Genomic DNA, 53,256 nt, shown 5'->3' on the forward strand with positions numbered 1-53,256 from the left:
TGCTCGACGATGCGCAACCCGATGTCATGGGCGGCCGTCACCGCGCGGTCGTTTGGCGCGCCGGTGATGGCGATCTTGAACTTGCGCGGCATGAACTGGAACTCCGGGTGGTCCGTGGACCATTGGCGCAGCAGCTCTGCCACCGGGCGGGGGTCGGCCACTTCGTCGGCGGCGGCGCCGGCGAAATGGTCGGCGGTCACGTTGCGGATGGTGTTGCCGCTGGTCTGGATGGCGTGCAGGCCGACCTCGGCCAATGCATCCAGCATATCCGGCACGTCGCGCAGGCGCGGCCAGTTGTACTGGATGTTCTGGCGGGTGGTGAAATGGCCATAGCCCTTGTCCCACTTTTCCGCCAGCAGCGCGAGTTGGCGCATCTGGGCGCTGTTGAGCGTGCCATAGGGAATCGCGACCCGCAGCATGTAGGCATGCAATTGCAGGTAAAGCCCGTTCATCAGGCGCAGCGGTTTGAACTCATCCTCGGTCAGCGACCCGTCAATGCGGCGTTCCACCTGCGCGCGGAACTGAAGGTTGCGCTCGGCCAGGAAATCGCGGTCGAATTCGTTGTAGCGATACATGTTACAGCTCCACCTGCTTGCCATGGGCGTAGTTGGAGGGGCCACGGGTGCGGAACACCTCGCGGAAATGGGTGGGTTCGGGGCCGGTTTCCCCCGCGACCGCATCGGCCAGATAGACGCCCACCACGGTATCGACCTGCTGCTCGGCATCGAGCAGGCGGATCTGCGCGTGGGCCTCGTCGGTGATCAGCTCGGCCTCTTCGTGGCGGCGGGTCCAGCGGTCATCGGCTGTCAGGTAAACCACGTCCCCTTCCAGCAGATGGTTGGCGGTGATGACTTTCGGGGTGAACCTACGGGGCATGTGCAAGCTCCTGCAATTCGGGAAGACGGGCCTCTGCCGCGCGCGGCGCGATACCGTAGAGAAGGATGGCGGGGCCGCCCAGATCGGCGGCATCTAGATCGGAGGCGAGTGTTGCCAGACAACTGGACAGGGTGCGGGCCTGCGGGCGAGAGGCGTTTTCCACAATGGTCACCGGGGTGTCGGCGGCGGCCCCGTGCATCAGCAGGCGACCTTGCAGGAAGCGCGCGCCTTTCTTGGCCATGTAGATCGCAGCCACCGTATCGGGGCGCGCCAGCGCGGCCCAATCCTGCTCGGCAAAGCCTTCGGTGTCATGGCCGGTCAGGATTCGCAGGGCAGAGTTCCGGCCCCGGCGTGTCAGGCTTTGGCCGATTCCGGCGGCGGCGGCAGAGGCCGAGGTGATGCCGGGCACGATGGACCACGCCACGCCCGCTGCGTCGAGCGCGTCGATTTCCTCGTCGAGGCGGCCATAGATCGCGGGGTCGCCGGATTTCAGGCGCACGACGTGCAGGCCCCTTTGGGCGTGCCGGACCATCAGGCGACCGATCTCGTCTTGCGGGGTGTGGCGGCCAAAGCCTTGCTTGCCGACATCCAGCAGCGTCGCCTCGCGGCGGGCGAGTTCCAGGATGTCCGGCGCGACCAGACGGTCGTGGATGATCACATCGGCCTCGTCCAGAGCCCGGCGGGCCTTTAGAGTCAATAGCTCGGGGTCGCCGGGGCCAGCGCCGACCAGCGCGACATGGCCGGACCCCGACTTGTCCGACAGGTGATGGGCCAGCAGCGCGCGCAGCCCATCCTGCACAGCGGCTTCGCCGCCGTTGGCCAAGGTCTTGGGGCCCTTGTCGAAATAGTACTCGGCCCAGAAATCGCGGCGTTTGCGCCCAAAGGGCAGGGCCTCGACCGCGCCGCGAAAGGTCTTCCCGATCCGCGCGAGCGTGCCCAGTGTCACTGGCAGCCGCTCTTCCAGATCGCGCTTGATGGCGCGCGCCAGGACCGGGGCTGCCCCCTCGGTGCCGATGGCAACGGTCACCGGGTCGCGGTCGACGATGGCGGGGGTGATGAAAGCGCTGTCGGCGAGGTTGTCGACGATATTGACCAGCACCCCGGCCGTCTCGGCGAGGGATTTGATGCGCGCGTCGGCGGCTTCGTCTTCGTCGGCGGCATAGACGAGGCGCGCCCCGGCGACATCGGTCGCGCTCAGGGGGCGGCGGATCAGGGACAAGTGGCCTTCGGCGGCCCAGGCCTCGATCTCGGGGGCGGGCGATGTGCAATAGACCTCGATCCGTGCCTCGGTCTTCATCAGCAGCCGCAGCTTGGCCATGGCCGCATCGCCGCCGCCCGACAGGATCAGGCGTTGGTTCTCGACAGATACAAAGATCGGAAAGTGCTTCATCGCGCTGTCCTCATCACAGGGTTTCTGCAACGATATATAGGATATTTTCCTGTTTTTGGGCCATACGCGGCGGTGAATAAGGACGTTTGTCTTGCGCAGGCCAAGCGAATGCGGCATCCGTTCCAAGAACACGGAGGTGCCCAAATGTCTGTTCAGATCGACGCGCTGGATCGGAAGATCCTCGCCGCATTGCAGGAAGACGCCAGCCAGTCGCTGGACGAAATCGCCAAGGTCGTGGGGTCGTCAAAAACCCCGGTCTGGACCCGTATCCGCAAGATGCGAGAGGCCGGGATCATTGGCCGCCAGACCGTCTTGCTGGACGCGGAAGCCTTGGGACTGGAGGCATGTTTCTTTGTCCTGATCCGCACCAGCGAGCATGAGGCCGACTGGCAGCAGAAATTCCTGCACGCGCTGCAAACCCGCCCGGAAGTGCTGGAGGCGCATCGGCTGGCCGGGGATATCGACTATATCCTGAAGGTGCGGGTGCCGAATGCGCGGGCCTATGACCGGTTCTATCAGGCGTTGATTTCAGAGGTGCGGATTCACAACGTGACCGCGCTGCTGAGCATGGAGGAAATCAAGTCCACAACGCTCTTGCCGATCGAGGATGGAGCCCAGGAAAATGGAAATGCCCCCTGACGCTAGGCCTTGGCGGCAAGGGCCAGCCCGTCGACAACGGCGGTAAACGCCTCGGATCGCAGAACGGTTCCGTTCGGGCACAGTGCCTGCATCTCGTCCGAGACGATCCGCATCAGGCTCGACCCGCCAACTAGGATGATCCGCCCGACATCGCCCGGCGCGATCCCGGCAAGCGTCAGGGTTTCCCGCGCCGCATCGGTCAGCCGGGTCCGGTGTCCGCTCAGCACGGCCTCCAGATCGTCCGGGGTGACTGGCGCGCTCAGGCCCCTTTCGATGGAGCCCATGGCAATGCGACCCTCGTTCCGACCGCCATTGGCACCGATCTTCGCCCGCTCGACCGCGAAGGCCAGATCGTGGCCCAGTTCATTGTCCAGCACCGTCACCAAACGGGCCATCTTTTCGGGCTCCACCGCCAGCCGCGCCATTTCTGCTGCCATGCGGCGGGTTTCCGGCGTGTAGAGGAAGGGGATCTTGGCCCATGTGGCCAGGTCCACATAGGGCGCGCGAGGCACCGGCAGCAGGCCCGCCCCCATGTCGCGCCGCAGCTCTGACCCGAGGCCCAGAACCGGCATGGCATGGGCCAGCGACAGGGCCTGATCAAAGTCGGTGCCGCCAAGACGGATGCCGTGATTTGCAAGAATACGGGGCCGCGCGCCGTCATTGCGGAACACCGAGAAATCCGAGGTGCCGCCGCCGATGTCGACGATCAGGCCGATCTCGTCGCCCGCGCCCATACCCTGACAGGCGATGGCGGCGGCTTCTGGTTCGGCAAGGAAGCTGACCGCGTCGAATCCGGCCGCCAGGTAGCAGGCGCGCAGATCGGCCTCGGCCTGTGCGTCCTTGTCCAGGTCTGCGGTGTGAAAATGCACGGGCCGTCCAGACAGGGCCGTGCGAAAGGTCAGGCCGGTGGCGGTCTCGGCCCGCTGGCGCAGTTCGGTCAGAAAGGCGGTGATGATCCCCGACAGGCTGCGGCGCTTGCCGCCGACAAGCCGTTCCTCCTGCAAGAGCGGCAGGCCAAGCACGCTTTTCAACGCCCGCATATAGCGCCCGTCGTCCCCGGCCACCAAGGCCTCGGCCGCCGCCACGCCGATGCGCATTGTGCCGCCCTCTGCCGGGAAAAACACCGCGGTCGGCAGGGTTTCGGCGCCGCGTTCGACGGGAATGCGGTAAATGCCGTGATCGAATGGCACGGCCGCGGCGGTGTTCGAGGTTCCGAAGTCAATCGCGAGGGTCTGGGTCTGCATGGCACCACCTGCTTGTCCGGCGGGGCCAGCTAACGGGGATCGCTGGAAAGGGCAACCGGCGATGGGTCCAGCCCCTGAAAACCGCCTCTGGCAGGGCGCGGTCCTTCAGTGCGAACAGGGGGCTTTGGTCAGGTGCGGACCATCACGTTGCGGTTGCGGCAATAGTCGGGCGCGGCGTCCAGCGTGGCGGTCTCGTCCAGCAGGTGGCGACACTCTTCGTGCCGGTCGCAATTTGCGCAGCGCATGACTGCCGAGCGGAATTGCGCGACCGAGGTCTGGGCATCCAGACCGCTCAGATGGGCCAAATCCACGTCCAGGTGCGCGGCCATGTCCTGCACCAGCCCGGCGCTTTCGTTGATTTTCTTGAACAGGCCCATGCCGCCCTCCTGACTATGCGTGTGTGGCCAGGAAACGCCCATTCCGTTGCAAATGCATTGATCTGGATCAAGCGGCGGGGTCGATCAGCTCGGTTTCCACCGTCGCGCCATGGGCCAGCGTGGCGTGAACCGGGCAGCGATCAGCGATTTCGCGCAAGCGGCCGCGCTGCTCTGTATCCAGATCGCCGCTCAGGGTGATGCGCCGCAGGAACCGGTCGACCCGCGAGTCCTGCCCGCTGGCGTCCTGCGCGTGCACCTTGTCATGCAGTACGTCGACCGACACTTGATCCAGCGGCCATCCCTTGCGACGGGCATACATGCGGATGGTCATAGAGGTGCAGGCCCCCAGACCGGCTGCGAGGAACTGGTAGGGGGTAAAACCGGCATTGGTGCCGCCGTAGGATTCGGGTTCATCGGCCACCGCGTGGTGAAACGGACCGGCCTGAACATCCTGCCGGAACCCGTCCGGGTCGGCCTCGGAAACCCGCGTGACCCCCTCCGGGGCGCCGATTGGCGGCGCGGGCGGGCGCAGATCGAGGTATTTTCCCGCCCATGCCGCGATCACCTCGGCGGCGTATTCCGCGTCGGCCGGCCGCGAGACAAGGTGATCGGCATCGTCGAGGGTGACGAAACTCTTGGGGTGTTTCGCCGCCAGAAATATCTCGGTCGCGTTGGTGATCCCCACCGTGGTATCGCGCGGGGCATGCAGCACCAGCAGCGCCTTGTGCAACGCGCCGATGGCGGGGCCAAGCGCCTCGGCCCGGACGCTGTCGACGAACTGTTGCCCGATCTGCACCGGGCGTCCGCCAAGCTGCACCGTGCCGCTTCCCTCTTTGGCAATACGCTCCAGCGCGTCGGAAAAATTATGGGTGACATGGCCGGGGTCGAACGGCGCGCCGATGGTGACGACTGCCTTGGCACTGTCGATCCGCTCGGCGGCCCGCAGCACCGCCGCCCCGCCAAGCGAGTGTCCGATCAGCAGGTCCGGGGCCATGTCCCGCGCGGCCAGGGCGTCCGCGGCGGCCACCAGATCATCGACATTCGACGTGAACGAGGTGTTTTGGAACTCGCCCTCGGAATGACCCAGCCCGGTGAAGTCAAAGCGCAAAACGGCGATGCCCATCCCGGCCAGCCGTTCGGCAATGCGCCGGGCGGCGGCGATGTCCTTGCCGCAAGTAAAGCAATGGGCCAGCAGCGCCGTGGCCAGATGTGGGCCATCGGGCCGGTCGAGCCGGGCAGCAAGGGCATGGCCATCATGGCCGGGAAAGGTGAAACGGTCGGTGGGCATCGGCATCTCCTGCGGGTCAGCGCCCTTAACCTGTGGCTTTCCCCGTGGCGCCGCAACTCCTGGCCGGACAGTTTCACGCCGGTGTGTTGGCCCGTGTGGCCGCGTGACAGCCAAATCGCTGTCCGTCCCGTGCGGTCAGCGGTGCGATCGACCGGCCTCAGCAGTCCCGAAACCCCAGCAACCGCTCATCGAACGGATATTGCGTCAGGTTCTCATAGCCGTCTTCGGTGATCAGAACCTGATCTTCCAGCTTGATCGAAAAATCGCCGCCCTCGGGGCTGGCCAGCACCTCGACGCAGAGCGTCATGCCGGGTTCCAGAACGTAGTCGAACGCCCCTTTGACAGCGGTGTCGGGATAGGCGATCAGCGGCCACTCATCGCACAGGCCCACGCCATGCATCATGCAGCCGTATTTCTGCTTTTGCATGTTGGGCGGCAGCCCGTGGCAATGCGCCGTCAAGTCATCGAACCGCACGCCGGGTTTCAGAATGTCCATATTGGTCATGATGTGATCATAGGCGATGCGCATCGTGTCGACCATGTCGGGACGCGGGTCGTCGTCGCCCACCCACCATGTGCGCGATATGTCGGAACAGATGCCGTAGCAGCCCACCAGATCGGTGTCGAAGGCGAGGATTTCGTTGTTTTGCAACACGCGCGGCCCGCATTCCTGAAACCACGGGTTGGTGCGTGGTCCTGTCGTCAGAAGCCGGGTCTCGATCCACTCGCCGCCGCGCCGGATGTTGGCTTTGTGAAGCTCGGCCCAGATGTCGTCTTCGGTCATGCCGGGTTCGGTCGCGGCCTCCATGTCGGCCACGCTTGCCTCGCAGGCCAGCATGGCGCAGCGCATGGCAAGGATTTCGTCCGGCCCCTTGATGACGCGGGCCTTTTCGGTGACTTCCTCGCCCTCCATGATCTCGAAACCACGCGCCTCCAGCGCCCGCATCCCGTGCAGCATGATCTTGTCAACGGCCAGCCGCATGGTGCCGCCGCCATGGGCGCGGATCAGGTCTTGCACCTCGCCCGTCACGGCATGGGCCTGTTCGGCCAGCTTGTCGCCCCGGTCGAAATAAAACAGGTCAAAGCCCGAGCGCACCTCGCGCACCAGCGGGTTGTGATCGGCCAGAAACGGCGCGTTCTTGTAGTCCCACAGCACCATGTAGCCATCGGCACAGACAAGGCAGGCCCGGAACGGGTTGTGCGTGTTCCAAAGCTGCATGTTGGTCGAGTCGGTTGCGTAGCGGATATTGAGCGGGTCGAACATCAGCAGGCCGCCGTAGTCACGCTCGACGATCTTGTCGACGAGACGCCGCAACCGATAAGCGCGCATCGCGTGCAGGTCAGGCAGGACCAGCCCCGCCGCCTCGAACTCTGCATAGGCCAGCTTGGTCGGCCCGATCTCGATCCTGTCATTGTCGTTCAGGGTGCCATCCGGCAGGGTGAGGCCCTTTGACGGGTCGATCTTGCGTACAGGCAGGCGATAGGCTTCATTCATCGGCGTGAACTCCCAACCAATGGGAAAAGCTTGGGGCGGAACCGTGCGCCCCGCGCGCCACTTTGCGGCATGGAAAGGGTCGGAATTGAAGAAAATCTGTCAGGATAGTTTGCCCTTTGCGCCATGGCTGCACCAAGCGGCCCGGCGCTTGCCCGGCATCCAGCCGCTCGCGCTGGAGGATTGGCTGGTGCACGACGAGGTCTTTGCCGAGCAAATGGCGCTGCGCGACCGGCTGCTATCCGACCGGCGGTCGGATGTTTTCGCGGTCGAGGATCGGGCTCTGCCCGCCGCCGAAGAGCTTTTGGCCCTGATCCTGTCGCGCATTGGCGGCGGTTACACCCGGCATGGGCAGGCCGTCACCCGCCCCGATGGCGTCACCATTGACCTGAAGGCCGACCACCCGCTGGTGACGGCGGCGCGGCTGGTGCAGGAAGATTTGTGCCTGTTGCAGCAGCCCGAGGGCGCACAGGAACACGTGCTGACGGGGGCGGTTCTCTGCTTTCCGGCAAGTTGGACCCTGGCCGAGAAGATTGGCCGCCCGCTGACCGCGATCCACACGCCGGTGCAGCCCTATACCCAGCAGATGGCCGCCCGCGTGCAACGCCTCTTCGATGCGATCCGGCCCGACCGCCCACTGTGGCGGGCCAATGCGCTGTTCTACCACGACCCGACGCTCTACCAACCCCGGCGCGAGAAAGACCCGCGTCCCTGGCCCACGGGCGAGGCCGCCTATATGCGCTCGGAACGCCAAAGCCTGCTGCGCCTGCCCGGAACGCAGGCGGTGGTGTTTTCCATCCACACATGGGTGGTCCCATGGGAGCGGCTGACGCAAGAGCAGCGCGACGGGCTTGACACCCACCGGGTCGAGACCGCAGGGCAGGGCGCATGAGCACCGTTCAAGACCAGTACGACGCCTATCCATACCCCGAGCGGAACCCGGCCGAGGAAAAATCGCGTCTTGTCACCGGATCGCCCTCGCATCCGGTCGAGATCGACCATTTCCTGTTCGGCGGCCAGCGGGATTGGTCGCGGCCCTTCCGCGCCCTCGTGGCGGGGGGCGGCACCGGTGACGCTCTGATCCAGATGGCGCAGATCCTGACGAGTGCTGGCAAACCCTACGAGATCACCTATCTCGATCTGTCCGCATCTGCCCGCAAGGTCGCCGAGGAGCGCGCCAAGGTGCGGGGATTGATGAATATCCGCTTCGAAACCGGCTCGCTCCTGAATGCCGCCGATTATGGCCGCTTCGACTACATCGACTGTTGCGGCGTGCTGCACCATCTTCCGCATCCGCAAGAGGGCTTCAATGCTTTGGCCAAGGCGCTGACCCCCGAGGGCGGGATCGGCTTGATGGTCTACGCCCCCTATGGGCGCAGCGGGGTCTATCCCTTGCAAGAGGCGTTCGGCACGGTGTTGCAGGGCAGCCCCAAGGAACGCCTCAAATCCGCACGCCAGATTTTCGACCGCTTGCCCGACGCCCATCCGTTCAAGCGCAACAGCGTGGTCGTGGACCACGAGCAGGGCGATGCCGGGTTCTACGATCTGCTCTTGCACAGCCAGGACCGGCCCTACGCGATCCGTGACCTGCTGCACACGCTGGACGAGGCCGGTCTGGCCATGACCGGCAGTCCGCAGGCCTATGCCTACGATCCCGCGCCCTTCCTGCCCGACCGCCGCATGTTGGCGGGGCTCGATGCCATCACCCGGATGGAGCTGGCCGAAAAGCTGCGCGGAACGATCAAGGTGCATGTCCTCTACGCTGTGCCGACAGGCCGGGCCGAAGGCAGGGTCGCCGCGCCGACACCGGGGCAAGTTCCGCATTTCAAGGGCGGCAACGCGGCCCGCATCGCCCAGACCGTGGCCCGCAAGGGGGTGCTGCCCGTCACCATGAGCGGCGAGCGGATCGAGATCCCGGTTTCGGGCGCGGTCGTCTCGATCCTGCGCCATGTGGACGGTCGCAAGACACTGGCCGAGATCGCCGCGCTGGAACGGCTGGACCCGGTGGGATTCGCGGCACTCTGGAACGGGTTTTCCGCCGATCTGGCGCGCTACGGGCTGCTCTACTACTCCCGCCTGCTGCGCTGAGACGGTGCTGCCCTTCTTCTTGGTCTAAATACTCCGGGGGTGCGGGGGCAGCGCCCCCGCCGGTCGGCGCGCGCAGCGCGGCGAAACCGGGTCCGCTCAGGCGCGGAAATGCTTGGACAGCTTCAACCCTTGGCCTTGATAGTTCGACGCCAGATCAGCGCCGTACAGCACGCGCGGCTCGGATGACATCCGCTCATAGACCAACCGGCCCACCACCTGCCCGTGTTCCAGCACGAAAGGCGCTTCGTGGCAGCGCACCTCAAGCACCCCGCGCGCGCCGTCGCCGCCCGCCGGACCATAGCCGAAACCGGGGTCGAAGAAGCCCGCGTAATGCACGCGGAACTCTCCCACCATGGCAAGGTAGGGGGCCATCTCGGCGGCGCAATCGGGCGGGATCGTCACGGCCTCCCGGCTCACCAGGATATAGAATGCGCCGGGGTCCAGGATCAGGCGGCCCTCATCGGTTTCCAGCCGTTCCCAGAAATCCACCGCGTCATAGGCGCCGATCCGGTCAAGGTCGATGACCCCGGAATGCGGCTTGGCGCGGTAGCCCACCAGGCCCCCCGCTCCGGGCCGCAGGTCGACCGAGAACCCCAGCCCGTCGTCGATCAGCGCCTTGCCCGACACAAGCGGGCTTTCGGCATGACGCGTGCGCAAGTCGTCGTCCGACAGCACCGCTTGCCCGGCGCGAAAGCGGATCTGGTTCAGCCGCATTCCCGGCCGCACCAGCACCGAAAAACTGCGCGGGCAGATCTCGGCATAAAGCGGGCCGGCATAGCCTTCGGCGATGCGGTCGAACTCGACCCCGCAATCGGCAATCGCGCGGGTCAGCAGGTCAAGCCGACCGGTCGAGCTTTTGGCGTTGGCCATCGCACTGATGCCCGTCGGCAGGGCCAGCGATTCCATCAGGGGCACCACGTAGACGCAGCCCTTTTCCAGCACAGCGCCATCGCTCAGGTCGACCTTGTGCATGGTGAACTCGTCCAGTCGCTCGGCCACGGTTCGGCCGGCCCCCGCAAGGAACGAGGCGCGCACGCGATAGGCCACCGTGCCAAGGCGCAGGTCGAGGCTGGCGGGCTGCACCTGTGTGTCGGCGAAGGGCAGCTCGGTCACGATCTCGCCGCGCGCGGCCATGGCGGAAATGGCGTGGTCTGGCAGGACGCCGGGGCGGGGCTGATCGGTCATCTATGCGGCCTCCTGATACGCGAAACCGCCCCGCCCGTCAGGGCCAGAGCGGTTTCAGTAATGGTCGGGCTAGCAGGACTCGAACCTGCGACCTTCCGTCCCCCAGACGGACGCGCTACCAGGCTGCGCCATAGCCCGACGTGGGGGTGTTCTAGCGATTTTGATGCGGGGCGCAAGGGCGAAGCGACAGGAAAATGACACATCCGCGAATTAGATCATTCCGCCGCGTGACGGGCACGCAGACGGGCGGCATGGGCCTCGATCCGGGGCAGGATCGCGGTCAGGGCATCGCGTTGTCGCGGGCTGAGGGGACCAGCGGCCAGAAGAAGCGCGCGCAGCTCGGTCAACGGGGCGGCGGTCTCGGTCGCTGTGGTCGACTCTGTCGTGGCCACGGCAGGTTCGGGGATCGGCGCGGTGGCTTCGGGTGCGGGGTCTTCCTCGGCTGCGACGGGGGCTTCGGGTGCGTTTTGTCGGGCAGACCCGGCCTCGGGCGGCTCTGCGCCGGGCACCGGGGCGGGCGGGTCTGACGGTGCCTCTGCGGCGGTGATCTCGGGCAGGTCTTCTGCCGGGCCGTTTTCGGCCATCTGGGCCTCCTCCGTGGCCTCTGTCAGCCCGGCGGTGTCGTGCGGCAGCGGCGCATCGGCGGCCACCGTTTCCTCGATGGTTTCGTCCGGCGGCGTGTCTTCGTCCAGCGACGGCGACAGCGCGGCGACATGGCCGATACCATCTTCGCGCAGGATCTTCTGCACGCCACGGATGGTCATGCCCTCGTCGTGCAGCAGCACCTTGATGCCACCCACCAGTTGCATGTCGCCGGGGCGGTAGTAGCGGCGTCCGCCCGCGCGTTTCACCGGTTTGATCTGGTTGAATTTGCTCTCCCAAAAGCGGAGAACATGCGCCTCGACCCCCAACCAGTCTGCGACCTCGCGAATGGTGCGGAAGGCCTGCGGAGACTTGTCGGCCATCTGGACTTACCCCTTGTTGCCAGCGGCGACCCGGTCTTTCATCAAATGCGACGGACGGAAGGTCAGAACCCGGCGGGGCGGGATCGGGGCCTCTTCGCCGGTTTTGGGATTGCGTCCCACCCGCGCGGTCTTGGACCGGACCGAGAAGGTGCCGAAGGACGAGATCTTCACCTGCTCCCCGTCCACGAGGCCGTCGGACATCAGGTCAAGCACCCGTTCCACAAGCTGTGCGCTCTCGTTTCGGGACAATCCGACTTCGCGGAAAACCGCTTCGGTCAGATCCATGCGTGTCAGAGTTTTTCCGGACATGGTCGTCAACCTCCCCTGATGGTCAGGTCATCCTGCGCGGTCTGGGATAGCAAGTCAATATCAAGGGCTTGGGCGAAGCGGCGTAAGCGGAAACCCGTTTGCCTACCAGCGCAGCACCGCCGCGCCCCAAGCCAGCCCGCCGCCAATCGCCTCGGCCACCAGCAGATCGCCGCGTTTGATCTGGCCGCGCGCTACCCCGACCGACAGAGCCAGCGGGATCGACGCGGCCGAGGTATTGCCGTGATCCTGCACGGTCACGACGACCCGATCCATTCCGACGCCCATCTTTTGTGCGGTGCGGCTGATGATCCGCAGGTTGGCCTGATGCGGAACGATCCAGTTCACATCATCGGCCCCAAGACCCGCACGGTCGAGCGCCGTATGAGCGGTTTTTGCCAATTTTTCAACGGCATGGCGGAAGACTTCCTTGCCTTCCATCTTGAGCACGCCGGTCGATTGCGTGCGCGACACACCGCCATCGACATAAAGCAGATCGCGGAACTGGCCGTCGGAATGCAGGTCCACGGCAAGGATACCGCGATCCGCACCAGTGCCGTCGCCCTCTTGCGCTTCCAGCACCAGGGCACCGGCCCCGTCGCCAAAAAGCACACAGGTGGTGCGGTCGTCCCAATCCAGAATGCGGCTGAAGGTTTCGGCCCCGATCACCAGAACGCGTTTGGCCTGTCCCGAAAGGATAAAGGCATTCGCGGTCGACAGGGCATAGATAAATCCCGCGCAGACCGCCTGCACGTCGAAGGCAAAGCCATGGGACATGCCAAGGCCGCTTTGAATCATCGTGGCGACCGAGGGAAAGGTCAGGTCCGGCGTCGAGGTGGCGACGATCACCGCGTCGATATCGGCGGCGGTCAGGCCAGCATCGTCCAGCGCCGCGCGGGCGGCGGCGATGCCCAGATCCGAGGTCGTTTCGCTCTCGGCGGCGAAATGACGGCGTTCGATCCCGGTTCGGGCGCGAATCCACTCATCGCTGGTGTCGATCCGCTCTTCGAATTCGGCATTGGGCACCACCCGCTTGGGCAGGTAGTGGCCAATGCCCACGGCCACGGCGCGTCGGGTAGGGGTGCCGGTCGCTCCGGTCATTCTGCCGTTCCTTCATTGTCGTGGGCGATCGCCCGTTCCGACTCGGCGATGCGCGCCGCGATGCGTTTGGTAAAGCCGGTCGCTGAAAGTTGCGCGGCAAGTTTGATCGCCGCCGAAACGCCGGTCGCGTCCGACGCGCCGTGGGATTTCACCACGGTGCCGTTGAGGCCAAGGAACACGCCGCCATTGACCCGGCGCGGGTCGATGCGTTTCGACAGGCGCCGCATCGACGTAAGGGCAAGCACCGCCGCGATGCGCGACAGGATCGAATAGCGAAACGCCTCTCCCAGAAAATCGCGGATCAGCCCGGCGGTGCCTTCACCGGTCTTGAGCGCCACGTTGCCGGTAAATCCATCGGTCACGATCACATCAACCCGGTCCGAGGGGATGTCGCCCCCCTCGACGAAGCCGACATAGTCGAAATCGGCCACGTCGGCGGCGTTGGCGATGGCCTGAGAGGCCAGCTTGAGTTCGGGGCGGCCCTTGAATTCTTCGACCCCGACATTCAGCAGCCCCACGCGCGGGCGCTTCAACCCAAGGCCGTTGCGGGCATAGCTTGCCCCCATCAGCGCGTAGTGCAGCAATTCGGTTTCGTCGGCGCGTATATCGGCGCCCACATCCAGCATCACGTTGAAGCCATGCGGGTTGCGCGAGGGCCAGAGGCAGGCGATGGCGGGGCGGTTCACGCCCTCGATCTTGCGCAGGCGCACCATGCTCATCGCCATGAGCGCGCCGGTGTTGCCGCAACTGATGGCCACGGTCGCTTCGCCGTCGCGCACCGATTCGATGGCCGACCACATCGACGTGCCCTTGCCCGAGCGCATTACCTGGCTGGGTTTGTCATCCATTTGAACGACGCCCTCGGCATTACGAACGTCGCAACGCCCGTCAAGCACACGCTTGCGGGCGATCAGGCGTTCAAGCTCGGGCTTGTCGCCGTGCACAATGAACCGGATATCTGCGTTCTTGGCCGCGGATATCGCAATCCCGTCGATGATGACCGACGGGCCGCGATCTCCGCCCATGGCGTCAATCGACAGCACAACCGGGGACGCAGCGGCGCCGCTTGCTTGTGCTGTCTCTGCCATATTGGACCTGCCTTGGACGACCTTGCCGCGTTATGCCGCGTCTTCGTCCAGGTCGATCTCGTCGGCCTGCGCGATCACTTCGCGGTCGGCATAGACGCCGCAGGACGGGCACACGTGGTGCGGGCGCTTGAGTTCGCCGCAGGACGGGCACTCGTTGGGATTGTCAGCGCTCAGGGCGTCGTGGGAGCGGCGCATGTTGCGGCGCGAGCGAGTGACTCGATTCTGGGGGACAGCCATGTCTCAACCTCGGGTTATTGCTCGGGGCTGGCCATTGGCAGCTTTGCCCCGAATATGCGTCTTCATCAGTGTTCTTGTCTCACTCGCCACCAGGGGTCCTTCCGACCGGTCCGGACGGGCCGGGCGCGCACGAAACGGCGCGTCGGAACACGCAGCGAATGAGGCCGGGAACATACTCGGATTTCGCCACCATGCAAGCCCTAATCAACGGTGGGCAGGCAGAGGTCAGGCCGACCCGTCGTCGGGGCCGCTGCCGCCCAGTTTATCACGCAATTCCGCCAGTCCGGCAAAGGGCTTGGCGTCCTCGTCGCGCATCGGCGCGACTCCCGGCTCCGAGAACACGGCGGTTTCGAGTTCGGCCCCCGCCGCGCGGGGGTAGAGCGGCAGGTTCAACGCCAATGCCTCTTGCATGACGAGGGCCACGTCTATCTCCCGGCCAAGCGGGTCGATGGATTCATCCTCGGGCATCTCGATCTCGCCCTCGTCGTCCTCTGACAGATCGGGCATGTCGCGCAGGAACCGCCGGATAACGGGCGTGTCGATCCGGGTCGCCACGGGCGCCAGCGTCACGACGCAGGGCTGTTCGACGGTTGCCCCCAGTTTACCCTCCAGCCGCCAGTCGCGGCTGCCTTCGGGGCGGATCTCGCCGTCGAACCGCAGCTTGCGGATGGCGGTGATTCCCAGGGCCTCGGCCAGCGCCGCGCGGTCAGCGGCAGATGGCTGCACGGAAAACGAGGTGGGGCGCTTCACGGGCAGATCGGCAACCACGAAACGGGTGGGGGAAGGGGTGCTTTGGGGCATCGCGGGCTCCTTTCGGGCTTGGCGTGGAGGGCAGGATACGCGGACCTTGCCCTGTGCGCCATGGTCGGTTAAGCCGATAGAAAGCTTTGACCGCCCCTGCAAGGGGTTGGCATGATTGCGTCGTGGCGCGCCGCGTGAGGGGAACCGGGCAGATGAGCAAACTGCGTTCAGGCAAACGGCTGGGGCTTGTGGGCGTGCTTGTGGTGATGCTGTCCGCCTGTTCGGCACAGTTCACAAATCACGGCTATGTGCCGCCGCCGGAAGATCTGGAAATGATCGTGCCGGGAATCGATACCCAGACCAGCGTCGAAGACAGCATTGGTCGACCCTCGGCCTCGGGCGTGGTGGGCGACAATACGTGGTTCTACGTCGCCTCGCGGCAGCGGTTCTTCACCTATCATGCACCGGAAGTGGTGGAACGCCAGATCGTGGCGATCAGCTTTGACGACCGGGGCACCGTCGAGAATATCCGGGAACTGAGCCTTGAAGACGGAGACGTCGTGCGGTTTTCGCGGCGGGTGACCGAGACAAACATTCAGGAAGTCACGTTCCTGCGGCAACTGATCGGCAACTTTGGCCGCGTGAACATCGCCGACGCCTTGGGTGGCAACAATTAGGGCATATCGCGCAAGACTGGGAACCGGTTTTTTCCCCCTCGGACATGCGACATCAATAGGCCAGAGCGGGGCGTGATCGCGGTTGACCGCGACACGCACTAACCCGCCGGATCGAACCGCAGCGCCACGCCGTTGAGGCAATAGCGCAGCCCCGTCGGTGCCGGGCCGTCGGCAAAGACGTGCCCCAGATGCGCGTCGCAGCGGCGGCAATGCACCTCGGTCCGGCGCTGAAACCAGCCGCGATCCTCACGCTCGCCGACCGGGGCGTTGGGCAAGGGGGCGGTAAAGCTGGGCCAGCCCGTGCCACTGTCGAACTTGGCCGTTTGATCGAACAGGGCCGCGCCGCAACAGACGCAAAGATACCGGCCCGGCCCCTTGGGAAAATCGTCATGGGAAAAGGCGCGTTCCGTCGCCTGCTGGCGGGTGACGCGAAAGGCGAGGTCTGACAGCTCACGGCGCCATGCCGCCTCGGGCTTCACAACCTTGTCCACGTCGATTTCCCCTTGTCGTCGCTTTGTCATCTCCGCACAGTATGGCGGTGAAGCCGGATGTAGCCCGTGCCCGCCGTCACGCCAAGGGGGTGTCGGACCGGGGCCGGGTCAAGCGCGAGGGCGTGGGCCGATGTCGATGCTATCCAGGGGCTGTTATGCGGCCAGTTTTGCCGAAACGGATGCGGATCTGAGGGCGGCACAGCGGTTGCGGTATCTGGCCTTTCGTGGCGAAGAGGGCGATGGCCTCGATGCGGATGATTTCGACGGGGCCTGCGCGCATGTTTTGGTGGAAGAGACGCGGACCGGAACGTTGGTCTGTTGCTTTCGCCTGCTGCACCTGTCGCGCGGCGACGAGATCGCGCGCAGCTACTCGGCGCAATTCTATGAATTGTCGGGGCTGGAGCGGTTCGATGGCCCGATGGTGGAAATGGGCCGTTTCTGCATCCATCCCGCGTGGCGAGATCCCGATATCCTGCGTGTTGCGTGGGGCGCCATGACCGCTTACGTGGATCGAGAAGGAGTCGAGATGCTCTTCGGATGCTCGTCCTTTCAGGGCACCGATGCCACGCTCTACGCCGATGCCTTCGCCCTCTTGCGCGACCGGTACCTTGCCCCGAAACGCTGGCTGCCGCGTGTGAAGGCCCCCAGTGTCTTCGAATTCGCCAAGCGTCTGCGGCGCCGACCCGACCTGAAAGCGGCACAGGCCAAGATGCCGCCGCTTCTGCGGACCTACCTGTTGATGGGGGGATGGGTAAGCGACCATGCCGTGGTGGATGCGGACCTGAACACGCTGCATGTCTTTACCGGGCTGGAAATCCGCACCGTTCCGGCGGCGCGAAAGCGGCTGTTGCGGGCCGTGGCGGGGTAAAGGCCCGATCGCGTCAGCGTGTTGCCTCGGCCCACCGGGCCTCCAGCCGGTCGATGGCGGCGATGCGGTCCGGCGTTTTGGGGTGGCTCAGCAGCCATGCAGGCGTGCCGCTGCCGCCCGAGCCGGTCAGCGCCTCAAGCTTTGACAACAGCGCTTTTTGCGGCCCTGTCCCGAAACCCGCCTTGACCATCAGCGCGGCGGCATAGGCGTCGGCCTCGTATTCATCGGCGCGGCTGATCCGGGCGGCCATCATCGAGGTCAGGACACCGGCCAGCATCGGGCCGATCCCCGGCAGGAACCGCCCCAGCAGGGCCGCCAGCGCCGTGCGCACGGCATTCTGGCCGGAAAAGTCGATCATCCTGCGCCGGGTATGGCCATGGGCGACGTGGCCCAGTTCATGGGCGATGACGCTCATCAACTCTTCGCCCGAAACCTCGCCTGCGCGGTAGCGGTCGTAAAACCCCCGCGTCAGGAAGATGCGCCCATCCGGGGCGGCCAGCCCGTTGACCGGCGCGACCTCGAAGATATTCACCCGGATGCGCGGCAGTTCCAGCGCGGCAGCCAGACGGTCGGTCAGCTTTTTCAGCACCGGGTCGGCCAGTTCGGTCGATTTCTGGTCCAACTCCTTGCGGGTGCGCCACGCCGAGAAGTGATACACCACAAGGCCATAGACAAGAGCGAGCAGGATGGGGGCAAGGCGCAGGATCATGATCGGGATATGGGGCAGGGGGCGCGGTCAGGCAAGGTCCGTTGCGCGTGCCTCTGCCTTCTTTCGCTGTGCTTTGAGTGCACCGCGAATCCACACCGCCATGGCCGCCGCCACCGCGAGCGCGGCCAAGAGACCGACGGCATTGCCCAGGATGTCGGCCACCGCCTCGATCTGGCTGGCAAAGACGTAGCCGAGCCCGACATAGACCGCGACCCAGATGGTTTCTCCCATGATGTCCCAGACCGAGAACCGGGCCCAGGACAGGCCGGTCGCCCCGGCAATGAAATTGACCCACGGCCCGAGCGGCGCCACCAGCCATGTCGAGAAAAAGACGCCAAGCCCGCCCCGGCGGTCGACCAGCTTGCGCGCTCGGTCCAGCACCGCGCGGCGGGCCGGCGTTCGGGCAATGCGCTCAACCAGCGGCGCGCCGCCGAAACGCCCGATGAGGAAGCCGGATTGATCGCCCAGAACCGCCCCCGCATAGGCCGCTCCGACCACCTGCCAGACGGTCAGGTCGCCCGAGGCCACGAAAGCGCCGCCCGACAGCATCATCAGCGAGGTCGGAATCGGGATGGCGAGGCAGGACAGATAGGCCGAGGCGAAGATGACCAGCGCGCCGTAGCCGGTGACAAGGGCGAAGATCGTGTCGCTCATGGTCGCGCGCCCCCCGGTCCCGCCGGATGCTCGGCGCGGAAGGTCTCGATGATCGTCAGGATCTCTGCCTCAAGCTCGGCCAGCGTCACCCCGCGTTGGGCTGCGATCTCGGACAGGCTCTGCGGGTGGCCGGGACGCGGGGTCAGGTCCAGACCTTGCAGCATCGCCTCGCGTGGCACGCCCCAGGATTGGGCCACATAGGCCGGGGTCATCCAGGCTTCGATGGCCTGATTGCGGTGCGCGGGGTCGGCCCAGTAGATCGTGAACGCCACCAGCCGCGCCGCGAAGAACAGCCCCACGGCCAAGGCCGCCCCCAGAATCACCGTGGCGATCGGGGCGGCATTCCAGATACGGCGCAGGAAGGCGAACATGGGGGCGCTCCTCGGGTCGCGGGCGGTCAGGCGTTACACGGGGGCGTCCCCGGTTTCCGTCGCGGGTGCGCCCCCATCTGGTCAGCTTTCCAGCGCAGCGTCCATGGTGATTTCAGCCGCAGCCATCAGTTTGGACACCGGACACCCCGCCTTGGCAGCATTGGCGGCCTCAAGGAAGGCCTGCTTGTCCGCGCCCGGAATGCGGGCCGTCACGGTCAGGTGGATCTTGGTGATGCCAAAGCCGCCCTCGACGGGTTCCAACGACACCGTTGACCGGGCGTCAATGCTGTCGGCGGTCAAACCGCCCCGGCCCAGTTCGCCCGAAAGCGCCATGGCGAAACAGGCGGCATGGGCCGCGCCGATCAGCTCTTCGGGGTTCGACCCGGTTTCGCCTTCGAACCGCTTGGCAAAGCTGTAGGGTTGGTCCGACAGGGCCCGCGTCTCGGTCGAGACCTGGCCGGTTCCGGTTTTCAGATCGCCGCTCCAATGGGCGGTTCCGTATTTCTTGATCATATCTCTGGTCCTTTCTTGAACGCGCAAAAGCAAGCGTAACAGACCGGACCCTTGGTGAAAAACGGATTGCAGAGGCGCGGCGAGCGTGGCGGCGGGCGCGGTTACCGTCCCAGCTGTCGCATGCCGCGGTCGACGCCTTCCAGCGTCATCGGCACCATGCGACCCTCGAAAATCTCGTGGATCATCTGGATCGACTGGGTATAGCGCCAATGCGTCTCGGGCGTGGGGTTGATCCACAGGTGGTCGGGCCACTGGGTGCGGGCGCGCTCCAGCCAGACTTGCCCGGCCTCCTGGTTCCAATGCTCGTTTGCACCGCCGGGAAAGGCGATCTCGTAGGGCGACATCGACGCATCGCCTACGAAAATGCATTTGTAGTCCGGCCCATAGGTGTTCAGCACCTCGTGCGTCGGGATCTGTTCGGTCCAGCGGCGGGCATTGTCCTTCCACAGGCCTTCATACAGGCAGTTGTGGAAATAGTAGTGTTCCAGGTGCTTGAACTCGGCCCGCGCGGCGCTGAACAGTTCCTCCACCACGCGGATATGCGGGTCCATGCTGCCGCCCACGTCGAGAAACAGGATCACCTTGACCGCGTTGTGCCGCTCGGGGCGGGTTTTGACGTCGAGATAGCCGTGTTCGGCGGTGGCGCGGATGGTGCCGTCGAGGTCCAGCTCCTCGTTTGCACCGGTGCGCGCCCATTGGCGCAGCCGCTTGAGCGCGACCTTGATATTGCGGGTGCCAAGTTCGACCTGGTCGTCGAGGTTGCGAAATTCGCGCTTGTCCCAGACCTTGACCGCGCGTTGGTGGCGGGATTTGTCCTGCCCGATGCGCACGCCCTCTGGGTTGTAGCCATAGGCCCCGAAGGGCGAGGTGCCGGCGGTGCCGATCCACTTGTTGCCGCCCTGATGGCGGCCTTCCTGTTCCTTCAGCCGCTCGCGCAGCGTCTCCATCAGCTTGTCAAAGCCGCCAAGCGCTTCGATCTCGGCCCGTTCCTCGGGGCTGAGATGTTTTTCCGCCAGCTTTTCCAGCCATTCGGCGGGGATTTCCGTGGCCTCCAGCACGTCCTGCGCGGTGATTTGCTCCAGCCCGCCGAACGCATGGGCAAAGGCGCGGTCGAAGCGGTCGATATGACGCTCGTCCTTCACCAGCGCCGCGCGGGCGAGGTAGTAGAACCCGTCCACGTCATAGGTCACCAGCCCCGACCCGACCCCTTCGAGGAAGGTCAGAAACTCGCGCAATGACACCGGTAGGCGGGCGGCGCGCAAGGTTTGGAAGAAGGGCAGGAACATCGCCGGACGTCCTTATGCCCCGCGCAGGATGAAGACGCCGACGAACGTGCCGACCACCAGCCCGATCAGCCCCAGAACGCCCGCGTAGTGCAGAATGTCCAGACGGTTGCCGCCACGCCGCATGGCGATCAGCGCCCCAAGCGCCGCCCCGATGAGCGTCCCCAGAATGTTAGCCAAATCGCGTTCCCCTCAGCTCCGGTTTTGCGGGGACAGGGCCGCAACTTCGGTCAACCGGTCGCGCACATCCTGATCCCGGCCGAAGCCATATCGTGCCCAACCGAGCGAGTCGAGGCGCACAGATGCCGCTTCTGACATGCGGCCCTGCAACTCCAGCGCTTCCGCCTTGATCATCAGCAACGTGGCCAGAAGCGTGGCATTCTGCCCCTGCATCGCGGCGGGCAGGGCCGTGTTGACCAGAGACAGCGCTTGATCGGCTTCGCCGGCCGACAGGGCAAAGGCCGCAAGCTGCATGTTCACATGCGCAGACTGAATGCCGTTCGGGGCGATCCGGTCGAACTGACGCCCCGCTTCGGCAAAGGCCCTGAGCGATGTCTGCGCATCGCGCGACAGGGTCAGGCGGCCAAGCGCGAAGTAGGAAAAGCCGAGGCGCACGTCGGTCCAGCGGCGATTGGTGGCGATGGAAAGCGCCCGCTCTGCTGCCGCGATCCGCACTTGTGTCGGGGCGTTTCCGCCCAGTGCCTGCTCGATCGCGTCGATCCATTGCCGGTCGGGGGCCGGGGGGCGCGTGCCGCCGCTGTGCTCGCCGCGCGGGTTGAGACGGTCGAGGATGGCGGGCAGACGCGCCGCGACCTCGGACCGGCTGAGGCCGGACTGCAGGGCGTCGTCGTAATAGGCGCGCAGCACCAGCATGTCGAAGCCGGTCAGAACCGCGTTGTAATTGTCATCGTTGAAGATCGAATCCGACAGCCGGTAAAGGTCATTCAATGGCCCGAGCGCTTGTCCGATTTCCTCGTGCAGGCAATCGCGCACCTCTTGCGGGCTGACATCGGACGGGATGAACACCGCCGCATGTTCCCGCTCGGTCAGGGTGGTCCAGTCCAGCGTGCCACCGGGGCCGCGCGCGCGCCGGAACTGGGCCCAGGAGGAGACGCGGGGCACAACGAAACAGGCGGCATCGGGCACCGCGCGTTGCATCCGCGCGCGGGGCAGGGTCTCGATGGTGATCGAGGCAGGCGCACCGCCAAAGGGCACGCGGCGAATGTCGATTTGCGCCTCGCTTCGCAACCGCGCAATCAGCCGGTCCAGATCGCCCGACAGGGTGGCCTGCGCGCCGGGGGCAACGGTTACCGTCACCGGGCCTTCGAACCGGCTCATCACCGGGATCGGACGGCCACTTTCCATTTCGAAGGAAAGGTCGAGGAAATCGGCGGCGATCCCGGCATTGCCGCGCCGGGGGGGCGTGGCCGAGGCGGTGGCAAAGACGTTCATCGGTGGCAATCCGCCGGGAATGACCGTTTCACGCCGTTCCGCCATGTCGGGTACCGGTGCGGCGCTACAGGCCGACAACAGGGCCGCGACAACGGTGAGGGTCAGGGCTTTTTTCATCCGCGTCACCCCGTGTTGCGCCGGTAAACCATGAAATCGGTCGGCAGTGCGATCTTGTCATAAAGCGCGCGGGCGGTCTCGTTTCCGGTCTGTGTCAGCCAGTAGACCGCGGGTCGTCCGGCCGCATCTGCATCGGCATAGACCGTCTCGATCAACGCGGTCGCAACGCCTTGCCCCCGCGCCTCGGGCGCGGTGAAGAGATCCTGCAAGTAGGTCACCGGCTCGGGCCGCCAGCCATGCGGATGGGCAATGGCATGAACAAGGCCAAGCGCCGTGTCGCCCTGCCACGCGATCCAGCCGCGCATATCAAAAGTGTCCGGGTCCGAATACCGCGCGAATGTCGCGTCAAAGGTGCTGTCGGGCAGCTCGGTCTTGTAAAAGGCCAAATAGGCCCTCCAGAGCGGCTCCCACGCAGGGCGATCCTCGGGCTTGATCAAACGAATCCGATAACTCATTGGTTTGAAACGCGCCTCACGCTTGGTTTTGCTGTCGTCCCGTCAGACGCTAGGGCCTGATTGTGGCACAAATCTGGAAGGGTGCAAGCGAAGTCGCGGCCATTCGCGGGCTTGCATCGCGGGGTTGTTACCCTGCGTGTGGGCGAAGCGATTTGCGTCGGGCGGTATCCTGCCGTCATGATGGCCAGACGCAAGCGGGCAGGGAAGGGCAGACCGGAATGATCGGAATGGGGCGACACGACAGGCGATGCGGCGCGAGGGCGACGTGATCGACGCCGCGCTCATCCCTGTGCAGCGCCGCCTGCTGACGCCGCCTGCCGAGTGGCTCGCCATGCGCGGCGTGTCGGCGGATGCGCTGACACTGACGGGCTTCGCGATCGGCCTTTTCGCGGTGCCGGCCCTGGCCCTCGGGGCGCCCGGCGTTGCGTTGGTCCTGATCCTGGTGAACCGGCTGTTCGACGGGCTTGACGGGGCCGTAGCCCGGATCAACGGCGCGACCGACCGGGGCGCGTTCCTCGATATCGCGCTCGATTTCGTCTTTTACGCTCTGGTGCCGCTTGGCTTTGCCCTGGCCGATCCCGCCGCCAACGCGCTGCCCGCTGCCGTGCTGATCGCGGCCTTTGTCGGCACCGGCTCGTCTTTTCTGGCCTTCGCCTCGGTCGCGGCCAAGCGCGGGCTGTCGGCTGCGGCCTATCCTACCAAGGGCATCTACTATCTCGGCGGTCTGACCGAAGGGGCCGAGACCATCGCGCTATTCGTGGCGTTTTGCCTGTTTCCGTCGGCCTTCCCCATGCTGGCCTTTGTGTTTGCGGCGGCCTGCGCCGTAACGACCGTTCTAAGATGGCGGCAGGGCTGGATCGCCCTTGGCCGCGACGCCTGACCCCCTGACATTTCGGAGTTTTCATGCGCCTTCCCCTTTTGCTGCCGGTTCTGGCCGCGCTTTCCGCCACCCCCGCCTTGGCCGATTGGCAAGACACGCTCGACGCCGCGCGCGGGCAGACCGTCTATTTCAACGCATGGGGCGGCGATGCGCGCACCAATGCGTTTATCGAGTGGGTCGGCGACCGCACGGAAGAGCTTTACGGCGTATCTGTCCAACAGGTGCCTCTGACCGACACCGCCGAGGCGGTAACCCGCGTGATTTCGGAGCGCGCGGCAGGCCGGGATCAGGGCGGATCGGTCGATCTGATCTGGATCAACGGGCCGAATTTCCTGGCGATGCAGGCGCAAGACCTGCTTTTTGGCCCCTTTGTGCAAGACCTGCCCGATGCGCGGTATGTGGACCTGAGCGAGGGCGCGCCCGCCGCGCTCGACTTTACCACGCCCGTCAACGGGATGGAGGCGCCGTGGCGGCTGGCCAAGTTCGTGTTTACCTATGACAGCGCCCGCGTGGATCAGCCGCCAGCGACGATGGAAGAGTTCGTGCCATGGGCCGCTGCGCATCCGGGTCGCCTGACGCATCCCGATCCGACCAATTTCATGGGCGCGACCTTTCTGAAACAGGCGTTGGTGGAGCTGGCCCCCAATCCGCAGGCGCTGCAACAACCGGTGACAGAGGCCGCCTTTGCCGAAGCCACCGCGCCGCTTTGGGCGTGGTATGATGCGCTGCGCCCGAACATGTGGCGCGCGGGCCGGGCTTTTCCGGAAAATGAATCGGTCCAGCAGCAGATGCTGAACGATGGCGAAGTGGATATCGCCATGTCCTTCGATCCGGCCTCGACCGCCGCCGCCATCGACCAGGGCCTGCTGCCCGACACTGCCCGCGTCTTCGTGCCCGAGGGCGGCACCATCGGCAATGTCAGCTTCGTCGCCATCCCCTACAACGCGGCCCACGCCGAGGGCGCGCAGGTGGTGGCCAACTTCCTGCTCGACCCGGCGACGCAGGCGCATATGCAGAATATCGAGGTTCTGGGCAGTTTCTCGGTGCTCGACCCCGCGCGACTGGATGCCGGGGCGCAGGCCGCCTTTGACGCGCTGCCGACCGCGCCCGCGCTGCCGACGCTGGCCGATCTTGGCCCGACCTTGCCGGAACCCCACGCAAGCTGGATGACCCGCCTGACCGAGGAATGGGCACGGCGCTATACAGAATGACCCGGAGCGGGGCCGAGGGCCGAACGCTCCGCGCTGTCGTTCTGACAGTTTTGATCGTGGCCGTTCTTGGCCCCATCGCGGCGGGGCTGTGGCAAAGCCTGCGGGCCGGTCTTGGGGTGTTGCCCGCCATCGGGGCCGAGACCCTGTCGCTTGACCCATGGCGCGCACTGGTCGATTTGCCCGGCTTTGGCACCAGCCTGCGCCTGACGCTGTGGACCGGGTTTGCAGCGACAGGATTGGCCCTGTTGCTGGCTGTCGGGGTCTGCGCTGCCGTTCATGACCGGATGGACCGCCGCGCCTCTGGCCGTCTGCTGGCACCGTTCCTTGCTGCGCCGCACGCGGCCATGGCCATCGGGCTGGCCTTCCTGCTGGCCCCCTCGGGCTGGATCGCGCGGGCACTGGCGCCGGTCATGGGCTGGGACCGGCCACCGATGCTGGAGACGGTCAATGACCCATGGGGTCTGGCGCTGATCGTCGGGCTGGTGGCCAAGGAATTGCCGTTCCTGCTCTTGGTCATCCTCTCGGCACTCAGCCAGATCCCGGTGCGCGCGCAGATGGCGGCGGGGCGGGCGCTTGGCTATGGGCGCGGGATCGTGTGGATCAAGGTGATCATGCCGCAGGTCTGGCCGCTCATTCGCTTGCCGGTGATGGTGGTGCTGGCCTTTTCACTGTCGGTCGTGGACGTGGCGCTGATCCTCGGGCCGTCCAATCCGCCGACGCTGGCGGTGCGGCTGCTGCGGCTCTTCTCCGATCCCGACATCTTTCAGCTTCTGCCCGCCTCGGCGGGGGCGATTCTGCAAGCGCTGCTGGCGTTGGCGGGCTTTGCGGTGCTGTGGCTCTGCGACCGGGCAGGCCGCGTCATCGGCCTGTGGTGGGTCCGGCGCGGCGGACGCGGCCTGTCGGCGGAACCGGGGCTGTGGCTGGCCACGGGTCTGGCGACGGCGCTGATGATCCTCGGCGCGCTGGCCATGGTGTCGCTGCTGGTCTGGTCCGTCGCGTGGCGCTGGCCGTGGCCGGGGCTGCTGCCAGACAGTTGGTCGCTGCGTCCATGGACCGGGGCCGGGCAGGGGGTAACGCGGGCGCTGATGAATACCGTGACCCTTGCGCTCAGCACAACGGCCCTGTCGCTGACCCTTGCCATCGCGTGGCTGGAGGGCGAGGACCGGGGCCATTTTCCCCGCGCCAAATGGGCCGAGCGCTTGATTTACCTGCCGCTTCTGGTGCCGCAGATCGCCTTTCTCTACGGGTTGAACGTGCTGGTGTTGCGCCTTGGGGCGGCACCCGGACTTGTCCCTGTGGTCTGGGCGCAGGCGCTTTTCGTCTTTCCTTACGTGATGATCGCGCTCTCTGACCCGTGGCGCGCGCTCGACCCCGGTTTGCCGCGCGCGGCGGCGGCGCTTGGGGCGGGGCCATGGCGCAGGCTGTGGCGGGTCAAGCTGCCGGTGCTGTTGACGCCGATCCTGACGGCGTCGGCCATCGGCGTGGCGGTTTCGGTCGCGCAATACCTGCCCACCCTGTTTCTTGGCGGTGGCCGCGTGGCGACGCTGACGACCGAGGCGGTGACGCTCTCCTCCGGCTCTGATCGGCGGATCACCGGGGTCTATGCCAGCCTTCAGGCCGGTTTGCCGTTCGCGGCCTATCTTGCGGCCTTCCTGATCCCGGCGCTGCGCTTTCGAAACCGCCGCGCCTTGTCCGGGGCAGCCGCATGAGCCTGAACCTGCACGATCTGTCGGTGCGGTTCGGGGCCGGGCCGCTCTTTCCGCCGGTCACGCTGAACGCCGCCCCCGGCACGATCACCACGGTGATGGGGCCGTCAGGCGTGGGCAAGTCCACGCTGCTCGATGCCATCGGAGGCCATTTGGCGCGCGGTGCGACGGTGGTCGGGCGGGTCGAGCTGAACGGGCGCGATGTGACCCGTCTGCCGGCAGAGGCGCGTTGCATCGGCCTGATGTTTCAGGACGCGGGCCTGTTTCCGCACCTGTCGGTTGGCGACAACCTCGCCTTCGGTCTGCCCCATGCGCTGAAGGGCCGGGCCGCGCGGCGGCAGGCGGTCGCGGACGCGCTGGCGCAGGCGGGCCTGTCCGGCATGGACGGGCGCGATCCGGCGACGCTGTCGGGCGGGCAGCGGGCGCGGGCGGCGCTGATGCGCACGCTTTTGGCCGAACCGCAGGCGCTGTTGCTGGATGAGCCGTTTTCCAAGCTCGACACCGGGCTGCGCGGCGAAATCCGCGCCTTTACCTTCGCGCATATCGCCAAGCGGGGCATTCCCGCGCTGATGGTCTCTCACGATCCGGCGGATGCCGAGGCGGCGGGTGGCCCCCTTCTTACCCTGTCACAGGAGCAGACATGACCCGATCCAAAGAGGCCCTCGTGGCCTGTCTCGCAACGCTGGTCATCGCGGGTCTGGCCTTGGCCGGGTTGCCCGAGGCGCTTGGCGCGCATCCGTGGTGGGCGGTCAAGACCGGGGTCGGTGGCGCGGTTGGCGGTGCGCTTGCCTATGGTGTGCTGAGGGGTTTGGGCCTTGGGCGGCGGCCGGTCGCGTTGCTGGCGGGGCTGGCCTTGCCGGGGGCGTTGGCGGCGGCTTATTTCGGCAAGGTGGGGTTCGTCAATTCCTTTGCCGAAAACCACCTGGCCGGTCGTTTCTGGTTCCTGGGCTGGATCGCCACGGCAGCTGCGGCGACGGCACTGGTTGCGGCGCTGTTGAGTGTCGTGTGGCGCAAGCTGTCGCGGTAACTGTCGGGGGCAGCCCGAAACAGCGATGCCGGGGCCTTTCCTGACCGATTCCGGTCGAATCCCCGCGATATGGGGCAGGGGGCCGGGCTTTGGGCTTGCAAGCCCGCTCAGGCATGCCTAGAAGGCCACAGATTTTCTACCCCCCGTCGCGCCATGCGGGCGCCACGGGCCCGGAGAGCGAGGAATAAGATGCAGGTCAATGAGACCCTGAACGACGGGCTGAAGCGCGGCTACGAGATCACGATCACCGGGGCGGAACTGGACGCCAAGGTGAACGAAAAGCTGGCCGAGGCGCAGCCGGAAATCGAAATGAAGGGCTTTCGCAAAGGCAAGGTGCCGATGCCGCTTCTGAAGAAGCAGTTTGGTCCGCGTCTTGTCGGCGAAGCCATGCAGGAAACCGTCGATGGCGCGATGCAGTCGCATCTTGACGAGTCCGGCGACCGCCCGGCGATGCAGCCGGAAGTGAAGATGGTCAACGAGGACTGGAAAGAGGGCGACGATGTCGTCGTCGCCATGTCCTATGAAAAGCTGCCCGAGATCCCCGAGATCGACTACAAGGCGCTGAGCCTTGAGAAGATGGTCGTGGCCCCGGCCGAGGACGACGTGCAGGACGCGCTCAAGAACCTCGCCGAGTCGGCCCAGAACTTCGAGGCCAAGGACGGCGCCGCCGAAGATGGCGATCAGGTCGTGATCGACTTCGTGGGCAAGGTCGATGACGAAGCCTTCGAAGGGGGCTCTGCCGAAGACTACCCGCTGGTTCTGGGGTCCAACAGCTTCATCCCCGGTTTCGAAGAGCAGTTGGTCGGTGTGAAAGCCGGTGACGAGAAGGCCGTCGAGGTTTCCTTCCCCGAGGAATACGGTGCCGAGCATCTGGCTGGCAAAGCCGCTGTCTTCGACTGCACCGTCAAAGAGGTCAAAGCCCCGGTCGCCGCCGAGATCGACGACGAGCTGGCCCAGAAATACGGTGCAGAAGACCTCGCCGCGCTGAAAGGCCAGATCGAAGAGCGTCTGAAATCCGAATATGCCGGTGCTGCCCGCGCGATCATGAAGCGCAAGCTTCTCGATCAACTCGACGACGCCGTGCAATTCGATCTGCCGCCGTCGCTGGTCGATGCAGAGGCCAAGCAGATCGCGCACCAGCTGTGGCACGAAGAGAACCCCGAGGTTCACGATCACAACCACGGTGAGATCGAGACGACCGAAGAGCACACCAAGCTGGCCGAGCGCCGCGTGCGCCTTGGCCTGTTGCTGGCCGAGCTGGGTCAGAAGAACGAGGTTCAGGTCACCGACGCCGAGATGACGCAGGCCATCATGAACCAGGCGCGCCAGTATCCGGGTCAGGAACGTCAGTTCTTCGAGTTCATCCAGCAAAATCAGCAGGCACAGCAGCAACTGCGCGCGCCGCTGTTCGAAGACAAGGTTGTTGATTTCGTCTTTGAAATGGCCGACATCACCGAAAAGGAAGTCTCGAAAGACGAGCTTCAGAAAGCTGTCGAAGAGCTGGAAGACGAGTAATCTTCCCCGCCTTCGGGCGACCGGGACAGAGGGGCTGCGGGCAACCGCGGCCCTTTTTTTATGGGGGGCTTTGCGGGCTGCGGCCCCCGAAAGCGCTGTCGTGGCCAAGGTCATTTCACGCGCCCTGTCGCGTTGGAAAAAGACCGTTTCTGCCGACCTTGCACATTTTTCTTTAGGAATCTTACCCGGTGCGGGTCTATCCTTGCGCGTGACATGCTGCCAATACTGACTGAATCCAGAATTATTTGAACCATTTACGCTCTTCGGAGCACCTACCAGCAGACGGACCACGCGTTCGTCGTTGTGTTCAACACGGGGCGCTGGCCTGCCATAGGGCCACGCTGCGGATACCGGACCCCAGCCCTGCTTGGGGCATCCGGTTGGTAGGCTGAAAGGGGAGGGAGGAAGATGACCCGTTTCGACGCCATCGTCCTGAAATGTCAGGAGGGCGCCCAAGCCCTGCCTGCCGCCCTTGACCCCGGTCATCATGCCGCCGGAGTCGGTCTGTCAGAATACACCAATGCCGGAGTCAGCCCGCTCGGGTCTGGTCTGGTTCATGGCCCCGGAATCCGGGACGGGGCCAAGCCGATTGACGAAGATCATGGGCGATCGGCGAACTGGGACGCATACTACCATGGTCAACACCCACGCCTCTTGGAGGAATACCAGTGAGATACCTAGCCACGGCCATTCTCGGCCTCTTCGCCATGACAGCGGCAGCCGCCGCCTGTCCGACATATAGCCAGACCGGTGCAAGCTACACCTACACCGGTCAGCAACTCTACAGCCCGCAGAGCTTCGGCGTCGTTGCCGGTGGGCCGAACAACATCAACAACTGTAACGTTCCCGGTGTCAGCCGCACGGGCTATGTCACCTCGGCCCCGGATTTCAGCTTCTACCTGTCCGGCATGGACCAGTATTACCTGGTGGCCGATGTCGTGTCCCAGTGCGACGCGGTGCTGCTGGTGAATACCGCCAACGCCACCTGGATGTTCGACGACGATTCGAACGGCAATCTCGACCCGCGCCTCGAAATCCGCGGGGCCAACAACCTCAACGGTCGAGTGGACGTTTGGGTCGGCACCTATAACGGCACCTATTGCGACGCGACCCTGAACATGGAGACGTGGTACGCACAGGCCCCGACGCCGACGCCCACGCCGACCCCCACGCCGACGCCGCAGCCCGCTGGCGGTTGCCCGACCTACTCGCTGACGGGTCAGCCGATCTACGTCTCGGGCCAGCAACTCTATGCGCCGCAGACCTACTCGGTACAGGCCGGTGGCTCGACCAACATTTCCAGCTGTGGTGTCGGTGGTCGTGGCTATGCCTATGCCGCGCCGAACTACTCCTTCTACCTCTCGGGAATGGAGAATTACGGGCGGCTCGAAATTCAGGTGCAGGCAAGCTGTGACACCACGCTGCTGGTGAACGCCCCCGATACCACCTGGTATTTCGACGACGATTCGAACGGCAACCTGCAACCGATGCTGAACATCCCGTCTTCGGGCGCATTGAATGGCCGTCTCGATGTTTGGATCGGCACCTATGGCGGCGGAAGCTGCCCGGCGTCGGTCGAGATGGAGACCTGGTATGATGGTGGCTTCACGCCGCAACCCCAGCCTCAGCCGCAACCCCAGCCGCAACCCCAGCCGCAACCGCAACCCCAGCCGCAACCCACCGGATCCTGCCCGACCTGGTCGGTGCCCGGCACCACGGTGTACGCAACCGGTCAGCAGCTCTACAGCCCGACGAACTACAACGTTCAGGCTGGCGGAAACTACGACATCTCGGGCTGCGGTGTGGGCGGCTTCGGCTATGCCTATTCGCAACCGCACCTGTCGTTCAACCTGTCAGGGATGGAAAACTATGGCCGTCTCGAAATTCAGGTGACGTCGAGCTGCGATACCACGCTGCTGGTCAACACGCCGACCACCCAGTGGTTCTTCGACGACGATTCGAACGGCAGCCTGCAACCGATGCTGAACATCCCGTCCTCGAACGCGCTCAACGGCCGTCTGGATGTGTGGGTGGGGTCGTATAACGGCTCGACCTGCCCGGCGACGGTGGAAATGGAGACTTGGTACAACTGAGACCCGGTCTATTGATCCCGGCGGGGGCCGTCCATGTGGCGGCCCCCTCCACCAAGCGGGGCAAAATTGCATCCCATACCACCCTTGCCCTCCCCGCATGATGATTTTTGCCAACCATGGGCGAGGCCAGCCCGCATCGGGACGCGTCATTCAAGGACCGTTGCTGGCGATCAACACCCAAGACATCGCTTGGGGGTATAGTCGGTTCAGAGGTTCCGGGGATGCCCCCTGCTTCGACAACGCTGAAGGCCCTTGGCCCTTGGAAAGGGTGAAAAAGTCAAACGACCCACAATAAAAGTGTAGACACGACACTTAAGCCGGGTTACAAAGTGTGTGCATGACAACATTAGGAGATACCCCAATGCGTACTATTCTCTCTGCTTTCCTCGTTCTCATTTCGCTTACGGCCGTCGCCTCGGCCTGTCCGACCATCAGCCAAGGGCGTCAGACCTTTTCGGTGACTGGTCAATACCTTTACACCCCGCGCTCCTACGGTGTGGTCGCCGGTGGCGGTCAGAACCTGCGCAACTGTGGCTTCAACCACACCGGTTACGTGATCTCGCAGCCCGACTTCTCGTTCTACACCTCGGGCATGGCGCCCTATGGCCGTCTGGAAATCCAGGTGACGCAAGCCGCTTGCGACACCCTTCTTCTGGTGAATTCGGCCAACGCCGGCTGGTTCTTCGACGATGACAGCGGCGGCAACCTGCTTCCCACCGTCAACCTCTACGGCACTTCGAACACCCAAGGTCGGGTTGACGTCTGGGTCGGCACCTACGGCCCCTCGACCTGCTCGGCCACGCTGGAAATGGAAACCTGGTACAACTGATCCCAGGCCCCTGATTGCCGATACACCCTTGTTCAAGGCCGGATTATTCCGGCCTTGACCCTTCCGGGGCGGAGAGTCACCATTCCCCCGGATCATTTCCAAAAGTGCCTAAGACTTTGCCCAAAGCCCCAATGGGAGACCCCGCCATGAAAACCCTTCTTCTGTCCTCTGCGATCCTGATGGCCGGAGGCGCTGCTGCCTTCGCGTGCCCCAGCTACATGCAGCCCGGTGCGACCTATTCTTTCTCTGGTGATCAACTCGTTACGCCACAATCGGCCCCGGTGGTCGCTGGCGGCCCGTTCTCTGTCCAATCCTGTGGTTTGCCCGGTCTTGGCTATGTTGCGCAGGTTCCGGATTTCTCGCTGATGCTCAGCAACATGGACATGTATTCCCTTGATATGTCCGTGGTATCGGAATGCGACGCGACCCTGCTGGTCAATACCGTCAACACCACCTGGATGTTCGACGATGACTCCAACGGCAACCTCGATCCGGCGATGACCATCTCGGGGCCTGAAAACCTGAATGGTCGCGTCGATGTCTGGGTCGGCACCTATGGCGGTCAGACCTGCAACGCGCAGTTGACCATCCAGACCGTGCCCGCGGCCACCACCATGCCGGCCCCGTCGCCGGGATTCTCGCCCGCAGATGGCAGCCAGCCTGCTCCTGCACCTGCGCCTGCACCTGCACCTGCGCCCGCCCCGGCTCCGGCGCCCGCACCTGCGCCCGCCCCGGCTCCGGCGCCCGCACCTGCGCCCGCCCCGGCTCCGGCGCCCGCACCCGCTCCGGCGCCCGCACCCGCCCCGGCTCCGGCACCCACACCCGCACCCGCCCCTGCGCCGAGCGACGGCAAGTAAGCCAGACCGGTCCCAAGATCACAAAGAGGTCCGCCCCGACGGGGGCGGGCCTTTTTCATTGGCTGGCGCTGCGCACAAAAAAACCGCGCCCGGAAAGGCGCGGTTCTCACTGTCCCTCGAAAGGGAGTGTCGGATCAGGCTTCTTCGTCCGAGCCGTCTTCCGATGCGCCGGCGGGCTCTTCGCCCCGCTCGTCGTCGTCGTCATTCGCGGCAGAGCCGATTTCGTCGAACAGTTCGGCGATCTCGAAGTCCGCGGCGGCCTCGGCCTCGGCGGCCAGATCCTGGATCGACTTGCCCGATGCCTGAAGCTCGGCCTCTTCGGGCGAGCGGGCGACGTTGAGCTCGATATCGACCTCAACTTCGGGGTGCAGGCGGACATGCACGATGTGCAGGCCCAGATCCTTGATCGGACGCGACAGGGCAACCTGCTTGCGGTCCAGCGAGAAGCCAGCCTCGGTGGCCGAGTCGGCGGCGTCACGGGTGGTAACCGAGCCGTAGAGCGCGCCCGAGTCGGATGCCGACCGGATCACGATGAACTGCTGACCGTTGAGACGGGCGGCAAGATCTTCTGCTTCTTTCTTGGTCTCCAGATTGCGCGCTTCCAGTTGCGCTTTCTGGGCCTCGAACGACTTGATGTTGTTGTCATTGGCGCGAAGCGCCTTGCGCTGCGGCAGCAGGTAGTTGCGCGCGTAGCCTTCCTTGACGGAAACCACATCGCCCATCTGACCAAGCTTGGCCACGCGTTCCAGAAGGATAACGTCCATGGGTCAGTCTCCTTACTTCACGGCGTAGGGCAGCAGGGCCAGGAACCGGGCGCGCTTGATGGCGCGGGCCAATTGACGCTGGTTCTTTGCCCCTACGGCGGTGATACGGGACGGCACGATCTTGCCACGCTCAGAGATGTAGCGTTGCAGCAGACGCGTGTCCTTGTAGTCGATTTTCGGCGCATTGTCGCCCGCGAACGGGTCGGTCTTGCGGCGGCGGAAAAACGGTTTTGCGGCCATTTTGAAAGTCCTTCCCTATGGATTAGCGGCGCTCGCGGCGACCTTCACGGTCGTCCCGCTTCTGCATCTGGGCCGAGGGGCCTTCGGCGTGCTCGTCGACCTTGATGGTCAGAACGCGCATCACGTCATCATGCAGGCGCATCAGGCGTTCCATTTCCTGCACGGCGGACGACGGCGCGTCGGTGCGCAGGAAGGCATAGTGGCCCTTGCGGTTCTTGTTGATCTTGTAGGCCATCGTCTTGACGCCCCAGTACTCGGAATCGACGACCGTGCCGCCGTTATCCGAGAGAACCGCGCCAAAATGTTCGATAAGGCCTTCGGCTTGCGCATTGGACAGATCCTGGCGCGCAATCATCACATGCTCGTAGAGAGGCATGTCGTCTCCATTTTGTTCAGGGCGTGTTTCAAAGGCCCGGGGCATGTCCTCCGCCCCCCGAGCCACGAGAGACCACGCCGGTGCAATCGCATCGGCGGAGGAAGCCCGCCTTATACCGGGGATCGCGCGGGGATCAAGCCGGAAATCGACCGCGGCAGCGTCGTTGCCCTGACATTGCCCGACTGGTTAACGCGTTTTCCACGATTTAAGGAGGTTTTTGACAAAATCTTACCGCTTTTCGATCCTAGACCAGACCTGTGTTTTTCCAAGCCAGGCGTGTGGATATGAAACAGGGTTCCCTGACTGCGGCATTTCTGAAGAGCGAAGACGGCGCTGTCACGGTGGATTACGTCGTGTGGATGGCGGCGGCCTCGTTCTCGGCTGTTGCGGCGCTCGATGCCAATTACGACGCGGTTCAGATGCAGAGCCTGCATATTGCCGAGCAGTTGGACGGCAACAACATCATTTCCACAAGCTTTGAGGATTTCGCCACCATCGGCACCGACCGCAGCGCCTCCGGCGGCGCGGGCGGGCAGGGCGGCGGCGGGGCTCCGGGCGATCCCGAGGATGCGCAGGACGCATCCGATCACGGTGGGTCTGACTCCGGTGACGCTTCGGGCGATGTGGCGGATAACGGCAATGGCGACGGGCAGGACCACGGCAACAGTGGCGATGGCGAAGACCACGGCGATAGCGGCGACGGTGAAGACCACGGCGATAGCGGCGACGGTGAAGACCACGGCGACAATGGCGATGGCGAAGACCACGGCAACAGTGGCGATGGCGAGGGCCATGGCGACAGCGGCGATGGTGAGGACCACGGCGATAGCGGCGATGGTGAAGACCACGGCGACAGTGGCGATGGTGAGGACCACGGCGATAGCGGCGATGGTGAAGACCATGGCGACAGTGGCGACGGTGAAGACCACGGCGATAGCGGCGATGGTGAGGACCACGGCGATAGCGGCGATGGTGAGGACCATGGCGACAGTGGCGACGGTGAAGACCACGGCGACAGTGGCGATGGTGAGGACCATGGCGACAGTGGCGATGGCGAAGACCGTGGCGACAATGGCGATGGTGAGGACCACGGCAACAGTGGAAACGGCAATAACGGCCATGGCAATGATTCCGACGGGTGCGACTCGTCGAACCCCGGCAACGCGCCGCAATGCGCCGGCGATGACACCGACGATGATGGAACGCCCGGAAATGGCGGTGGCAATGGCAACGGTCGCAACGATTGACCGTGTTGGGTGACCAGCGATAGCGGCCACCGCTGACGACCGTGCCCTGTGCGTGCCCCTCAGGCCGTTCCCAACCGGCGCGCCCTTGCCCTGAGCCGCCCGTTTTCCTGTCGATCCGGGTGCGACGGCGCCCTTGACCCTCACCCGGCCATTTACAAATTCAACAATTTACCTAAGGTAACCCCAAGGGTTGTTTTCCCCGCGGGCTTTGAGATGGCGTGAGTTGGATTACCTTTTTGCCTGCGTTTCGAGCATGGTGACATGGACCACAACGGTGCAATGAACTGGACGCAGATCAAACGCCTCGCGCGGGGGTTGAACCTGCCATCCATCCACGAGGACACCCGCGCTGACGGGTTCCCCTGTTTGCGCGCGCATGGTCGTCTCTGGACATGGTGGGATGAAACGCTCGGCGCGCCCGGCTTTCGCCTGCCATCCGGCGAGCGGGATTTCCTGATTGCCTCCGACCCCGAAGCCTTTTTCGTAACTGACGCCGAGGCGGCCTTTAACCATGTGCTGGCGCGCCCGGAATTGCTTGACCCGCTTTGGGTGCGCGGCAATCTGAGCCTCAGTTGGCGCGCCTTGGCGCCCGCCCTGTTCACCCGGCTCTTCCCCGGCGAAGGGCCGCCGGTGCCGGAATTCATGGAACATTGAGCGCAGGGCACGGATCGCGGTGTCGCAAGGGAATTGCGCCGAGGCCGCGCTTGGGGTAGCCCCGTTGCGATCGAGATTTACGAACGGAGCGGTATCGCGCATGACCAGAGCCTTCCTCTTTCCGGGCCAAGGCGCCCAGACCATCGGCATGGGCAAGGCCCTCGCAGACGAGTACCCCGCCGCGCGGGCCGTGTTCGACGCGGTGGACGAGGCCTTGGGCGAAAAGCTGTCGACCCTGATCTGGGAAGGCGAGCAGGATCAACTGACCCTGACGCAGAACGCGCAACCGGCGCTGATGGCAACCTCGCTGGCGGCAATGGCCGCGCTGGAGGCCGAAGGCGTGACGGTCGCGGCCGCCGGGTTTGTCGCGGGCCATTCGCTTGGCGAATATTCCGCGCTATGCGCCGCCGGGGCGCTGTCGCTGGGCGATACCGCGCGGCTGTTGCGCATTCGCGGCAAGGCCATGCAAGAGGCGGTGCCGGTGGGCGTCGGCGCGATGGCCGCGCTGTTGGGGCTGGATTTCACGGGCGCCACCAAGGTCGCCGCCGAAGCCGCGCAAGGGCAGGTCTGCCAAGCGGCCAATGACAACGACCCCGGTCAGGTGGTGGTCTCGGGCCACCGCGAGGCGGTGGAACGCGCGGTGGAGCTGGCCAAGGCCGCCGGGGCGAAACGCGCGGTGATGCTGCCGGTGTCGGCGCCGTTCCACTGCACGCTGATGGAGCCTGCCGCCGACGCGATGGCCGAAGCGCTGAGCCATGTCGATATCCATGAACCCAAGGTGCCGCTGGTCGGCAACGTGGTGGCCTCGGCCGAACGGTCGGCCACGCTGATCCGCAACCATCTGGTCGATCAGGTCACCGGGTCCGTCCGCTGGCGCGAAAGCATCGCGTGGATGGCGGCCAATGGCGTGACCGAAACCTGGGAAATCGGCGCGGGCAAGGCGCTGACCGGCATGGTGCGCCGCATCGACCGGTCGCTGGCGACGCGGCAGGTCGGCACGCCCGACGAGGTGCGCGCTGCCGCGGCGGCGTTCAACGCGGCGTGACTGCAAGACTTGAAGGCGAGGGAACACTGAAAAATGTTTGATTTGACTGGGAAAAATGCGCTGATCACGGGCGCTTCGGGGGGCATTGGCGCCGATATCGCCCGTGCGCTGCACGCCGCTGGCGCCACGGTGGGCCTGTCGGGCACGCGGCTGGCCCCGCTGGAGGCGCTTGCCGCCGACCTGGGCGGGCGCGCCCATGTGCTGCCCTGCAACCTGTCCGATCCCGAGGCAGTCGCCGCACTGCCGAAGCAGGCGGCGGACGCCATGGGTTCGGTCGATATCCTTGTGAACAACGCGGGCATCACCCGCGACAACCTGTTCATGCGGATGTCGGATGACGAGTGGCAGTCGGTGCTGGACGTGAACCTGACCGCGACCATGAAGTTGTGCAAGGGCGTGCTGCGCGGCATGATGAAATCCCGCTGGGGCCGCATCGTCAATATTTCGTCCGTGGTGGGCACGACCGGCAATCCGGGGCAAGCCAACTATGCCGCGTCAAAGGCGGGGATGATCGGCATGTCCAAGTCGCTGGCCTATGAAGTGGCTAGCCGGGGCATCACCGTGAACGCGGTTGCGCCCGGCTTCATCGAAACCGCGATGACCGACAAGCTGACCGACGACCAGAAATCCAAGATCCTGACGCAGATCCCGGCGGGCCGGATGGGCAAGCCGACGGAAATCGCCAGCGCGGTCCTGTTCCTCGCCTCTGACGAAGCGGGCTATCTGACCGGCACCACCATGCATGTGAATGGCGGCATGGCGATGATCTGACGGCGCTGCCCTTTGCAACGTCACGGCCCGGGGGAGAAACCGTTCTTGCCCGGGCCTTTTCTTGTCTGGGCCCCAGACCGAAAGGGGCGTGCCATCGTGCGCAGCAACCGTCGGGGGGCAATCCGGCGCAGCGCCGGGTGATGGCGCGCCAGCCACCGCACAACGCGGCCCGCGGCCAGACCGGCGCCAAGGGCCACCAGCCCCAGCAAAAGGGCCACGACCCCCGGCAGATAGGGCAAAGCGTGCAGACCGATGCGCAGAGACGCGAAGAGAGACGACATCATCCTTTATCCCGCGGGTTGAGGCAGCTAGGGTAGCATTTACGCGCCGCGCCTTTCGAATCCGTAAACGGCGGCACCGGAACAGGCCTGCTATCGGGAAATGTAATTTCCAAGCAAACCCCGTTGCCTTCGATTGGAGATGTGCTATAGGCGGCGCAGATTTTGCCGGAGGGCGTTCGCGCCAGTCGGTAGTTGGGCCTTGGGCCTGTTGACCCGCCGACTTCGGCGAATTGAAGATCGAAGGCGCCTGAAACGGCTTTCGACGAAACTGGATGAGGATCGAAAAGATGAGCGACATCGCAGATCGCGTGAAGAAAATCGTTGTCGAGCACCTGAGCGTTGAAGAAGACAAGGTGACCGAAAACGCCTCCTTCATTGATGACCTGGGCGCTGACTCCCTCGACACTGTCGAGCTGGTGATGGCCTTCGAAGAAGAGTTTGGCATCGAGATTCCGGACGACGCGGCAGAAACCATCCAGACCTTTGGCGACGCAGTGAAATTCATCACCGAAGCCTCCTGATCCGGTTGCGATCAGTCACGGATTTTGCAGACGGCACCCCAAGGGGTGCCGTTTTGCGTTCGTCGCGGGCGTTTTTCCCTCCGGCAAGGGCCGGGCTGGGGATTGCCCAAGGGGGGCGCTTGACGGTATCACACCGCGACTAGCCTAAAGAGAGGGGCAGAATATGCGTCGAGTTGTTGTCACTGGTCTGGGGATGGTTTCGCCACTTGCGTGCGGAACCGAAGAAACCTGGAGCCGCCTGTTGGCCGGGGAATCGGGGGCGGGCACCATCCAGCGTTTCGACGCCTCGCACCTGGCCACCAGCTATGCCTGCGAAGTGCCCTTGGGCGACGGCAGCAATGGCACCTTCAACCCCGATGACTGGATGTCCCCGAAGGAACGGCGCAAGGTCGATGACTTCATCCTGTTTGGCATGGCCGCAGCGGATCAGGCGGTGCGTGATGCGGGTTGGACGCCCGAGGACGAGGAAGATCGCCTGCGAACCGGGGTTTTGATCGGTTCGGGCATCGGCGGCTTGTCGTCGATCGCGGACACGGCTGTTCTTCTGAAAGAAAAGGGGCCGCGCCGGGTCTCGCCCTTCTTTATTCCGGGCTCTCTGATCAACCTGATCTCGGGGCAGGTTTCGATCCGTTACGGCTTCAAGGGGCCGAACCACGCGGTTGTGACCGCCTGTTCCACCGGCGCCCATGCCATCGGCGATGCAGCACGGCTGATTCAATGGGGCGATGCGGACGTGATGGTCGCGGGTGGCGCGGAAGCGGCGATTTGCGAGATCGGGATCGCGGGCTTCAACGCCTGCAAGGCGCTGTCGACCAAGCGCGGGGACGACCCCGAACACGCCAGCCGCCCCTATGACGCGGACCGCGACGGATTTGTCATGGGCGAGGGCGCGGGCGTGGTGGTGCTGGAAGATTACGAGCACGCCAAGGCGCGCGGCGCCAAGATCTATGCCGAAATCCTGGGCTATGGCCTGTCGGGCGATGCCTATCACATCACCGCCCCGGCCGAGGATGGCGATGGCGGCTATCGCGCGATGGTCGCGGCGCTGAAGCGGGCCGGGATCGCACCCGACGCGGTGGATTACATCAACGCGCATGGCACCTCGACCATGGCCGACACGATCGAATTGGGCGCAGTGGAGCGGCTGCTGGGCGACAAGGCCGGAATGGCCACCATGTCCTCGACCAAATCCTCCATCGGGCACCTTCTGGGGGCTGCGGGTGCTGTCGAGGCGATCTTCTCGATCCTTGCCATCCGCGATCAGGTGGCGCCTCCGACGATCAATCTCGACACTCCGGCAGTGACGCCCAAGCTGAACCTCGCGGCGAATGCCAAGCATGAGCGTGAGGTCAACGTGGTGCTCTCGAACAGTTTTGGCTTTGGCGGCACCAATGCAAGCCTCGTCATGGGGAAGGTTTCTGACTGATGTGGAAACATGTCGCTGCCAACGGGATGAGCCTGCTCATCGTGGCGTTCATCGCCTTCGCGGGCCTGATCGCCTGGGGGCAGCGGCAGTATGTCGGCGATGGGCCGCTGCCTGACCCCACCTATTTCGAGGTGGAGCGCGGCGCGACCCTGACGGCCGTGTCCGAAGATCTGGCTGCGGCCGGGATCATTTCCAGTTCGACGATTTTCCGCCTTGGCGCCCGCTATACCGAGCGGTCGGACGCGCTGAGGTTCGGCAATTACGAGATCCCGGCGCATGTTTCGATGGACGAGGTGATGACGATCCTGAGTTCCGGTGCGCCCTCGACCTATCGCTATGTCGCCAGCTATGTGATCCGTGGGCAGGGCAATGGCGAGTTGCGCCTGCGCGAGCGGGTGCCGGGAACGGGCGAGATGCTGGAACTGGCCGATTTCAACTCGGAAGACGAGATTGCGCCCGCCTATCAGGCGTTGGTCGATCAGGGCGCGTCCATCGTCTATCGCGTGGTTGTTCCCGAAGGGTTGACCGTGTGGCAGATCGTGGAAGGGATGCGCGGCGCGGATTTCCTGGTCAACGATGTCGAGGATCTGACCGCAGAGGGAACGCTGGCGCCTGACACCTACGAGGTGGAGAGGGGCACCGAGATCAGCAGCATCCTGACCGATATGGCCGATGCACAAACCGGCATCCTGCTGGCGGCGTGGGGCGGTCGGGCGGAGGATCTGCCCTATGGGTCGGTGGAGGAGGCGCTGATCATGGCCTCGCTCATCGAGAAGGAAACCGGCATCGCCTCGGAACGCGACCAGATCGCGGGGGTGTTCGTGAACCGGCTTGAGGCGGGGATGCGGTTGCAGACCGACCCGACGATTATCTACGGCGAAAGCGAGGGGCGCGGCTTCCTTGGCCGGGGGATTCGGCAGAGCGAATTGGCGAATGCCGATAATCCGTGGAACACCTACCAAAACGATGGCCTGCCGCCGACGCCGATTGCCAATCCGGGCCGTGCCGCGATTGAAGCGGCGGTGAACCCGGCCGAAACGGACTACGTTTTCTTCGTGGCCGATGGCTCGGGGGGGCATGCTTTTGCCGCGACGCTGGAAGAGCACAATGCCAACGTGGCCGAATGGCGGCGTGTCGAGGCGGAGCGCAACGCGCAGGAAAACTAGGGGTTCGCCGCGCTTTGCGCGTCGATCCGCGCGACCCTTGCGGGACGCGACAGGGGCGCTCTGCCCCTGCCGCCTTCGGCAACTTTCCCGGGGGAAATTGCACAAGGAAGAAGGCAGGGTTAATTTTCCGTTGATCCACGGGGTATCGGTTAACTATTTGAAAGTAATAAACTTATTGACTTACCGAACGGTCTTCGGTACACCTTGTGACATGCTGGAAGAAGTGGGTAAGCGGCCCCGGGGGTGACCTCGGCGGTCGCTTTTTCGTTTCTGCTCGTGCGGGTTTTCAGCACGGGATTTTTCAAGATGACGATTGGGTGCGATGAGACCGTAACCCCGGTTCAGCGTTTGCTGGCCGGGGCGTTGAAGAGCTTTGAAACGGCGCAGGAGGTGTTGTCGGGGACACTGGACCACCTGCGGACCGAACAGGCGAGCGGCCTGGGCGATTACCGGAAGGACATCCGGGACATGAATGCCGCTTTGATGCTGACAATGGATTTCGAAAGGAAGGCGCGGGATGCGGAACATCAGCGAAAGGGAAGCATTGGGGCCGGACAGCTCGACCTTGACGCGGCCCGAACTGAGATCGGGCTCCGCCTTGCTTGCCTGCGCGCCGCGAGAGGAGGTGGAGCGCTTTCTGGAGGGGCTGAGTGACAATGCGCTGGCGGCGTTGCCGTGGCTCTTCGAGGTCTGGGCGTTGCCACATCAATGGCCGCCCGACGGCGACTGGCGGGCGTGGGTGGTGCTGGGCGGGCGCGGGGCCGGCAAAACGCGGGCCGGGGCCGAATGGGTGCGGGCGATGGTCGAAGGATCAACGCCCGAGTCCGCCGGCCGTGCCCGGCGCGTGGCGCTGGTGGGCGAGACCTATGACCAGGCGCTGGCGGTGATGGTGAAGGGGGAGAGCGGGCTTTTGGCCTGCTCTCCGCCCGATCGCTGCCCGCGCTGGATTGCGGGCGAACGGCGGCTGGTATGGCCCAACGGGGCAGAGGCGCGGCTCTATTCGGCCTATGATCCGGAAGCGCTGCGGGGGCCGCAATTCGATGCGGCCTGGGCCGATGAACTGGCGAAATGGCCCAAGGCGGAAGAGACGTGGGACATGCTGCAATTCGGGCTTCGGCTGGGCGATCATCCGCAGGTCTGTGTGACGACGACGCCGCGCAATGTGGGGGTGTTGAAGGATCTTCTGGAGCGGGAGAGCACGGTGATGACCCATGCGCCGACCGAGGCGAACCGGGCCTATCTGGCAGACTCGTTTCTGGAAGAGGTGCGGGCACGCTATGGCGGAACGGCGCTTGGCCGACAGGAACTGGACGGGGTGCTGGTCGAGGATATGGAGGGCGCGTTGTGGCCGCGCGGGGCGCTGGACGGCGCCCGCGTGGACGCGGTGCCCGAGGGCGCGCGGATCACGGTGGCGGTGGATCCGCCCGTGACAGGGCACGCAGGGTCGGATGCCTGCGGGATCGTCGTGGTGGGCGTGGTGCAGGCCGGGCCGCCCAAGGATTGGCGCGCAGTGGTGATCGAGGATTGCTCGGTTCAGGGGGTGTCGGCCAGTGCCTGGGCCGAGGCGGCTGTGGCTGCCTATCACCGGCACGGCGCCGCGCGGATGGTGGCCGAAGTCAACCAGGGCGGTGACCTGGTGCTGGACGCGGTGCGGATGGTCGATCCGCTGGTCAACCTGCGGTCGGTACGGGCCTCTCGCGGGAAGGTGGCTCGGGCCGAGCCGGTGGCGGCGCTCTATGAACAAGGGCGGGTGGCGCATCTGGGCCGCTTTCCGGCGCTGGAAGAGGAGATGAGCCGCATGGCGGTGACCGGGTATCAGGGGCGGGGCAGCCCCGACCGGGTGGACGCCCTGGTCTGGGCGTTGACGGACGGGATGATCCTGCCCGCCCGTGCGGTGGCGCGACCGGGGATGCGGCAGATCTGAAACATCGCTGAAAGGGGCGCTTATCCGCCTTTTCGGGGCGTCTTCGCGGTGAGCGGGGGCGCCCTTTTCATTCGGATAAAGGAGACACGCGGATGGTGTTGGATTTCTTGCGACGAGCGGAGCCGGTGGTGCCAGAGGCCAAGGCCTCGGCCACGGGGCGGGTGGTGGCATGGGCGACCGGGAGCCGGGTGGCGTGGAGCCCGCGCGATACGGTATCGCTGATGAAAACGGGGTTTTCCGGAAATCCGGTGGGGTTTCGTTCGGTCAAGCTGATCGCCGAAGCGGCGGCGGCCCTGCCGGTGATCTGCCAGGACGCGGAGCGGCGCTATGAGCTGCATCCGGTGCTGGGCCTGCTGGCGCGGCCCAATGGGGCGCAGGGGCGGGCGGAGTTCATGGAGGCGCTGTTTGCGCAGCTTCTGCTGTCGGGCAATGGCTATGTCGAGGCGGTCAGCCCCGATGGCGGTATGCCGGGCGAATTGCATGTGCTGCGGTCCGACCGGATGAGCCTTGTGCCCGGTGCCGATGGCTGGCCGGTGGCCTATGACTATGCCGTCGGGGCCAAGAAGCATCGGTTTCATGTGCAGGGGACGATCCCGATTTGCCATGTGCGACTGTTCCACCCGCAGGACGATCATTACGGGCTAAGCCCGATGCAGGCGGCGGCGAATGCGCTGGATGTGCATAACAGCGCCTCGCGCTGGTCCAAGGCGCTGCTAGACAACGCGGCGCGACCGTCGGGGGCGATTGTCTATCGCGGGGCCGATGGGGCCGGGACGCTGACGCCTGAGCAGTTCGAGCGGCTGCAATCGGAGATGGAGAGCCACCACCAAGGGGCCCGCAATGCCGGGCGGCCGATGCTGTTGGAGGGCGGGCTGGACTGGAAGCCGATGGGGTTCAGCCCTTCGGACATGGAGTTCCAGAAAACCAAGGACGCCGCCGCGCGCGAGATCGCGCTGGCCTTCGGGGTGCCGCCGATGTTGTTGGGCATTCCCGGCGACGCGACCTACGCCAATTACGCCGAGGCGCACCGGGCCTTTTACCGGCTGACGGTGCTGCCGCTGGCCAGCAAGGTGCTGGCGACGCTGTCCCATTGGCTGGCGGGCTATTCCGGCGAGGCGGTAGAGGTGAAACCGGATCTCGACCAGGTGCCGGCGCTGGCGGTGGAGCGCGACGCACAGTGGCGGCGGGTGGCAGAGGCCGAATTCCTGACGGCTGCGGAAAAGCGCGCGATGCTGGGGCTGCCGCGGCTGGCGGAGGATGGATGAGCGCCCGAGGCGTCGGCGGATCGCGGTTCCTCTATGACCCGTTCGACGCGGCCAATGCCCGGATCGAGGCCAACGAGCGCGTGCATGAGGAACGCTGGCAGGCGCTGGAGTTTCGCCTGAAGGCCATCGAGGGCGCGCTCGACCGGTTGGAGCGGCGGTTGTGGCTGGCGGTGTTCGGCGTGGTCAGCGTGATCCTCGCACAAGGTGTGGGCGACCTCATTCAGATGAGCTCTGGTGGATAGGAGATAGATATGTATGGATTTTCCGAAAGTGGAATGGAGACCAAATTCTGCCGCTTCGACGAGGCGCTGACGGTCCGCGAGGGTCATGTGATCGAAGGCTATGCGAGCCTGTTCGGGGCCTGCGATCAGGGCGGTGACGTGGTGCAGAAGGGCGCCTATGGCCGCAGTCTGAAGGGGCTGTCGGCGCAGGGGCGCAACGTCAAGATGCTGTGGCAACACGATCCCGGCCAGCCCATCGGGATCTGGGACGCGGTGCAGGAGGATGGCAAGGGCCTGTGGGTCAGGGGGCGCATCCTCGATGCCGTGGACAAGGGCCGCGAAGCGGTGGCGCTGTTGGAGGCGGGGGCCATCGACGGGCTGTCGATCGGTTATCGCACCGTGCGCGCGGCGAAGAACGACAAGGGGCAGCGGCTCCTTTCCGAAGTGGAGCTTTGGGAGGTGTCGCTGGTGACCTTCCCGATGCTGCCACAGGCGCGGGTGGACGCCCATCAGGCCAGCGAGGCCAAGGGCGATTTCCTGCATGAACTGGCGACGGTGTTCCAGGACGCCCGCCGCAAACTGGCGGCGCGTTAACGCCCGCACATCTCTCAACAATCAGGATGACGTGATGACCGAGACCAAGTCTTCGGGCGGCGCGCCTGTGCCTCAGGCACCGGACGCCACCGCCGAGGTGAAATCTGCACTGGCCGGGTTTCTGAACGAATTCAGCCAGTTTCAGGACGACATGACGACGAAAATCGCAAAACAGGAAGAGCGTATTTCCATGCTGAACACCAAGACCATGACCCATCTGCGCCCTGCGCTTTCCACCGCCGTCGATGAGGGCGCCCCCCACAAGAAGGCCATCGGCACCTATCTGCGCACCGGCGACGACGACGGCCTGCGCGGGCTGGAACTGGAAGGCAAGGCGTTGAACACGGCCGTCAATGCCGAGGGCGGCTTTCTGGTCGATCCGCAGACGGCGGAGCAGATCCAGGGCGTGCTGCGGTCGTCCTCGTCGCTGCGCGCGATCGCCAACGTGGTGAATGTCGAGGCGTCGTCCTTCGACGTGCTGGTGGACCACACCGATGTGGGCGCCGGTTGGGCGACCGAGACCGCCGCCGCCACCGAGACCGACACGCCGCAGATCGAGCGCATCTCGATCCCGCTGCACGAGCTGTCGGCGCTGCCCAAGGCGTCGCAGCGGCTGCTGGACGATACCGCTTTCGATATCGAGGGTTGGCTGGCGGGCCGTATCGCCGACAAGTTTTCCCGCGCCGAGGCGATGGCCTTCATCTCGGGCGACGGGGTGGACAAGCCCACCGGCTTTTTGACCCACACGACCGTGGCCGATGCCAGCTGGAGCTGGGGCAATATCGGCTATGTGGTGACGGGCACGGCGGGCGACTTCGACGCCGTGACCCCTGCGGATGCGATTGTCGACCTGGTCTATTCCCTGGGCGCGCGCTACCGCGCCGGGGCGGCCTTCGTCATGAATTCCAAGACCGCTGGCGCCGTGCGCAAGATGAAGGACGCCGACGGGCGCTTCCTGTGGTCGGATGGGCTGGCCGCCGGGGAACCGGCGCGGCTGATGGGCTATCCGGTGCTGATCGCCGAGGACATGCCGGATATTGCCGCCGACGCGATGGCGATTGCGTTTGGCGATTTCAACGCGGGCTACACCATTGCCGAGCGTCCCGATCTGCGCGTGTTGCGTGACCCGTTCAGCGCCAAGCCGCATGTCCTGTTCTACGCCACCAAGCGCGTCGGCGGGGATGTCAGCGACTTTTCGGCAATCAAGCTGCTGAAATTCGGCACCGTCTGACCTGTCGCAGGCGGCACGTCATCCCGGTCCGGGCCGTTTGGTCCGGGGCGGGCGGCATGGGCGGGCCGTCGCGGCCTCCAGCCATTTGTCCTCCGCCCGAGCGGCGCGGGGGCCCGGCCATGCCACCTTTCTGAGGCAGTTCTTTGCGGAGAAATAACAACATGATGATGGTCGAAATGTCCTCGGTGTCCAGTGCCCTGCTGCCTGTCACCGAGTTGACCGATCACCTGCGCCTGTCTTCGGGTTTTGCCGATGATGGCAGTCAGGACGGGCAGCTTGAAAGCTGTTTGCGCGCGGCGCTCGCTGCCATCGAGGCGCGGATCGGCAAGGCGCTGTTCCGACGCGGCTTCACCTGGCATCTGAGTCAGTGGCAATCCGCCGAGGCGCAGGTGCTGCCGGTGGCGCCGGTGCAGTCCGTGGACTCGGTCAAGCTGGTGTCGCGCGGGGGCGTCGAGACGATGCTGGACCCGCAAAGCTATCGTCTGCGGGCCGATACGCACCGGCCTGCGGTTATGGCCACGGGCAGCTTGCCCAACCCGACAAGCGGCGGGTCCATCGAGGTGGCCTTCACGGCGGGATATGGCATGGACTGGCACGGCATCCCCGCTGACTTGCGGCAGGCGGTGCTGTTGCAGGCGGCCGAGCTTTACGACGCGCAGGGTACCGGTGAGGCCGGGATGGCCTGTGGCGTGGCGGTGCTGATCGAGCCCTATCGCTCGGTCCGGATGCGGGGGCTGAGCGGATGAGCGGGCGCCCCAATCTGAGCCGGCGGCTGCTGCTGGAAGGGCCTTCGCGGATAGCCGACGGCGCGGGCGGATTCACCGAAACCTGGGGGCCGCTTGGCGTGATCTGGGGCGAGGTTCTGCCCCGCACCGGGCGCGATGCGGGGGGGCTGTCCCGCATGGGCTTCAAGATCACCGTTCGGGCCGCGCCGCAGGGGGCCCCGTCGCGGCCCACGCCCTCGCAACGGTTCCGCGACGGGGACCGGGTTTTCACCATCGACGCGGTGACGGAGCGCGACCCCGGCGGGCGTTTCCTGACCTGTTTCGCAACCGAGGAGGCGGCGACATGAGCTACGGCATGACGGCGGCGTTGCAGGTGGCGGTCTTTGACCGGCTGAGCGGCGATGCGGGGTTGGCGGCGATCGTGGGGAGCAACGTTTATGACGCGTTGCCAGCCGGGACGCTGCCCACGCTTTACGTGACGCTCGGGCCGGAAAAGGCGCGTGACCGAACGGACGCCAGTTCGGGCGGGGCGGTGCATGATTTCGCGGTGAGCGTGGTCAGCAGCGCGGCGAGTTTCCACCAGGCGAAGCAGGCAGCGGCGGCGGTGTCAGACGCGCTGCTGGCGGCGCCTTTGACCCTTTTACGCGGGCAGGTGCGGCGGGTTCAGTTCTACCGCGCCAAAGCCTCGCGCGCCGGGGCCGAGCGGCGAATCGACATCTGGTTTCGGGCCCGTCTGGATGAGGCGATGGCCTGACACATCACCTGAAGGGTGAGCGGTAATATTCGGATATTAATGGAGAATGACATGGCGGCACAGAATGGAAAAGACCTTCTGTTGAAGGTCGATCTGGACGGAAATGGCAGCTTTCAGACCATGGCGGGGCTGCGGGCCTCGCGGCTCAGTTTCAACGCGGACACGGTGGATGTGACGAGCCTTGAATCAACCGGTGGCTGGCGGGAACTCTTGGGTGGCGCGGGGGTGAAATCGGCGGCGCTCAGCGGTTCTGGTATCTTCCGCGATGCGGCGACGGATGAGCGCGCGCGACAGATCTTTTTCGACGGCGAGGTGCCTGCGTTCCAGGTCATCATCCCCGATTTCGGCACCGTCGAGGGGCCGTTCCAGATTACCGGGATCGAGTATGCCGGCACCCATGACGGCGAAGCGACCTACGAGGTGTCGCTGGCCTCGGCGGGCGCGCTGAGCTTTACCGCGGCGCTCTGAGCCATGGCGAACCCCTATGCGGGCGAGGTGGCGCTGGTGCTGGATGGCGAGCGGCGGGTTCTGAAGCTGACGCTTGGGGCCTTGGCCGAGTTGGAGGCGTGGCTGGCGGAAGACAGCCTGCCTGCGTTGGTCGAGCGGTTCGAGGCCGGGGCGTTCAAGGCGCGGGACGTGTTGGCGCTGGTCTGCGCGGGGCTGCGCGGAGGCGGCTGGAGCGGTGAGCCTGCCGATTTGGCCAGGGCCGAGATCGGGGGCGGCCCGTTGGAGGCCGCGCGGGTGGCCGCGCAGCTATTGGCGCTGGCGTTCCGGCCGCCGCGATGACCTCCCAAAGGCCCTTTGACTGGCCGGGGCTGATGCGGGCCGGGATGCGGGGGCTGGGGCTGACCCCGGCGCAGTTCTGGGCGCTGACCCCGGCGGAGCTGATGCTGATGCTGGGCGAGCCTGCGGGTGCTGCGCCCATGGGACGGGCGGGGCTGGAGGCCCTGGCCGCCCGTTTCCCCGATCACGAGGACAGGTGCGATGAATGAGGAACTGGACGGGCTGGATGCCGAACTGGTCTCGCTGGAGGCGACGCTCGGCTCGGCCACGCAGATGGTTGCGGCCTTTCAGGGCGAACTGCGGACAATGCAGGACACCATGCTTTACACGGGCCGCGAAGTGCAGGGGCTGAGCCGATCGTTTGGCAGCGGCTTGCGCCGGGCCTTCGATGGCGTGGTGTTCGACGGGATGCGCCTGTCGGATGCGCTGCGAACGGTGGCGCAAAGCATGGTTGATGCGGCCTACAACACCGCGATGCGGCCGGTGCAGAACGCCCTCGGCGGGGCTTTGGCGGGTGGCGTCAACTCGCTGATGTCGGCGGTGCTGCCGTTCGAGACCGGCGGTGCCTTTGCGGGCGGTCGGGTGACGGCCTTTGCACGTGGCGGCGTGGTCAGCGGACCGACGCCGTTTGCCATGCGCGGCGGCACCGGGTTGATGGGCGAGGCGGGGCCAGAGGCGATCATGCCGCTGACCCGTGGCCCGGATGGCAAGCTTGGCGTGCAGGCGCAGGGCGGCGGGCGGCCCGTGCATGTGACGATGAACATTACCACGCCGGATGTGCAGGGATTCCAACGCTCGAAAAGCCAGGTCGCGGCGCAGATGGGCCGGGCGCTGGCGCGTGGGCAGCGGAATCGGTGAGGGATAACACAATGAATTTTCACGAAATTCGCTTTCCTGCCAACCTGAGCTTTGGCTCGGTCGGCGGGCCGGAACGGCGCACCGAGGTGGTGACGCTCGCCAACGGGTTCGAGGAACGCAACACGCCTTGGGCCCATTCGCGCCGCCGCTATGACGCAGGGGTGGGGATGCGCTCGCTCGACGACATCGAGACGCTGATCGCGTTTTTCGAGGCGCGGCGCGGGCAGTTGCACGGGTTTCGCTGGAAGGATTGGTCCGACTACAAGAGCTGTGCGCCGTCGAAGGAGCCGGGCTTTCGCGATTGTGTGATCGGCACGGGCGACGGCGAGACCAGGGATTTTCCGCTGGTGAAGCAGTATCGCTCGGGCGAGGAAAGCTATGCGCGGCCCATCACCAAGCCGGTCGCGGGCAGCGTTTTGGCCGGGTGGGACGCGGCGGAACTGGTCGAGGGGGTGCATTTCACGGTGGACTCCACCACCGGTGTGATCGCGTTTCAGGACGCACCCGCCGAAGGGGTGGAGGTGTCCGCCGGGTTCGCCTTTGACGTGCCGGTGCGCTTCGACGTGGACCGGATCGAAACCTCGGTGGCCAATTTCCAGGCGGGGGAAGTGCCCTCGGTGCCGGTGGTGGAGATCCGGGTATGAGCGGCGCAGAGGGGCTGACGGCGCATCTGATCGGGGGGGTGACCGAAGTGGCGCGCTGCTGGCGGGTGACGCGCAAGGATGGCGTTCGCTTGGGGTTCACCGACCACGATTGCCCGCTCACCTTCGACGGCACGGTGTTCAAGGCGGAGTCGGGTCTGTCGGCGGCGGCACTGAGCCAGAGCAGCGGCCTGTCGGTGGACAATACCGAGGCCGTGGGGGCGCTGTCGGACGTGTCGATCACCGAAGGTGACATCGCCGCCGGGCGGTTTGATGGTGCCGAGGTGGAGGCGTGGCTGGTCCAGTGGCGTGCGCCGGAGAACCGGGTGTTGCAGTTTCGTGGCAGCTTTGGCGAGCTGGAGCGGCAGGCGGGCGGCTTCCGGGCCGAATTGCGCGGACTGGCCGAAGCGATGAACCGGCGGATGGGGCGGGTCTATCAGCGGCATTGTTCTGCGGTGTTGGGCGATCGGGCCTGCGGGTTCGACCTGTCGACTCCGGGCTACGCTTTTGACGGTGCGGTGGACCAGGTGGACGAGGGGCGGGTGCTGCTTTTTGCCGGGCTGGACAGTTTCGCGCCGCGCTGGTTCGAACGCGGGCGGCTGACGGTGCTGAGCGGGGCCGCCCAAGGGCTGGTCGCGGTGATCAAGAACGACCGCTATGCTGACGACGTGCGCCGGGTCGAGCTGTGGGAGGCGCTGCGCGCCGAGCTGCGGTCGGGCGACCGGGTGCGGCTGGAAGCGGGTTGCGACAAGCGTATGGAGACCTGTCGGCTCAAGTTCTCGAACCTTCTGAACTTCCAAGGCTTTCCCGACATTCCCGGCGACGACTGGATCATGGCCTATCCGGGGCGCGGCTCGGCGGCGGTGGATGGGGGCAGCCTGCGATGAGCCGCGTGGTCGCGGCTGCGCGGGGCTGGATCGGGACGCCGTATATCCATCAATGCGCCACCAAGGGTGCGGGCTGCGATTGCCTGGGGCTGTTGCGGGGAGTCTGGCGCGAGGTGATCGGGCCAGAGCCGGAAGCGGTGCCCGCCTACACGCCCGACTGGTCGGAACCGCAGGGGGAGGAACGGCTTTGGGCCGCCGCGCTGCGCCATCTGTCGGCGAAACCGGTGGCCGCAGAGGCCGCTGGCGACGTGCTGCTGTTTCGGATGCGGGCGGGGGCTGTGGCCAAGCATCTGGGGCTTCAGGGCCGCACCGGGCAAGAGGCCACGTTCATCCATGCCTATAGCGGGCATGGCGTGGTGGAAAGCGCGCTGACCCCGCCCTGGCGGCGGCGGATCGTGGCGCGATTTGCATTTCCCGAAAGGACTTAGACACTATGGCAACGATCCTACTGTCAGCCGCAGGAGCGGCCATTGGCGGCTTGAGTTCCGGCACCGTTCTGGGGCTGACCGGCGCGGTAATCGGGCGCGCGGCGGGGGCCACCGTGGGCCGGGTGATCGACCAGCGGCTGCTTGGCAGCGGCTCGGACGTGGTCGAACAGGGCCGCATCGACCGTTTCCGCCTGACCGGAGCATCCGAAGGCGCCGCCGTGGCGCGGCTTTTCGGCCAGATGCGCCTGGGCGGGCAGGTCATTTGGGCCACCCGGTTCAAGGAACATGTCGCGGTTTCGGGCGGCGGCAAGGGGGCGCCGGTACGGCCAAGGACAGCCAGCTATTCCTACACGGTGAGCCTTGCCGTGGCGCTGTGCGAGGGCGAGATCGCCCGCGTGGGCCGGGTCTGGGCCGATGGCGCCGAGATCGCACAGAGCGACCTGACCATGCGGGTCTATCGCGGCACCGACGACCAGATGCCGGACCCGAAGATGGAGGCGGTCGAGGGCGCGGGACTGGTCCCGGCCTATCGTGGGATCGCCTATGTGGTGATCGAGGATCTGGACCTGTCGCCCTATGGCAACCGCGTGCCGCAGCTAAGCTTCGAGGTGGTGCGCCCGGCGCAGCCTGCGCTGCTGGACAGCCCGCCGCAGCCCTCGCAGGCCATCCGGGCTGTGGCGATGATGCCGGGGACAGGGGAATACGCGCTGGCGACGACCCCGGTCAGCTATGCGTGGGGCTATGGCAAATCCGAGAGCGCGAATGTGCACACGGCTTCGGGCGAGGCGGATTTTTCCATGTCGCTGGAGGCCCTTGACGGCGAGGTGCCGCAATGCGGGGCGGTGTCGCTGATTGTCAGCTGGTTCGGGGATGACCTGCGCGCCGGTGACTGCCGCGTGACGCCGAAGGTCGAACAGAAACAGGCGGATGGCCGCGAAATGCCGTGGCGGGTTGCGGGGCTGACCCGCACCACGGCCGAGCAGATTGCGCAGGTCGACGGCCGGGCGATCTATGGCGGCACGCCCACGGACCAATCGGTGATCGAGGCGATCGAGGCGCTGAACGCGGCTGGCAAGGAGGTGATGTTCTATCCCTTCCTGCTGATGGAGATCCTTGCGGAGAGCGGCAAACCGGACCCGTGGGCCGAAACGGGCCAGCAACCGGCGCTGCCATGGCGGGGACGGATGACCGGGGACAAGGCGCCGGGCGTGGCGGGCTCGCCCGATGGGACGGCGGTGGCGGACGCGCAGGTTGCAGCGTTCTTCGGGTCGGTGGTGGCCAGTGATTTCAGCGTGTCGCCCGGCGCGGTCGGTTACAACGGCCCGGCGGAGTGGAGCTATCGCCGGTTCATCCTGCATTCCGCTGCGCTCTGCGCGGCGGCGGGCGGGGTGGAAAGCTTTTGCATCGGCTCCGAGATGCGCAGCCTGACGCAGTTGCGGGGGGCGAGCGGGTTTCCGGCCGTGGATCAGTTCATCGCACTCGCCGCAGAGGTGCGGGCGCTGTTGCCCGACGCCAAGCTGACCTATGCCGCCGACTGGTCGGAATATTTCGGCTATCACCCGCAGGACGGGTCGGGCGATGTCTATTTCCACCTCGATCCGCTGTGGGCAGATGCCAATATCGACTTCATCGGAATCGATAATTACATGCCGCTGAGCGATTGGCGCGACGGGCGGACCCATGCGGATGCGGCGTGGCGGTCGATCTACGAGCTGGCGTATCTGCGCGG

Annotated in this window: 66 protein-coding genes and 1 tRNA gene (2 of these 67 cut by a window edge); 39 read left to right on the forward strand and 28 right to left on the reverse strand. The window is 65.4% G+C overall.

The annotated features are described in order from the left end of the window. The 3 genes in view from BKY27_RS12440 to cysG are tightly spaced (at most 1 nt apart) and all read right to left on the reverse strand, a layout consistent with a single transcriptional unit that may run on beyond the window. On the reverse strand, positions 1–575 hold the 5' end (the start) of the coding sequence (locus tag BKY27_RS12440) for a nitrite/sulfite reductase (protein ID WP_071674816.1). It extends 1,093 nt beyond the left edge of the window; only the first 575 of its 1,668 coding nucleotides appear in the window; the start codon lies at positions 573–575; its stop codon lies off the left edge, out of view. 1 nt (position 576) lies between these two features. Next, positions 577–876 carry a DUF2849 domain-containing protein gene (locus BKY27_RS12445; RefSeq protein ID WP_071674817.1) on the reverse strand — a complete coding sequence of 100 codons (300 nt, stop codon included), beginning with the start codon at positions 874–876 and terminating at the stop codon, positions 577–579. Next, a complete protein-coding gene (cysG, locus tag BKY27_RS12450; protein ID WP_071674926.1) occupies positions 866–2,266 on the reverse strand; it encodes a siroheme synthase CysG in 1,401 nt (466 codons plus the stop codon). The genes BKY27_RS12445 and cysG overlap by 11 nt, the downstream gene beginning before the upstream one ends. A 144-nt stretch (positions 2,267–2,410) precedes the next feature. Between cysG and BKY27_RS12455 the strand changes: the two genes are divergently transcribed. Further along, entirely contained in the window at positions 2,411–2,905 is a 495-nt protein-coding gene (locus BKY27_RS12455) for an Lrp/AsnC family transcriptional regulator (RefSeq protein ID WP_071674818.1), read from the forward strand. A gap of 2 nt (positions 2,906–2,907) precedes the next feature. Here the strand turns inward: BKY27_RS12455 and BKY27_RS12460 are convergent, their stop codons facing one another. The 4 genes from BKY27_RS12460 to dddP all read right to left on the reverse strand — a co-directional run bounded on the left by BKY27_RS12460 (position 2,908) and on the right by dddP (position 7,309). After that, the gene (locus BKY27_RS12460) at positions 2,908–4,149 is read right to left on the reverse strand and encodes an Hsp70 family protein (protein WP_071674819.1); all 1,242 of its coding nucleotides are present in this window, start codon (positions 4,147–4,149) and stop codon (positions 2,908–2,910) included. A gap of 128 nt (positions 4,150–4,277) precedes the next feature. Then, positions 4,278–4,526, reverse strand: coding sequence for a DUF6455 family protein (locus tag BKY27_RS12465; RefSeq protein ID WP_071674820.1), 249 nt, complete (start codon positions 4,524–4,526; stop codon positions 4,278–4,280). Positions 4,527–4,593: 67 nt separating this feature from the next. After that, the gene (locus BKY27_RS12470; RefSeq protein ID WP_071674821.1) at positions 4,594–5,814 is read right to left on the reverse strand and encodes a bifunctional alpha/beta hydrolase/OsmC family protein; all 1,221 of its coding nucleotides are present in this window, start codon (positions 5,812–5,814) and stop codon (positions 4,594–4,596) included. A 157-nt stretch (positions 5,815–5,971) separates the two neighbouring features. Continuing rightward, positions 5,972–7,309, reverse strand: a complete 1,338-nt coding sequence (gene dddP, locus BKY27_RS12475; RefSeq protein WP_071674822.1) for a dimethylsulfonioproprionate lyase DddP — start codon at positions 7,307–7,309, stop codon at positions 5,972–5,974. Positions 7,310–7,313: 4 nt separating this feature from the next. Between dddP and BKY27_RS12480 the strand changes: the two genes are divergently transcribed. Together BKY27_RS12480 and BKY27_RS12485 are read left to right on the forward strand one after the other, a co-directional pair. Next, positions 7,314–8,198: a heme-dependent oxidative N-demethylase family protein gene (locus BKY27_RS12480; protein WP_233491833.1), complete on the forward strand. Its 885-nt coding sequence runs from the start codon at positions 7,314–7,316 to the stop codon at positions 8,196–8,198. After that, a complete protein-coding gene (locus BKY27_RS12485; protein WP_071674824.1) occupies positions 8,195–9,394 on the forward strand; it encodes a class I SAM-dependent methyltransferase in 1,200 nt (399 codons plus the stop codon). Before BKY27_RS12480 ends, BKY27_RS12485 begins: the two co-directional genes overlap by 4 nt. A 96-nt stretch (positions 9,395–9,490) precedes the next feature. Here BKY27_RS12485 and BKY27_RS12490 read toward each other — a convergent pair whose 3' ends face one another. The 8 genes from BKY27_RS12490 to BKY27_RS12525 form a co-directional block, all read right to left on the reverse strand. Next, positions 9,491–10,579: a 2'-deoxycytidine 5'-triphosphate deaminase gene (locus BKY27_RS12490; protein WP_071674825.1), complete on the reverse strand. Its 1,089-nt coding sequence runs from the start codon at positions 10,577–10,579 to the stop codon at positions 9,491–9,493. A gap of 61 nt (positions 10,580–10,640) precedes the next feature. Beyond that, positions 10,641–10,717 (reverse strand) — tRNA-Pro (locus BKY27_RS12495). A gap of 77 nt (positions 10,718–10,794) precedes the next feature. Next, entirely contained in the window at positions 10,795–11,544 is a 750-nt protein-coding gene (locus BKY27_RS12500; RefSeq protein ID WP_071674826.1) for a MerR family transcriptional regulator, read from the reverse strand. Positions 11,545–11,550: 6 nt separating this feature from the next. Beyond that, positions 11,551–11,853: an integration host factor subunit alpha gene (gene ihfA, locus BKY27_RS12505; protein ID WP_071674827.1), complete on the reverse strand. Its 303-nt coding sequence runs from the start codon at positions 11,851–11,853 to the stop codon at positions 11,551–11,553. Positions 11,854–11,955: 102 nt separating this feature from the next. Then, the gene (locus BKY27_RS12510; RefSeq protein ID WP_071674828.1) at positions 11,956–12,951 is read right to left on the reverse strand and encodes a beta-ketoacyl-ACP synthase III; all 996 of its coding nucleotides are present in this window, start codon (positions 12,949–12,951) and stop codon (positions 11,956–11,958) included. Continuing rightward, positions 12,948–14,039, reverse strand: coding sequence for a phosphate acyltransferase PlsX (plsX, locus tag BKY27_RS12515; protein ID WP_071674829.1), 1,092 nt, complete (start codon positions 14,037–14,039; stop codon positions 12,948–12,950). The genes BKY27_RS12510 and plsX overlap by 4 nt, the downstream gene beginning before the upstream one ends. A 30-nt stretch (positions 14,040–14,069) precedes the next feature. Then, the gene (rpmF, locus tag BKY27_RS12520; RefSeq protein WP_071674830.1) at positions 14,070–14,276 is read right to left on the reverse strand and encodes a 50S ribosomal protein L32; all 207 of its coding nucleotides are present in this window, start codon (positions 14,274–14,276) and stop codon (positions 14,070–14,072) included. A gap of 225 nt (positions 14,277–14,501) precedes the next feature. Next, positions 14,502–15,077: a YceD family protein gene (locus BKY27_RS12525; protein ID WP_071674831.1), complete on the reverse strand. Its 576-nt coding sequence runs from the start codon at positions 15,075–15,077 to the stop codon at positions 14,502–14,504. Between the two features lie 152 nt (positions 15,078–15,229). Here BKY27_RS12525 and BKY27_RS12530 point away from each other — a divergent pair, with 152 nt between their 5' ends. Further along, the gene (locus BKY27_RS12530) at positions 15,230–15,694 is read left to right on the forward strand and encodes an outer membrane protein assembly factor BamE (RefSeq protein ID WP_071674832.1); all 465 of its coding nucleotides are present in this window, start codon (positions 15,230–15,232) and stop codon (positions 15,692–15,694) included. A 98-nt stretch (positions 15,695–15,792) separates the two neighbouring features. Here BKY27_RS12530 and msrB read toward each other — a convergent pair whose 3' ends face one another. Beyond that, positions 15,793–16,215: a peptide-methionine (R)-S-oxide reductase MsrB gene (gene msrB, locus BKY27_RS12535; protein WP_146636235.1), complete on the reverse strand. Its 423-nt coding sequence runs from the start codon at positions 16,213–16,215 to the stop codon at positions 15,793–15,795. Positions 16,216–16,315: 100 nt separating this feature from the next. On the opposite strand from msrB, the gene BKY27_RS12540 reads away from it, so the two are divergent. Next, a complete protein-coding gene (locus BKY27_RS12540) occupies positions 16,316–17,053 on the forward strand; it encodes a GNAT family N-acetyltransferase (RefSeq protein ID WP_071674834.1) in 738 nt (245 codons plus the stop codon). 13 nt (positions 17,054–17,066) lie between these two features. Here the strand turns inward: BKY27_RS12540 and BKY27_RS12545 are convergent, their stop codons facing one another. The 8 genes from BKY27_RS12545 to BKY27_RS12575 all read right to left on the reverse strand — a co-directional run bounded on the left by BKY27_RS12545 (position 17,067) and on the right by BKY27_RS12575 (position 22,607). Beyond that, positions 17,067–17,759, reverse strand: coding sequence for a M48 family metalloprotease (locus BKY27_RS12545; protein WP_071674927.1), 693 nt, complete (start codon positions 17,757–17,759; stop codon positions 17,067–17,069). A 30-nt stretch (positions 17,760–17,789) separates the two neighbouring features. After that, positions 17,790–18,416, reverse strand: a complete 627-nt coding sequence (locus BKY27_RS12550; RefSeq protein ID WP_071674835.1) for a DedA family protein — start codon at positions 18,414–18,416, stop codon at positions 17,790–17,792. Continuing rightward, complete coding sequence (locus BKY27_RS12555) at positions 18,413–18,787, reverse strand: hypothetical protein (RefSeq protein WP_071674836.1); 375 nt, start codon at positions 18,785–18,787, stop codon at positions 18,413–18,415. The genes BKY27_RS12550 and BKY27_RS12555 overlap by 4 nt, the downstream gene beginning before the upstream one ends. 81 nt (positions 18,788–18,868) lie before the next feature. Continuing rightward, positions 18,869–19,300 carry an OsmC family protein gene (locus BKY27_RS12560; RefSeq protein WP_071674837.1) on the reverse strand — a complete coding sequence of 144 codons (432 nt, stop codon included), beginning with the start codon at positions 19,298–19,300 and terminating at the stop codon, positions 18,869–18,871. Positions 19,301–19,401: 101 nt separating this feature from the next. Continuing rightward, positions 19,402–20,586, reverse strand: a complete 1,185-nt coding sequence (locus BKY27_RS12565; protein ID WP_071674838.1) for a vWA domain-containing protein — start codon at positions 20,584–20,586, stop codon at positions 19,402–19,404. Positions 20,587–20,598: 12 nt separating this feature from the next. Then, positions 20,599–20,763, reverse strand: coding sequence for a hypothetical protein (locus BKY27_RS20250; protein ID WP_199559105.1), 165 nt, complete (start codon positions 20,761–20,763; stop codon positions 20,599–20,601). Positions 20,764–20,775: 12 nt separating this feature from the next. Then, entirely contained in the window at positions 20,776–22,152 is a 1,377-nt protein-coding gene (locus BKY27_RS12570; protein WP_071674839.1) for a DUF2927 domain-containing protein, read from the reverse strand. Between the two features lie 5 nt (positions 22,153–22,157). Continuing rightward, complete coding sequence (locus tag BKY27_RS12575) at positions 22,158–22,607, reverse strand: GNAT family N-acetyltransferase (RefSeq protein ID WP_071674840.1); 450 nt, start codon at positions 22,605–22,607, stop codon at positions 22,158–22,160. A gap of 265 nt (positions 22,608–22,872) precedes the next feature. Here BKY27_RS12575 and BKY27_RS12580 point away from each other — a divergent pair, with 265 nt between their 5' ends. The 10 genes from BKY27_RS12580 to BKY27_RS20380 all read left to right on the forward strand — a co-directional run bounded on the left by BKY27_RS12580 (position 22,873) and on the right by BKY27_RS20380 (position 32,725). Beyond that, positions 22,873–23,487 (forward strand): CDP-alcohol phosphatidyltransferase family protein, encoded by a 615-nt coding sequence (locus BKY27_RS12580; protein ID WP_071674928.1) that lies wholly within the window; start codon positions 22,873–22,875, stop codon positions 23,485–23,487. 23 nt (positions 23,488–23,510) lie between these two features. Further along, complete coding sequence (locus tag BKY27_RS12585) at positions 23,511–24,698, forward strand: ABC transporter substrate-binding protein (protein WP_071674841.1); 1,188 nt, start codon at positions 23,511–23,513, stop codon at positions 24,696–24,698. Then, positions 24,695–26,407: an ABC transporter permease gene (locus BKY27_RS12590; protein WP_071674842.1), complete on the forward strand. Its 1,713-nt coding sequence runs from the start codon at positions 24,695–24,697 to the stop codon at positions 26,405–26,407. The genes BKY27_RS12585 and BKY27_RS12590 overlap by 4 nt, the downstream gene beginning before the upstream one ends. Further along, positions 26,404–27,048 carry an ATP-binding cassette domain-containing protein gene (locus BKY27_RS12595; protein ID WP_071674843.1) on the forward strand — a complete coding sequence of 215 codons (645 nt, stop codon included), beginning with the start codon at positions 26,404–26,406 and terminating at the stop codon, positions 27,046–27,048. Before BKY27_RS12590 ends, BKY27_RS12595 begins: the two co-directional genes overlap by 4 nt. Next, positions 27,045–27,431, forward strand: a complete 387-nt coding sequence (locus tag BKY27_RS12600) for a hypothetical protein (protein WP_071674844.1) — start codon at positions 27,045–27,047, stop codon at positions 27,429–27,431. The genes BKY27_RS12595 and BKY27_RS12600 overlap by 4 nt, the downstream gene beginning before the upstream one ends. Before the next feature lie 189 nt (positions 27,432–27,620). Next, positions 27,621–28,946: a trigger factor gene (tig, locus tag BKY27_RS12605; protein ID WP_071674845.1), complete on the forward strand. Its 1,326-nt coding sequence runs from the start codon at positions 27,621–27,623 to the stop codon at positions 28,944–28,946. Positions 28,947–29,354: 408 nt separating this feature from the next. Continuing rightward, the gene (locus BKY27_RS12610; RefSeq protein WP_071674846.1) at positions 29,355–29,618 is read left to right on the forward strand and encodes a hypothetical protein; all 264 of its coding nucleotides are present in this window, start codon (positions 29,355–29,357) and stop codon (positions 29,616–29,618) included. Continuing rightward, positions 29,615–31,039, forward strand: coding sequence for a hypothetical protein (locus BKY27_RS20255; RefSeq protein ID WP_071674847.1), 1,425 nt, complete (start codon positions 29,615–29,617; stop codon positions 31,037–31,039). Before BKY27_RS12610 ends, BKY27_RS20255 begins: the two co-directional genes overlap by 4 nt. Positions 31,040–31,400: 361 nt before the next feature. After that, positions 31,401–31,868: a hypothetical protein gene (locus BKY27_RS12620; RefSeq protein WP_071674848.1), complete on the forward strand. Its 468-nt coding sequence runs from the start codon at positions 31,401–31,403 to the stop codon at positions 31,866–31,868. A 146-nt stretch (positions 31,869–32,014) separates the two neighbouring features. Then, positions 32,015–32,725, forward strand: coding sequence for a hypothetical protein (locus tag BKY27_RS20380; RefSeq protein WP_233491834.1), 711 nt, complete (start codon positions 32,015–32,017; stop codon positions 32,723–32,725). Between the two features lie 134 nt (positions 32,726–32,859). Here the strand turns inward: BKY27_RS20380 and rplI are convergent, their stop codons facing one another. The 3 genes from rplI to rpsF are packed head-to-tail and all read right to left on the reverse strand — an operon-like array spanning position 32,860 to position 34,105. After that, a complete protein-coding gene (rplI, locus tag BKY27_RS12630; protein ID WP_071674850.1) occupies positions 32,860–33,489 on the reverse strand; it encodes a 50S ribosomal protein L9 in 630 nt (209 codons plus the stop codon). Between the two features lie 12 nt (positions 33,490–33,501). Continuing rightward, complete coding sequence (rpsR, locus tag BKY27_RS12635; RefSeq protein WP_071674851.1) at positions 33,502–33,729, reverse strand: 30S ribosomal protein S18; 228 nt, start codon at positions 33,727–33,729, stop codon at positions 33,502–33,504. Between the two features lie 22 nt (positions 33,730–33,751). Beyond that, a complete protein-coding gene (rpsF, locus tag BKY27_RS12640) occupies positions 33,752–34,105 on the reverse strand; it encodes a 30S ribosomal protein S6 (protein WP_071674929.1) in 354 nt (117 codons plus the stop codon). A gap of 284 nt (positions 34,106–34,389) precedes the next feature. Between rpsF and BKY27_RS12645 the strand changes: the two genes are divergently transcribed. From BKY27_RS12645 to fabG, 4 genes are all read left to right on the forward strand, one after another. Next, positions 34,390–35,352: an ICP22 family protein gene (locus BKY27_RS12645; protein ID WP_071674852.1), complete on the forward strand. Its 963-nt coding sequence runs from the start codon at positions 34,390–34,392 to the stop codon at positions 35,350–35,352. A 279-nt stretch (positions 35,353–35,631) separates the two neighbouring features. Continuing rightward, complete coding sequence (locus BKY27_RS12650) at positions 35,632–36,006, forward strand: hypothetical protein (protein WP_158514980.1); 375 nt, start codon at positions 35,632–35,634, stop codon at positions 36,004–36,006. A 100-nt stretch (positions 36,007–36,106) separates the two neighbouring features. After that, positions 36,107–37,051, forward strand: coding sequence for an ACP S-malonyltransferase (gene fabD / locus BKY27_RS12655; RefSeq protein ID WP_071674854.1), 945 nt, complete (start codon positions 36,107–36,109; stop codon positions 37,049–37,051). A 33-nt stretch (positions 37,052–37,084) separates the two neighbouring features. Beyond that, positions 37,085–37,822, forward strand: a complete 738-nt coding sequence (gene fabG, locus BKY27_RS12660; RefSeq protein ID WP_071674855.1) for a 3-oxoacyl-[acyl-carrier-protein] reductase — start codon at positions 37,085–37,087, stop codon at positions 37,820–37,822. Positions 37,823–37,842: 20 nt separating this feature from the next. Here fabG and BKY27_RS12665 read toward each other — a convergent pair whose 3' ends face one another. Next, positions 37,843–38,106 carry a hypothetical protein gene (locus BKY27_RS12665; RefSeq protein WP_158514981.1) on the reverse strand — a complete coding sequence of 88 codons (264 nt, stop codon included), beginning with the start codon at positions 38,104–38,106 and terminating at the stop codon, positions 37,843–37,845. Between the two features lie 284 nt (positions 38,107–38,390). Between BKY27_RS12665 and BKY27_RS12670 the strand changes: the two genes are divergently transcribed. From BKY27_RS12670 to BKY27_RS12765, 20 genes are all read left to right on the forward strand, one after another. Then, the gene (locus BKY27_RS12670) at positions 38,391–38,624 is read left to right on the forward strand and encodes an acyl carrier protein (protein WP_071674857.1); all 234 of its coding nucleotides are present in this window, start codon (positions 38,391–38,393) and stop codon (positions 38,622–38,624) included. A 163-nt stretch (positions 38,625–38,787) separates the two neighbouring features. Further along, entirely contained in the window at positions 38,788–40,050 is a 1,263-nt protein-coding gene (fabF, locus tag BKY27_RS12675) for a beta-ketoacyl-ACP synthase II (protein ID WP_071674858.1), read from the forward strand. Further along, positions 40,050–41,216 (forward strand): endolytic transglycosylase MltG, encoded by a 1,167-nt coding sequence (gene mltG, locus BKY27_RS12680; protein WP_071674859.1) that lies wholly within the window; start codon positions 40,050–40,052, stop codon positions 41,214–41,216. The genes fabF and mltG overlap by 1 nt, the downstream gene beginning before the upstream one ends. Positions 41,217–41,459: 243 nt before the next feature. Continuing rightward, positions 41,460–41,870 carry a hypothetical protein gene (locus BKY27_RS20385; RefSeq protein WP_071674860.1) on the forward strand — a complete coding sequence of 137 codons (411 nt, stop codon included), beginning with the start codon at positions 41,460–41,462 and terminating at the stop codon, positions 41,868–41,870. Then, positions 41,842–43,140 (forward strand): DNA-packaging protein, encoded by a 1,299-nt coding sequence (locus tag BKY27_RS12690; RefSeq protein ID WP_071674861.1) that lies wholly within the window; start codon positions 41,842–41,844, stop codon positions 43,138–43,140. The genes BKY27_RS20385 and BKY27_RS12690 overlap by 29 nt, the downstream gene beginning before the upstream one ends. A gap of 92 nt (positions 43,141–43,232) precedes the next feature. Continuing rightward, positions 43,233–44,405 carry a phage portal protein gene (locus BKY27_RS12695; protein ID WP_071674862.1) on the forward strand — a complete coding sequence of 391 codons (1,173 nt, stop codon included), beginning with the start codon at positions 43,233–43,235 and terminating at the stop codon, positions 44,403–44,405. Beyond that, on the forward strand, positions 44,402–44,647 hold the full coding sequence (locus BKY27_RS12700) for a GTA head formation protein, RCAP_rcc01685 family (RefSeq protein WP_071674863.1): 246 nt from the start codon (positions 44,402–44,404) through the stop codon (positions 44,645–44,647). The genes BKY27_RS12695 and BKY27_RS12700 overlap by 4 nt, the downstream gene beginning before the upstream one ends. Before the next feature lie 9 nt (positions 44,648–44,656). Then, entirely contained in the window at positions 44,657–45,220 is a 564-nt protein-coding gene (locus BKY27_RS12705; RefSeq protein ID WP_084667964.1) for an HK97 family phage prohead protease, read from the forward strand. A gap of 34 nt (positions 45,221–45,254) precedes the next feature. Further along, a complete protein-coding gene (locus tag BKY27_RS12710) occupies positions 45,255–46,451 on the forward strand; it encodes a phage major capsid protein (protein WP_071674865.1) in 1,197 nt (398 codons plus the stop codon). Positions 46,452–46,612: 161 nt separating this feature from the next. Next, on the forward strand, positions 46,613–47,197 hold the full coding sequence (locus tag BKY27_RS12715) for a head-tail connector protein (protein ID WP_071674866.1): 585 nt from the start codon (positions 46,613–46,615) through the stop codon (positions 47,195–47,197). Further along, complete coding sequence (locus tag BKY27_RS12720; RefSeq protein WP_071674867.1) at positions 47,194–47,523, forward strand: head-tail adaptor protein; 330 nt, start codon at positions 47,194–47,196, stop codon at positions 47,521–47,523. Before BKY27_RS12715 ends, BKY27_RS12720 begins: the two co-directional genes overlap by 4 nt. Next, a complete protein-coding gene (locus BKY27_RS12725) occupies positions 47,520–47,930 on the forward strand; it encodes a DUF3168 domain-containing protein (protein ID WP_071674868.1) in 411 nt (136 codons plus the stop codon). Before BKY27_RS12720 ends, BKY27_RS12725 begins: the two co-directional genes overlap by 4 nt. Before the next feature lie 51 nt (positions 47,931–47,981). Then, on the forward strand, positions 47,982–48,398 hold the full coding sequence (locus tag BKY27_RS12730; protein WP_071674930.1) for a phage major tail protein, TP901-1 family: 417 nt from the start codon (positions 47,982–47,984) through the stop codon (positions 48,396–48,398). A gap of 3 nt (positions 48,399–48,401) precedes the next feature. Then, entirely contained in the window at positions 48,402–48,716 is a 315-nt protein-coding gene (locus BKY27_RS12735) for a gene transfer agent family protein (protein WP_071674869.1), read from the forward strand. Further along, positions 48,713–48,922, forward strand: a complete 210-nt coding sequence (locus tag BKY27_RS12740) for a rcc01693 family protein (RefSeq protein WP_071674870.1) — start codon at positions 48,713–48,715, stop codon at positions 48,920–48,922. The genes BKY27_RS12735 and BKY27_RS12740 overlap by 4 nt, the downstream gene beginning before the upstream one ends. Next, positions 48,915–49,571 (forward strand): phage tail tape measure protein, encoded by a 657-nt coding sequence (locus tag BKY27_RS12745; protein ID WP_071674871.1) that lies wholly within the window; start codon positions 48,915–48,917, stop codon positions 49,569–49,571. Before BKY27_RS12740 ends, BKY27_RS12745 begins: the two co-directional genes overlap by 8 nt. A gap of 11 nt (positions 49,572–49,582) precedes the next feature. Then, the gene (locus BKY27_RS12750; protein WP_071674872.1) at positions 49,583–50,215 is read left to right on the forward strand and encodes a DUF2460 domain-containing protein; all 633 of its coding nucleotides are present in this window, start codon (positions 49,583–49,585) and stop codon (positions 50,213–50,215) included. Next, positions 50,212–51,099 carry a DUF2163 domain-containing protein gene (locus BKY27_RS12755; RefSeq protein ID WP_071674873.1) on the forward strand — a complete coding sequence of 296 codons (888 nt, stop codon included), beginning with the start codon at positions 50,212–50,214 and terminating at the stop codon, positions 51,097–51,099. The genes BKY27_RS12750 and BKY27_RS12755 overlap by 4 nt, the downstream gene beginning before the upstream one ends. After that, positions 51,096–51,527: a C40 family peptidase gene (locus BKY27_RS12760; RefSeq protein WP_071674874.1), complete on the forward strand. Its 432-nt coding sequence runs from the start codon at positions 51,096–51,098 to the stop codon at positions 51,525–51,527. The genes BKY27_RS12755 and BKY27_RS12760 overlap by 4 nt, the downstream gene beginning before the upstream one ends. A 5-nt stretch (positions 51,528–51,532) precedes the next feature. Next, positions 51,533–53,256: the 5' end (the start) of a baseplate multidomain protein megatron gene (locus BKY27_RS12765; RefSeq protein ID WP_071674875.1), read on the forward strand. The gene runs 2,179 nt beyond the window's last position; 1,724 of the gene's 3,903 nt are visible here — the first part of the coding sequence; its start codon is at positions 51,533–51,535; its stop codon lies beyond the right edge, outside the window.

Source organism: Nioella nitratireducens, from assembly GCF_001879715.1.
Classification (GTDB): Bacteria; Pseudomonadota; Alphaproteobacteria; order Rhodobacterales; family Rhodobacteraceae; genus Nioella; species Nioella nitratireducens.

Excerpts from the sequence above, each read along its gene's own strand:
- BKY27_RS12445 (WP_071674817.1), bottom strand. The coding sequence starts at position 876 with ATGCCCCGTAGGTTCACCCCGAAAGTCATCACCGCCAACCATCTGCTG.
- cysG (WP_071674926.1), bottom strand. The coding sequence starts at position 2,266 with ATGAAGCACTTTCCGATCTTTGTATCTGTCGAGAACCAACGCCTGATC.
- BKY27_RS12455 (WP_071674818.1), top strand. The coding sequence starts at position 2,411 with ATGTCTGTTCAGATCGACGCGCTGGATCGGAAGATCCTCGCCGCATTG.
- BKY27_RS12460 (WP_071674819.1), bottom strand. The coding sequence starts at position 4,149 with ATGCAGACCCAGACCCTCGCGATTGACTTCGGAACCTCGAACACCGCC.
- BKY27_RS12465 (WP_071674820.1), bottom strand. The coding sequence starts at position 4,526 with ATGGGCCTGTTCAAGAAAATCAACGAAAGCGCCGGGCTGGTGCAGGAC.
- BKY27_RS12470 (WP_071674821.1), bottom strand. The coding sequence starts at position 5,814 with ATGCCCACCGACCGTTTCACCTTTCCCGGCCATGATGGCCATGCCCTT.
- dddP (WP_071674822.1), bottom strand. The coding sequence starts at position 7,309 with ATGAATGAAGCCTATCGCCTGCCTGTACGCAAGATCGACCCGTCAAAG.
- BKY27_RS12485 (WP_071674824.1), top strand. The coding sequence starts at position 8,195 with ATGAGCACCGTTCAAGACCAGTACGACGCCTATCCATACCCCGAGCGG.
- BKY27_RS12490 (WP_071674825.1), bottom strand. The coding sequence starts at position 10,579 with ATGACCGATCAGCCCCGCCCCGGCGTCCTGCCAGACCACGCCATTTCC.
- BKY27_RS12500 (WP_071674826.1), bottom strand. The coding sequence starts at position 11,544 with ATGGCCGACAAGTCTCCGCAGGCCTTCCGCACCATTCGCGAGGTCGCA.
- ihfA (WP_071674827.1), bottom strand. The coding sequence starts at position 11,853 with ATGTCCGGAAAAACTCTGACACGCATGGATCTGACCGAAGCGGTTTTC.
- BKY27_RS12510 (WP_071674828.1), bottom strand. The coding sequence starts at position 12,951 with ATGACCGGAGCGACCGGCACCCCTACCCGACGCGCCGTGGCCGTGGGC.
- plsX (WP_071674829.1), bottom strand. The coding sequence starts at position 14,039 with ATGGCAGAGACAGCACAAGCAAGCGGCGCCGCTGCGTCCCCGGTTGTG.
- rpmF (WP_071674830.1), bottom strand. The coding sequence starts at position 14,276 with ATGGCTGTCCCCCAGAATCGAGTCACTCGCTCGCGCCGCAACATGCGC.
- BKY27_RS12525 (WP_071674831.1), bottom strand. The coding sequence starts at position 15,077 with ATGCCCCAAAGCACCCCTTCCCCCACCCGTTTCGTGGTTGCCGATCTG.
- BKY27_RS12530 (WP_071674832.1), top strand. The coding sequence starts at position 15,230 with ATGAGCAAACTGCGTTCAGGCAAACGGCTGGGGCTTGTGGGCGTGCTT.
- msrB (WP_146636235.1), bottom strand. The coding sequence starts at position 16,215 with ATGACAAAGCGACGACAAGGGGAAATCGACGTGGACAAGGTTGTGAAG.
- BKY27_RS12540 (WP_071674834.1), top strand. The coding sequence starts at position 16,316 with ATGTCGATGCTATCCAGGGGCTGTTATGCGGCCAGTTTTGCCGAAACG.
- BKY27_RS12550 (WP_071674835.1), bottom strand. The coding sequence starts at position 18,416 with ATGAGCGACACGATCTTCGCCCTTGTCACCGGCTACGGCGCGCTGGTC.
- BKY27_RS12555 (WP_071674836.1), bottom strand. The coding sequence starts at position 18,787 with ATGTTCGCCTTCCTGCGCCGTATCTGGAATGCCGCCCCGATCGCCACG.
- BKY27_RS12560 (WP_071674837.1), bottom strand. The coding sequence starts at position 19,300 with ATGATCAAGAAATACGGAACCGCCCATTGGAGCGGCGATCTGAAAACC.
- BKY27_RS12565 (WP_071674838.1), bottom strand. The coding sequence starts at position 20,586 with ATGTTCCTGCCCTTCTTCCAAACCTTGCGCGCCGCCCGCCTACCGGTG.
- BKY27_RS12570 (WP_071674839.1), bottom strand. The coding sequence starts at position 22,152 with ATGAAAAAAGCCCTGACCCTCACCGTTGTCGCGGCCCTGTTGTCGGCC.
- BKY27_RS12575 (WP_071674840.1), bottom strand. The coding sequence starts at position 22,607 with ATGAGTTATCGGATTCGTTTGATCAAGCCCGAGGATCGCCCTGCGTGG.
- BKY27_RS12585 (WP_071674841.1), top strand. The coding sequence starts at position 23,511 with ATGCGCCTTCCCCTTTTGCTGCCGGTTCTGGCCGCGCTTTCCGCCACC.
- BKY27_RS12590 (WP_071674842.1), top strand. The coding sequence starts at position 24,695 with ATGACCCGGAGCGGGGCCGAGGGCCGAACGCTCCGCGCTGTCGTTCTG.
- BKY27_RS12595 (WP_071674843.1), top strand. The coding sequence starts at position 26,404 with ATGAGCCTGAACCTGCACGATCTGTCGGTGCGGTTCGGGGCCGGGCCG.
- BKY27_RS12600 (WP_071674844.1), top strand. The coding sequence starts at position 27,045 with ATGACCCGATCCAAAGAGGCCCTCGTGGCCTGTCTCGCAACGCTGGTC.
- tig (WP_071674845.1), top strand. The coding sequence starts at position 27,621 with ATGCAGGTCAATGAGACCCTGAACGACGGGCTGAAGCGCGGCTACGAG.
- BKY27_RS12610 (WP_071674846.1), top strand. The coding sequence starts at position 29,355 with ATGACCCGTTTCGACGCCATCGTCCTGAAATGTCAGGAGGGCGCCCAA.
- BKY27_RS12620 (WP_071674848.1), top strand. The coding sequence starts at position 31,401 with ATGCGTACTATTCTCTCTGCTTTCCTCGTTCTCATTTCGCTTACGGCC.
- BKY27_RS20380 (WP_233491834.1), top strand. The coding sequence starts at position 32,015 with ATGAAAACCCTTCTTCTGTCCTCTGCGATCCTGATGGCCGGAGGCGCT.
- rplI (WP_071674850.1), bottom strand. The coding sequence starts at position 33,489 with ATGGACGTTATCCTTCTGGAACGCGTGGCCAAGCTTGGTCAGATGGGC.
- rpsR (WP_071674851.1), bottom strand. The coding sequence starts at position 33,729 with ATGGCCGCAAAACCGTTTTTCCGCCGCCGCAAGACCGACCCGTTCGCG.
- rpsF (WP_071674929.1), bottom strand. The coding sequence starts at position 34,105 with ATGCCTCTCTACGAGCATGTGATGATTGCGCGCCAGGATCTGTCCAAT.
- BKY27_RS12645 (WP_071674852.1), top strand. The coding sequence starts at position 34,390 with ATGAAACAGGGTTCCCTGACTGCGGCATTTCTGAAGAGCGAAGACGGC.
- BKY27_RS12650 (WP_158514980.1), top strand. The coding sequence starts at position 35,632 with ATGAACTGGACGCAGATCAAACGCCTCGCGCGGGGGTTGAACCTGCCA.
- fabD (WP_071674854.1), top strand. The coding sequence starts at position 36,107 with ATGACCAGAGCCTTCCTCTTTCCGGGCCAAGGCGCCCAGACCATCGGC.
- fabG (WP_071674855.1), top strand. The coding sequence starts at position 37,085 with ATGTTTGATTTGACTGGGAAAAATGCGCTGATCACGGGCGCTTCGGGG.
- BKY27_RS12665 (WP_158514981.1), bottom strand. The coding sequence starts at position 38,106 with ATGATGTCGTCTCTCTTCGCGTCTCTGCGCATCGGTCTGCACGCTTTG.
- BKY27_RS12670 (WP_071674857.1), top strand. The coding sequence starts at position 38,391 with ATGAGCGACATCGCAGATCGCGTGAAGAAAATCGTTGTCGAGCACCTG.
- fabF (WP_071674858.1), top strand. The coding sequence starts at position 38,788 with ATGCGTCGAGTTGTTGTCACTGGTCTGGGGATGGTTTCGCCACTTGCG.
- mltG (WP_071674859.1), top strand. The coding sequence starts at position 40,050 with ATGTGGAAACATGTCGCTGCCAACGGGATGAGCCTGCTCATCGTGGCG.
- BKY27_RS12695 (WP_071674862.1), top strand. The coding sequence starts at position 43,233 with ATGGTGTTGGATTTCTTGCGACGAGCGGAGCCGGTGGTGCCAGAGGCC.
- BKY27_RS12700 (WP_071674863.1), top strand. The coding sequence starts at position 44,402 with ATGAGCGCCCGAGGCGTCGGCGGATCGCGGTTCCTCTATGACCCGTTC.
- BKY27_RS12705 (WP_084667964.1), top strand. The coding sequence starts at position 44,657 with ATGTATGGATTTTCCGAAAGTGGAATGGAGACCAAATTCTGCCGCTTC.
- BKY27_RS12710 (WP_071674865.1), top strand. The coding sequence starts at position 45,255 with ATGACCGAGACCAAGTCTTCGGGCGGCGCGCCTGTGCCTCAGGCACCG.
- BKY27_RS12715 (WP_071674866.1), top strand. The coding sequence starts at position 46,613 with ATGATGATGGTCGAAATGTCCTCGGTGTCCAGTGCCCTGCTGCCTGTC.
- BKY27_RS12720 (WP_071674867.1), top strand. The coding sequence starts at position 47,194 with ATGAGCGGGCGCCCCAATCTGAGCCGGCGGCTGCTGCTGGAAGGGCCT.
- BKY27_RS12725 (WP_071674868.1), top strand. The coding sequence starts at position 47,520 with ATGAGCTACGGCATGACGGCGGCGTTGCAGGTGGCGGTCTTTGACCGG.
- BKY27_RS12730 (WP_071674930.1), top strand. The coding sequence starts at position 47,982 with ATGGCGGCACAGAATGGAAAAGACCTTCTGTTGAAGGTCGATCTGGAC.
- BKY27_RS12735 (WP_071674869.1), top strand. The coding sequence starts at position 48,402 with ATGGCGAACCCCTATGCGGGCGAGGTGGCGCTGGTGCTGGATGGCGAG.
- BKY27_RS12740 (WP_071674870.1), top strand. The coding sequence starts at position 48,713 with ATGACCTCCCAAAGGCCCTTTGACTGGCCGGGGCTGATGCGGGCCGGG.
- BKY27_RS12745 (WP_071674871.1), top strand. The coding sequence starts at position 48,915 with ATGAATGAGGAACTGGACGGGCTGGATGCCGAACTGGTCTCGCTGGAG.
- BKY27_RS12750 (WP_071674872.1), top strand. The coding sequence starts at position 49,583 with ATGAATTTTCACGAAATTCGCTTTCCTGCCAACCTGAGCTTTGGCTCG.
- BKY27_RS12755 (WP_071674873.1), top strand. The coding sequence starts at position 50,212 with ATGAGCGGCGCAGAGGGGCTGACGGCGCATCTGATCGGGGGGGTGACC.
- BKY27_RS12760 (WP_071674874.1), top strand. The coding sequence starts at position 51,096 with ATGAGCCGCGTGGTCGCGGCTGCGCGGGGCTGGATCGGGACGCCGTAT.